Origin of the sequence: Zeimonas arvi (genome assembly GCF_008039575.1) — a bacterium.
Classification (GTDB): domain Bacteria; phylum Pseudomonadota; class Gammaproteobacteria; order Burkholderiales; family Burkholderiaceae_E; genus Zeimonas; species Zeimonas arvi.
On sequence record NZ_VDUY01000007.1, the window covers coordinates 167,781 to 223,926 of the forward strand.

Annotated in this window: 51 protein-coding genes (2 of these 51 only partly in view); 17 read left to right on the forward strand and 34 right to left on the reverse strand. The window is 67.6% G+C overall.

The window, feature by feature from the left end:
• Positions 1–85, reverse strand: the 5' portion of a protein-coding gene (gene egtD, locus FHP08_RS16340) for an L-histidine N(alpha)-methyltransferase (protein ID WP_147705553.1). It extends 878 nt beyond the left edge of the window; 85 of the gene's 963 nt are visible here — the first part of the coding sequence; its start codon is at positions 83–85; its stop codon lies beyond the left edge, outside the window.
• A 47-nt stretch (positions 86–132) separates the two neighbouring features.
• On the opposite strand from egtD, the gene FHP08_RS16345 reads away from it, so the two are divergent.
• Positions 133–801, forward strand: coding sequence for a class I SAM-dependent methyltransferase (locus tag FHP08_RS16345; protein ID WP_147705554.1), 669 nt, complete (start codon positions 133–135; stop codon positions 799–801).
• A 31-nt stretch (positions 802–832) separates the two neighbouring features.
• Here the strand turns inward: FHP08_RS16345 and FHP08_RS16350 are convergent, their stop codons facing one another.
• The 4 genes from FHP08_RS16350 to FHP08_RS16365 form a co-directional block, all read right to left on the reverse strand.
• Positions 833–2,545, reverse strand: coding sequence for an AMP-binding protein (locus tag FHP08_RS16350; protein ID WP_147705555.1), 1,713 nt, complete (start codon positions 2,543–2,545; stop codon positions 833–835).
• A gap of 232 nt (positions 2,546–2,777) precedes the next feature.
• The gene (locus FHP08_RS16355; protein WP_147705556.1) at positions 2,778–3,803 is read right to left on the reverse strand and encodes an NAD-dependent epimerase/dehydratase family protein; all 1,026 of its coding nucleotides are present in this window, start codon (positions 3,801–3,803) and stop codon (positions 2,778–2,780) included.
• A complete protein-coding gene (locus FHP08_RS16360) occupies positions 3,800–4,855 on the reverse strand; it encodes a D-2-hydroxyacid dehydrogenase family protein (RefSeq protein WP_147705557.1) in 1,056 nt (351 codons plus the stop codon). The genes FHP08_RS16355 and FHP08_RS16360 overlap by 4 nt, the downstream gene beginning before the upstream one ends.
• Positions 4,852–5,838: a tripartite tricarboxylate transporter substrate binding protein gene (locus FHP08_RS16365; protein ID WP_147705558.1), complete on the reverse strand. Its 987-nt coding sequence runs from the start codon at positions 5,836–5,838 to the stop codon at positions 4,852–4,854. Before FHP08_RS16365 ends, FHP08_RS16360 begins: the two co-directional genes overlap by 4 nt.
• Before the next feature lie 123 nt (positions 5,839–5,961).
• On the opposite strand from FHP08_RS16365, the gene FHP08_RS16370 reads away from it, so the two are divergent.
• Positions 5,962–6,450, forward strand: coding sequence for an RNA chaperone Hfq (locus FHP08_RS16370; protein WP_147705559.1), 489 nt, complete (start codon positions 5,962–5,964; stop codon positions 6,448–6,450).
• Between the two features lie 42 nt (positions 6,451–6,492).
• Here FHP08_RS16370 and FHP08_RS16375 read toward each other — a convergent pair whose 3' ends face one another.
• Positions 6,493–7,398, reverse strand: coding sequence for a crotonase/enoyl-CoA hydratase family protein (locus tag FHP08_RS16375; RefSeq protein ID WP_147705560.1), 906 nt, complete (start codon positions 7,396–7,398; stop codon positions 6,493–6,495).
• Between the two features lie 171 nt (positions 7,399–7,569).
• Here FHP08_RS16375 and FHP08_RS16380 point away from each other — a divergent pair, with 171 nt between their 5' ends.
• Both FHP08_RS16380 and FHP08_RS16385 read left to right on the forward strand, forming a co-directional pair.
• On the forward strand, positions 7,570–9,501 hold the full coding sequence (locus FHP08_RS16380) for an SLC13 family permease (protein WP_147705561.1): 1,932 nt from the start codon (positions 7,570–7,572) through the stop codon (positions 9,499–9,501).
• A gap of 24 nt (positions 9,502–9,525) precedes the next feature.
• Positions 9,526–10,518, forward strand: coding sequence for an aldo/keto reductase (locus FHP08_RS16385; RefSeq protein ID WP_147705562.1), 993 nt, complete (start codon positions 9,526–9,528; stop codon positions 10,516–10,518).
• Here FHP08_RS16385 and FHP08_RS16390 read toward each other — a convergent pair.
• From FHP08_RS16390 to FHP08_RS16430, 9 genes are all read right to left on the reverse strand, one after another.
• On the reverse strand, positions 10,508–11,206 hold the full coding sequence (locus FHP08_RS16390) for a glutathione S-transferase family protein (protein ID WP_147705563.1): 699 nt from the start codon (positions 11,204–11,206) through the stop codon (positions 10,508–10,510). The genes FHP08_RS16385 and FHP08_RS16390 overlap by 11 nt on opposite strands.
• 12 nt (positions 11,207–11,218) lie before the next feature.
• Entirely contained in the window at positions 11,219–11,872 is a 654-nt protein-coding gene (locus tag FHP08_RS16395) for an SOS response-associated peptidase (protein ID WP_147705564.1), read from the reverse strand.
• A 38-nt stretch (positions 11,873–11,910) separates the two neighbouring features.
• Entirely contained in the window at positions 11,911–12,267 is a 357-nt protein-coding gene (gene mnhG / locus FHP08_RS16400) for a monovalent cation/H(+) antiporter subunit G (RefSeq protein ID WP_147705565.1), read from the reverse strand.
• The gene (locus tag FHP08_RS16405; RefSeq protein WP_147705566.1) at positions 12,264–12,548 is read right to left on the reverse strand and encodes a K+/H+ antiporter subunit F; all 285 of its coding nucleotides are present in this window, start codon (positions 12,546–12,548) and stop codon (positions 12,264–12,266) included. The genes mnhG and FHP08_RS16405 overlap by 4 nt, the downstream gene beginning before the upstream one ends.
• A complete protein-coding gene (locus tag FHP08_RS16410) occupies positions 12,545–13,069 on the reverse strand; it encodes a Na+/H+ antiporter subunit E (protein WP_147705567.1) in 525 nt (174 codons plus the stop codon). The genes FHP08_RS16405 and FHP08_RS16410 overlap by 4 nt, the downstream gene beginning before the upstream one ends.
• Positions 13,066–14,691, reverse strand: coding sequence for a monovalent cation/H+ antiporter subunit D (locus FHP08_RS16415; protein ID WP_147705568.1), 1,626 nt, complete (start codon positions 14,689–14,691; stop codon positions 13,066–13,068). Before FHP08_RS16415 ends, FHP08_RS16410 begins: the two co-directional genes overlap by 4 nt.
• Positions 14,688–15,029 carry a Na+/H+ antiporter subunit C gene (locus FHP08_RS16420; protein WP_147705569.1) on the reverse strand — a complete coding sequence of 114 codons (342 nt, stop codon included), beginning with the start codon at positions 15,027–15,029 and terminating at the stop codon, positions 14,688–14,690. The genes FHP08_RS16415 and FHP08_RS16420 overlap by 4 nt, the downstream gene beginning before the upstream one ends.
• On the reverse strand, positions 15,029–17,935 hold the full coding sequence (locus tag FHP08_RS16425; RefSeq protein ID WP_147705570.1) for a monovalent cation/H+ antiporter subunit A: 2,907 nt from the start codon (positions 17,933–17,935) through the stop codon (positions 15,029–15,031). The genes FHP08_RS16420 and FHP08_RS16425 overlap by 1 nt, the downstream gene beginning before the upstream one ends.
• A 127-nt stretch (positions 17,936–18,062) precedes the next feature.
• Positions 18,063–18,389 (reverse strand): DMT family transporter, encoded by a 327-nt coding sequence (locus FHP08_RS16430; protein WP_147705571.1) that lies wholly within the window; start codon positions 18,387–18,389, stop codon positions 18,063–18,065.
• 313 nt (positions 18,390–18,702) lie between these two features.
• Between FHP08_RS16430 and FHP08_RS16435 the strand changes: the two genes are divergently transcribed.
• The 5 genes from FHP08_RS16435 to FHP08_RS16455 all read left to right on the forward strand — a co-directional run bounded on the left by FHP08_RS16435 (position 18,703) and on the right by FHP08_RS16455 (position 26,242).
• Positions 18,703–19,917 (forward strand): site-specific integrase, encoded by a 1,215-nt coding sequence (locus FHP08_RS16435; protein ID WP_187272335.1) that lies wholly within the window; start codon positions 18,703–18,705, stop codon positions 19,915–19,917.
• A 375-nt stretch (positions 19,918–20,292) separates the two neighbouring features.
• The gene (locus tag FHP08_RS16440; protein ID WP_147705573.1) at positions 20,293–20,526 is read left to right on the forward strand and encodes a DNA-binding protein; all 234 of its coding nucleotides are present in this window, start codon (positions 20,293–20,295) and stop codon (positions 20,524–20,526) included.
• A gap of 314 nt (positions 20,527–20,840) precedes the next feature.
• Complete coding sequence (locus FHP08_RS16445) at positions 20,841–24,161, forward strand: PriCT-2 domain-containing protein (protein WP_147705574.1); 3,321 nt, start codon at positions 20,841–20,843, stop codon at positions 24,159–24,161.
• Positions 24,162–24,677: 516 nt separating this feature from the next.
• Positions 24,678–25,463, forward strand: a complete 786-nt coding sequence (locus tag FHP08_RS16450) for a hypothetical protein (protein ID WP_147705575.1) — start codon at positions 24,678–24,680, stop codon at positions 25,461–25,463.
• A 245-nt stretch (positions 25,464–25,708) separates the two neighbouring features.
• A complete protein-coding gene (locus FHP08_RS16455) occupies positions 25,709–26,242 on the forward strand; it encodes a hypothetical protein (protein ID WP_147705576.1) in 534 nt (177 codons plus the stop codon).
• 20 nt (positions 26,243–26,262) lie between these two features.
• Here the strand turns inward: FHP08_RS16455 and FHP08_RS16460 are convergent, their stop codons facing one another.
• The 14 genes from FHP08_RS16460 to FHP08_RS16525 form a co-directional block, all read right to left on the reverse strand.
• Positions 26,263–26,658 carry a Maf family protein gene (locus tag FHP08_RS16460; RefSeq protein ID WP_147705577.1) on the reverse strand — a complete coding sequence of 132 codons (396 nt, stop codon included), beginning with the start codon at positions 26,656–26,658 and terminating at the stop codon, positions 26,263–26,265.
• Positions 26,659–26,695: 37 nt separating this feature from the next.
• Positions 26,696–29,815, reverse strand: a complete 3,120-nt coding sequence (locus FHP08_RS16465; RefSeq protein WP_147705578.1) for an efflux RND transporter permease subunit — start codon at positions 29,813–29,815, stop codon at positions 26,696–26,698.
• Positions 29,816–29,825: 10 nt separating this feature from the next.
• The gene (locus tag FHP08_RS16470) at positions 29,826–30,935 is read right to left on the reverse strand and encodes an efflux RND transporter periplasmic adaptor subunit (RefSeq protein WP_147705579.1); all 1,110 of its coding nucleotides are present in this window, start codon (positions 30,933–30,935) and stop codon (positions 29,826–29,828) included.
• The gene (locus FHP08_RS16475; protein ID WP_147705580.1) at positions 30,932–31,492 is read right to left on the reverse strand and encodes a hypothetical protein; all 561 of its coding nucleotides are present in this window, start codon (positions 31,490–31,492) and stop codon (positions 30,932–30,934) included. The genes FHP08_RS16470 and FHP08_RS16475 overlap by 4 nt, the downstream gene beginning before the upstream one ends.
• 53 nt (positions 31,493–31,545) lie before the next feature.
• Positions 31,546–32,811, reverse strand: coding sequence for a TolC family protein (locus FHP08_RS16480; protein WP_147705581.1), 1,266 nt, complete (start codon positions 32,809–32,811; stop codon positions 31,546–31,548).
• Between the two features lie 142 nt (positions 32,812–32,953).
• Positions 32,954–33,334 (reverse strand): hypothetical protein, encoded by a 381-nt coding sequence (locus FHP08_RS18840; RefSeq protein ID WP_147705582.1) that lies wholly within the window; start codon positions 33,332–33,334, stop codon positions 32,954–32,956.
• Between the two features lie 54 nt (positions 33,335–33,388).
• On the reverse strand, positions 33,389–33,637 hold the full coding sequence (locus tag FHP08_RS18845) for an SHOCT domain-containing protein (protein ID WP_407704045.1): 249 nt from the start codon (positions 33,635–33,637) through the stop codon (positions 33,389–33,391).
• A complete protein-coding gene (locus tag FHP08_RS16495) occupies positions 33,634–34,164 on the reverse strand; it encodes a Spy/CpxP family protein refolding chaperone (RefSeq protein WP_225879179.1) in 531 nt (176 codons plus the stop codon). Before FHP08_RS16495 ends, FHP08_RS18845 begins: the two co-directional genes overlap by 4 nt.
• A gap of 161 nt (positions 34,165–34,325) precedes the next feature.
• Positions 34,326–34,892 carry a cupredoxin domain-containing protein gene (locus FHP08_RS16500; RefSeq protein WP_147705584.1) on the reverse strand — a complete coding sequence of 189 codons (567 nt, stop codon included), beginning with the start codon at positions 34,890–34,892 and terminating at the stop codon, positions 34,326–34,328.
• A 44-nt stretch (positions 34,893–34,936) separates the two neighbouring features.
• Positions 34,937–35,914: a copper resistance protein B gene (locus FHP08_RS16505; RefSeq protein WP_147705585.1), complete on the reverse strand. Its 978-nt coding sequence runs from the start codon at positions 35,912–35,914 to the stop codon at positions 34,937–34,939.
• A complete protein-coding gene (locus FHP08_RS16510) occupies positions 35,911–37,740 on the reverse strand; it encodes a copper resistance system multicopper oxidase (RefSeq protein WP_147705586.1) in 1,830 nt (609 codons plus the stop codon). The genes FHP08_RS16505 and FHP08_RS16510 overlap by 4 nt, the downstream gene beginning before the upstream one ends.
• A 70-nt stretch (positions 37,741–37,810) precedes the next feature.
• Positions 37,811–38,158, reverse strand: a complete 348-nt coding sequence (locus FHP08_RS16515) for a heavy-metal-associated domain-containing protein (protein ID WP_147705587.1) — start codon at positions 38,156–38,158, stop codon at positions 37,811–37,813.
• Between the two features lie 164 nt (positions 38,159–38,322).
• Complete coding sequence (locus tag FHP08_RS16520; protein ID WP_147705588.1) at positions 38,323–39,702, reverse strand: heavy metal sensor histidine kinase; 1,380 nt, start codon at positions 39,700–39,702, stop codon at positions 38,323–38,325.
• On the reverse strand, positions 39,699–40,379 hold the full coding sequence (locus tag FHP08_RS16525; RefSeq protein ID WP_147705589.1) for a heavy metal response regulator transcription factor: 681 nt from the start codon (positions 40,377–40,379) through the stop codon (positions 39,699–39,701). The genes FHP08_RS16520 and FHP08_RS16525 overlap by 4 nt, the downstream gene beginning before the upstream one ends.
• A gap of 240 nt (positions 40,380–40,619) precedes the next feature.
• Between FHP08_RS16525 and FHP08_RS16530 the strand changes: the two genes are divergently transcribed.
• A complete protein-coding gene (locus FHP08_RS16530) occupies positions 40,620–42,719 on the forward strand; it encodes a copper-transporting P-type ATPase (RefSeq protein WP_147705590.1) in 2,100 nt (699 codons plus the stop codon).
• Between the two features lie 27 nt (positions 42,720–42,746).
• Here the strand turns inward: FHP08_RS16530 and FHP08_RS16535 are convergent, their stop codons facing one another.
• Entirely contained in the window at positions 42,747–43,064 is a 318-nt protein-coding gene (locus tag FHP08_RS16535; RefSeq protein ID WP_147705591.1) for a copper-binding protein, read from the reverse strand.
• A gap of 260 nt (positions 43,065–43,324) precedes the next feature.
• Here FHP08_RS16535 and FHP08_RS16540 point away from each other — a divergent pair, with 260 nt between their 5' ends.
• The 5 genes from FHP08_RS16540 (at position 43,325) to FHP08_RS16560 (ending at position 50,629) form a co-directional block, all read left to right on the forward strand.
• Complete coding sequence (locus FHP08_RS16540) at positions 43,325–43,642, forward strand: DUF4148 domain-containing protein (RefSeq protein ID WP_147705592.1); 318 nt, start codon at positions 43,325–43,327, stop codon at positions 43,640–43,642.
• Positions 43,643–44,143: 501 nt separating this feature from the next.
• Complete coding sequence (locus FHP08_RS16545) at positions 44,144–45,430, forward strand: TolC family protein (RefSeq protein ID WP_147705593.1); 1,287 nt, start codon at positions 44,144–44,146, stop codon at positions 45,428–45,430.
• The gene (locus FHP08_RS16550; protein ID WP_147705594.1) at positions 45,427–46,947 is read left to right on the forward strand and encodes an efflux RND transporter periplasmic adaptor subunit; all 1,521 of its coding nucleotides are present in this window, start codon (positions 45,427–45,429) and stop codon (positions 46,945–46,947) included. The genes FHP08_RS16545 and FHP08_RS16550 overlap by 4 nt, the downstream gene beginning before the upstream one ends.
• Positions 46,944–50,123 carry an efflux RND transporter permease subunit gene (locus tag FHP08_RS16555; RefSeq protein WP_147705595.1) on the forward strand — a complete coding sequence of 1,060 codons (3,180 nt, stop codon included), beginning with the start codon at positions 46,944–46,946 and terminating at the stop codon, positions 50,121–50,123. Before FHP08_RS16550 ends, FHP08_RS16555 begins: the two co-directional genes overlap by 4 nt.
• Positions 50,120–50,629 carry a DUF411 domain-containing protein gene (locus FHP08_RS16560; protein WP_147705596.1) on the forward strand — a complete coding sequence of 170 codons (510 nt, stop codon included), beginning with the start codon at positions 50,120–50,122 and terminating at the stop codon, positions 50,627–50,629. Before FHP08_RS16555 ends, FHP08_RS16560 begins: the two co-directional genes overlap by 4 nt.
• Before the next feature lie 334 nt (positions 50,630–50,963).
• On the opposite strand, the gene FHP08_RS16565 is transcribed toward FHP08_RS16560, so the two are convergent.
• Entirely contained in the window at positions 50,964–51,461 is a 498-nt protein-coding gene (locus FHP08_RS16565; RefSeq protein ID WP_147705597.1) for a YigZ family protein, read from the reverse strand.
• 86 nt (positions 51,462–51,547) lie between these two features.
• On the opposite strand from FHP08_RS16565, the gene FHP08_RS16570 reads away from it, so the two are divergent.
• Positions 51,548–53,842, forward strand: coding sequence for a TonB-dependent receptor (locus FHP08_RS16570; protein WP_187272337.1), 2,295 nt, complete (start codon positions 51,548–51,550; stop codon positions 53,840–53,842).
• Positions 53,832–54,962 (forward strand): PepSY-associated TM helix domain-containing protein, encoded by a 1,131-nt coding sequence (locus FHP08_RS16575; RefSeq protein WP_147705599.1) that lies wholly within the window; start codon positions 53,832–53,834, stop codon positions 54,960–54,962. Before FHP08_RS16570 ends, FHP08_RS16575 begins: the two co-directional genes overlap by 11 nt.
• A 125-nt stretch (positions 54,963–55,087) precedes the next feature.
• Here FHP08_RS16575 and FHP08_RS16580 read toward each other — a convergent pair whose 3' ends face one another.
• From FHP08_RS16580 to FHP08_RS16590, 3 genes are all read right to left on the reverse strand, one after another.
• Positions 55,088–55,312 carry a hypothetical protein gene (locus FHP08_RS16580; RefSeq protein WP_147705600.1) on the reverse strand — a complete coding sequence of 75 codons (225 nt, stop codon included), beginning with the start codon at positions 55,310–55,312 and terminating at the stop codon, positions 55,088–55,090.
• Positions 55,309–55,596, reverse strand: a complete 288-nt coding sequence (locus FHP08_RS16585; protein ID WP_147705601.1) for a hypothetical protein — start codon at positions 55,594–55,596, stop codon at positions 55,309–55,311. Before FHP08_RS16585 ends, FHP08_RS16580 begins: the two co-directional genes overlap by 4 nt.
• Before the next feature lie 139 nt (positions 55,597–55,735).
• Positions 55,736–56,146 carry the end of a hypothetical protein gene (locus FHP08_RS16590; RefSeq protein WP_147705602.1) on the reverse strand. Its footprint extends 540 nt past the window's final position, so only the last 411 of its 951 coding nucleotides appear in the window; the start codon falls outside the window, past its right edge; its stop codon occupies positions 55,736–55,738.

Below are 56,146 nucleotides of genomic sequence, written 5' to 3' on the forward strand. Positions count from 1 at the left end.
CGTAGAAATACTTGGGCGAGATGCGGGCGCGCGGTTCGAGCAGGCCCGCCAGGATCTCCCGGCGATCGAGCGGCTCCAAGGACATCGACACTGTTTCTCCTGTACGTTTGCGTTCTAACCTACCATGAGCGGATGCCGCCCAAGCGTCCGAACGAGTCGAATCCGGCGCTCCCGATCGCCGGGCGTCCCGATCCGGCGCTCGCCATTGCCCGCTATCGGGAGCACGCGGCCGGCTACGACGCCTCGGCACGGCGCAGCATGCCCGCGCGCCTTCGCACGATCGGGCGATTGGCCTTGCAGGCGGGCGACGTCGTCCTCGACGCGGGCTGCGGAACCGGCCTGAGCTTCGCACCCATCCTCGAACGAATCGGCCCCGGCGGCCGGCTGGTCGGCGTGGAGGTGTCGCCCGAGATGATCGCGCTCGCTGGCGAGCGCTGCGGGCGCGGGGGCTGGCGCAACGTGCGCCTGCTGCAGTCGACGGTCGAAGAGGCGCCGTTCGGCGAGAACTTCGACGCGGTGCTGTTCCACTGCGCCCACGATGTGCTGCGCTCTGGACCAGCGCTCGAGCGGATCTTCGCCGCCACACGCTCCGGGGCGCGGGTGGCCGCGGCCGGCATGAAGCTCGGGCCGTGGTGGTCGGCGCCGCTGAACCCGCTGGTGCGGCGCCGCGCGCGACCGTACATGACCACCTTCGAGGGGCTCGAGCGGCCGTGGAGCCTGCTCGAGGGCTACCTGAGCAGCTTCGAGTGGGTGTCGCGCAACCTCGGCAGCGGCTGGATCGGCTGGGGCCGCCGCGCCTGAGGCAAGGCCGCGCCGTCCGATTCTCCCGCGCTCAGCGGAGGTCCTCTTCCAGGAATTCCGCGCCGCTGCGCCGCCCCGATGCCGGCCGGCCGGTTTCCTGTCCGCGCAATTCCACCCGGCGGATCTTTCCAGAGATCGTCTTGGGCAGCTCGCTGAACTCGATCCGGCGGATCAACTTGTAGCCGGCCAGCCGCTCGCGCAGGAAGCGGAAGATGCTCGCCGCGGTGGCCTCGTCGGCCGCGTGTCCCGGCGCGGTGATCACGAAGGCCTTGGGCACGTAGCCGCGAACCGGATCCGGCGACGGCACCACCGCGGCCTCGGCCACCGCCGGGTGCTCGATCAGCACGCTCTCGAGCTCGAAGGGGCTGATTCGGTAGCCCGAGGCCTTGAACACGTCGTCGGCACGGCCCACGTAGGTGATGTAACCGTCGGTGTCGCGCTGGCCGACGTCGCCGGTGTGGTAGTAGCCGTCGCGCATCACTTCGGCGGTCTTGTCGGCATCGTCGGCGTAGCCGTTCATCAGCGCGACCGGGCGGTGCGACAGGTCGATGCAGATCTCGCCCTCGTCGCCCGGCTTGCCGTCGGGGTCGAGCAGTGCGATCCGGTAGCCGGGAAGCGGCCGGCCCATCGAACCCGGTTTCAGCTTCGCGCCCGGCGGATTGCCGATCTGTGCGGTGGTCTCGGTCTGGCCGTAGCCGTCGCGGATCGTGATGCCCCACGCGGCGCGAACCTGCTCGATCACCTCGGGATTCAGCGGCTCGCCGGCCGAGATCAGCTCGCGCAACGGCACCGGCCAGCGCTTCAGGTCTTCCTGGATCAGCATCCGCCAGACGGTGGGCGGCGCGCACAGCGTGTTCACGCGGTGCTTCACCAGCGTCTCGAGCACCGCGGGTCCGTTGAAGCGGCTGTAGTTGTAGATGAAGACGCAGGCCTGCGCATTGAACGGGGCGAAGAAGCAGCTCCAGGCGTGCTTGGCCCAGCCCGGCGAACTGATCGTCCAGTGCACGTCGCCGCGCTTCAGGCCCAGCCAGTACATCGTCGACAGGTGACCCACCGGATAGCTCTGCTGCGTGTGCTGGACCAGCTTGGGCTTGGCGGTCGTCCCCGAGGTGAAGTACTCGAGAAGCGGGTCGCCGGCGTTCACCGGCTCGGGCGGAAAAAAGCGTTTCGGCGCGCCCATCGAGCGGCGGTAGGCGATCCACATTGCTCCGGCGGGCGAAGCGCCGTCGGCGTCGGCATCGACCCGGACGAGATTGAGCCCGGCGAGGGCTGCGGCGCCCAGCTCGTCGAGCTTGGCCGCACCGCCGGCGTTGGTGACCACGTGCCGCACCTTGCCGCGCCGCAGCCGGTCGGCCAGGTCCTCGCCCGACAGCAGCGTGGTGGCCGGGATCACCACCGCGCCGAGCTTGATCGCGGCGAGCATCGTCTCCCAGAGGGGGACTTCGTTGCCGAGCATCAGCAGCATCCGGTCGCCCTTGCGCGCGCCGAGCGAGACCAGGAAGTTCGCGACCTGGTTCGAGCGCTCGGACAACTGCGCGTAGGAGAGCCGGGCCTCCGTCCCCGATTCCTCGACGATGTGCAGCGCCGGCGCGTCGTTGCCCTGTGCGATGGCGTCGAAGTAGTCGCGAGCCCAGTTGAAGGTCTCGAGCCGCGGCCACGCGAACGCCCCGAAGGCTTCCTCGTGGTTCTCCCGGTGCTCGATCAGCAGGTCGCGGGCGGCCAGGAATCGGTCGAGTTCGGTCATGACGGTCGGGGCTCCGAGGGACGTGAACGGGCGTGCGCGTGAAATCAGCAGTACGCTATCAGAACTGCGCGGCGTCGGCCCGACCATCGCCGCTCGAACTGCGTTCGACCAAGGTTCCGGAGGTCCGCCGGCATGGGGATTTCCAGCCCGGAGCGCGCATCGTCGAATGCGCGCGTCCTGGCCGGCATGCGCAGGACGAGGCGGGCCGGCGCCGGCCCCGCGCGATAGCGTGTCAGGCCAGCGCGCGCGGATTGTCCCGCAGATAGGCGGCCACGATCTCGTCGGCGGACGCGTCGGCGCGAATGCCCGCCCGGCTCGCCCGCGCCGACTCGAAGCGCTTCGGCCACTGGTCGACCGCAAGCTGGAAGCGCGGCTCGGGTTGCCAGCGCATTGCACCGACTCGCGCGCCGGCGCCTTCGGCCACACGCTCGCTCGCGTCGGCCAGTTCGGCGAGCGTGAGGCTCAGCGAGGGCAGGTTCATGGCGCGGGTGTGGCCGAAGGCCTCGGCCGGCAGGTCGTGAACCGCGATCAGGGCGTCCACCACCCGCTCGGCCGATGCGGCCGCGATCCGGGTGTCGGGGGCGAGCGGGCAGACGACGTCGCGCCCGAGCAGCCGGTCGCCGACGATGGCTGCGATCGCACCGGACACGGTGGGCACGACGGAGCCGGGCGGCGGCGCTTGCGCACCCGCATGGCGGGTCATCACGATCGGCAGGCGCAGGCAGCGGCCATCGACGAATCCGTGGCGGGCGTAGTCGTCGATCAGCAGCTCGCCGATCGCCTTCTGCGTGCCGTAAGAAGTCTGGGGCGTCAGCGGCACGCCGTCGCCCACCACCTCGGGAAGGGGCCCGCCGAATGCCGCCAGCGAACTGGTGAAGACCAGGCGCGGGGCCTTGCCGCGCAGCCGCAGCGCCTCGAGCAGGGCGAGCAACCCGTGCAGATTCACCGCCAGGCCGCGGGCGAAGTCGGTCTCGGACTCCACCGTCAACGTGGCCGCGAGCGGAAACACGCTGTCGACGTCGTCGTCGAGCAGCGCGGCCGGGGCGGCGGGGTCGGCGACGTCGGTCTCCATGCTGCGCAGCCGGATGCCCGACCCCGCGGGCAGCGCCAGCGCCTCGGGCGCGCGCCGATCGGCCAGCACCAGCTCGGTGATCGGCGCGGTCCGGCCCGACGGTCCGACCAGGCTGCCGCGGGCGACCAGCGCCCGCGCCAGTCGCGTGCCCAGGAAGCCGCCGGCGCCGGTGATCAGCACCCTCATGCGGCGTTTCCTGGTGCGGCCGGATCCCGCACGGCGAGCTGCTCGGCGTTCACCAGCCGGATCGGTTCTCCGTCCAGCCAGGCCAGCAAGGCGTCGGCCATGCCCTGCCGGAAGGCGGCGAATACCTTGTCGTTCACGTAGCCCAGGTGCGGCGTGAGGACGAGGTTGGGCAAGGACAGGACCGGTGAGCCGGCCGGCAGCGGCTCGACGCCGAAGACGTCGAGCGCAGCCAGTCCGGGGCGGCCGCGCGCGAGCGCATCGAGCAGCGCCGCCTCGTCGATCAGTGCCGCGCGCGAGGTGTTCACCAGCACCGCGTCGCTGCGCATCCGTGCCAGGTCGCCGGCGCCGACGATGCAGCGCGTGCGATCCGACAGCACCAGGTGCAGCGACACGACTGCCGAGGTTTCGAAGAGCGCTTCTTTCGACACCCGGCGCGCTCCGCCCGCCTGGGCACGCGCGTCGTCGAGGTTGGGGCTCCAGGCCACCACCTCCATGCCGAAGGCCCGGCCCACCGCCGCGACCCGGGCGCCGATCTGGCCCAGGCCCACCAGGCCCAGCCGCTCGCCTTCGAGATTGGCCGGCAGCGGGTAGGGCATCCCGTGGGCATCGCCCCGCCAATGTCCGCGCCGGATGCCGGCGTCGGCCATGGTGACGCGCTTGGTCGCCGCCAAGATCAGGGCCCAGGTCAGCTCGGCGGTGGACGACTTGCTCGGCCCGAAGGGGGTGAACGAGACCGGGATGCCCCGCCTGGCGGCTGCCAGGTGGTCGACTGCCAGGTTTCGCTCTCCGGTGAACACCACGAACTTCAGTCGCGGCAGATCGTCCACGACCGCTGCGGGGAAGGGCGTGCGCTCGCGGACCAGGCAGACCGCGTCGAAATCGGCCAGCGCCTCGATGACTTGCTGCCGCGAGCCGAAGGGCCGGTCGAAGACGACCACCTCGGCGCGCGAGCGGATGGTGTCCCAGTCGGCGCCGAAGGCGAGCGATCGCTCGTAATCGTCGCAGACCGCGATGCGGGGCGGGCTCGACGCGTGCGTCCGGCCTTCCGTCATTTCCCGGCCTGGATGTCGTTGTCCTTCACGACCTTGGCCCAGCGGTCGATCTCGTTGTTCAGGAACTTCTCGAAGTCCGCCGGCGAACTGGCCACGATGTCCATGCCCTGGCTCGACAGCTTCTCCTTGACCTCGGCCTTGGCGAGCACCTTGCTCACCTCGGCGTGCATCCGGTCGACGATGGGCTTGGGCGTGCCGGCCGGCGCGAGCAGGCCCCACCAGGCCAGGGCCTCGAAGCCGGGGACGCCCTGCTCGGCCATCGGCAGCGTGCCGGGCAGGCTGGGCGCCGCCTTGGCCGAGGTCACCGCCAGCGGCTTGACCCGACCGGCCTGGACGTGCGGAGTGACCAGGAACACGGTGCCGATCGCCATCGGCACCTGGTTGCCGACTGCGTCGGTCATCAGCGGACCGCCGCCCCGATAGGGGATGTGGTTGAACGAGGTGCCGACCATGTTGCCGACCTGGGCCATGGCCAGGTGGCCGAGGCTGCCGCTGCCGATCGAGCCGAAGGCGAGCTCGCCGGGCTTCTTCTTCGCTTCCGCGAGCACGTCCGCGAAGTTCTTCCACGGCTGCGAAGTGTGCGCCACCAGCGCCATCGGCGAGGTGCCGATCAGCATCACCGGGGCGAGATCCTTCTTGGTGTCGAAAGGCATGTTCGGGATCACGCTGGGGTTCACGCCGTGCGTGTCGAAGACCACCAGCCAGGTGTAGCCGTCCGGCGCCGCGCTCGCCACGGCGGCCGCGCCGATCGAGCCGGACGCACCGGACTTGTTCTCCACCACCACGCTCTGCTTGAGCGGCTCGGCCAGATGCTGGGCCAGCAGGCGCGAGACCTGGTCGACCGAGCCGCCGGGCGGAAAGGGCGCGACGATGCGCACCGCCTTCGCCGGCCAGGCGTCGGCCGCGAGGGCGGCCGGGGCAGGCGCGAGCAGCGCCGCGGTGGAAGCGATTGCGGCAGCGGCCGCGACGACGCGTGTCTTCATGGTCTCCTCGTTCTGGTCTTGTAGCGGGAACGGAACGCGAAACTAGCATGCCTGGGGTCGACACGGTCGATTCCGGCCTTGTCGCGTCACCGATGTCCCCGATGCGCTTTAGAATGTCGGAATATGCCCCAGACCGCCGATCGCGAGCCGGGCGCCACCGTCCGCGCGGACGGGCGCACCGAGAACGCGCAATTCATGTTCCTGAACCGGCTTCGCCGCGAGCGCAGCCGGGTGGAGATCTACCTCGTCTCGGGCACCCGCCTGCAGGGGCGGATCCAGTCCTTCGACGGGCGCATGCTGCTCCTCGCCACCGAGACCGGTGTCGTGGCCCTTTACCACCAGGCGACCGCGACCGTACAGCGCTCGCTGGCGCGCCCCAAGCGCGGGATGCCGCGAAGCCAGGAAGACCGGCCACGCAAGGTGATGCTGCGGCCCAGGTCCGATGCCGGGTACGCCGCCGAGCCTCGCCACGAGGAAGACGCGCCCGCGCGGCCGCCATTCGGCCTGCGCCAGGCAGCCGACTACGGCGCTTCGGGCGGCCAGCCCGCCACGCCCCCGGTGGTCATCAAGAAGCGCCGCTCGCGGCTGCTGGTCAAGCCCGACGAGGAGTGACCGGCGGTCGCGCGTGCAGGCGGCCGCTCGCGCGAGCAGCGATCATTCGTAGTCGCGCGGCGTCCACCACGGGAAGAACGCCGGCATGTCCGTCGAGACCCGGTTGCGGAACCCGGCCGGGCGCTTCTCCAGGAAGGCGGTCACGCCTTCCTTTGCATCCTCGGCCCGGCCGCGCGCCCAGATCGCGCGGCTGTCCACCTTGTGCGCCTCCATCGGGTGGTCGGCGCCGGTCATTCGCCAGATCATCTGCCGGGTGAGCGCCACCGAGACCGGAGCGGCGTTGTCGGCGATCTCGCGGGCCAGCGCGCGTGCCGCGGGCAGCAGCGCGTCGGGTGCGTGCACCGCGGAAACCAGTCCGCCGGCAAGCGCCTCCTGCGCCGGGAACACGCGGCCGGTGTAGGTCCATTCGAGCGCCTTGCTGACGCCCACGATCCGCGGCAGGAACCACGAGGAGCAGGCTTCAGGCGTGATGCCGCGCCGCGCGAACACGAAGCCGAAGCGCGCGTTCTCCGAAGCGAGCCGGATGTCCATGGGCAGTTGCATCGTCACGCCCACGCCGACCGCCGGGCCGTTCACCGCGGCGATGACGGGTTTCAGGCACTCGAAGATGCGCAGCGACACCCGCCCGCCACCGTCGCGGACGGACTCGTGGCCGAGGTCCGGTTGGCCATCGGGCAGCAGCGGCACGCCCTGCTTGTCGGGCCGGTCGCCGCGCGCCTCGTAGTCGAAGGTCTTGCCGCCGGCCGACAGGTCGGCGCCGGCGCAGAATGCGCGCCCGGCGCCGGTCACGATGACGGCACGCACCGCGTCGTCGGCATCGGCCCGGTCGAAGGCGTCGATCAGTTCGTTCATCATCGCGGCGGTGAACGCGTTCAGCTTCTCCGGCCGGTTCAGCGTGATCGTGAGGATGCCGTCTTCGACATCGTAGAGGATCGTTTCGTAGCTCACCGCGGACTCCTTGACTCGGCAGGGATCGGATGCCGGATGGTAAGGCCAGGCCGGCGGCGAGATCGGCGGGGCCTGCGCGTCCGGCGTTCCGTTCTATGATGGGCCGGGCACCGGGCGGATCGGCCGGGGATCCGGACCGGCCGCCGCCGGCGCCCATCGCGGAGCCTGCTCTTGACCTTCGAACAACTGACGATCCTCGCGATCCTCGCCGCCACCGTGGCCATGTTCCTGTGGGGACGCTGGCGGCACGACATGGTGGCCATGGGCGCCCTGCTGGCCTGTGTCCTGACCGGACTCGTTCCGCTGGACGCCGCGTTCGCCGGCTTCGGTCATCCGGCGGTGATCACGGTCGCCTGCGTGCTGATCCTGAGTCACGGCCTGCACGACTCCGGGGCCGTGGACGCGCTCACCCGGGCGGTCATCCCCACCCGGTCCGGGCCCACGCTCACGGTTGCCGCGCTGACCGGGCTCGCGGCCTTGTTGTCCGGGTTCATGAACAACGTGGGTGCGCTGGCCCTGCTGATGCCGGTGGCGATGCAGGTGGCATCGCGCCAGTCCCTGCCGCCCGGCAAGGTGCTGATGCCGCTGGCCTTCGGATCCATCCTGGGGGGCATGACCACCCTGGTCGGCACGCCGCCCAACCTGATCGTGTCGGGCTTCCGCGAGCAGGCCGGCCTGAGCGGCTTCGGCATGTTCGACTTCACTCCGGTAGGCCTGGCGGTCGCGGCCGGCGGCGTGGCCTTCGTCGCCCTGATCGGCTGGCGCTTCGTGCCGACCCGCGAGCGGGCGGGCGTCGAGACCTTCGAGACGGCTGCCTACCTGACCGAGGCCCGGATTCCCGAGGACAGCAAGGCCGACGGCATGACCCTGCTCGCGCTGGAGCTCGAGCTCGAGCAGGCGGGCGCGCAGATCGTGGGCCTGGTGCGAAACGAGGTCAGGGTGACTGCGCCGAGCGCGAGCCGGCGGGTCCGGGCGGGTGACATCCTGGTGATCGAGGCCGAAGCCGAGGCGCTCGCGGAGGCCTTGTCCGGCCTGGGCTTGAAGCTGGAGGCGTCGAAGCGGCCGCCGAGCGACGGGGAGGAAGCCGGACCGGCGGATGGCAAGGCGGACGCGGCCGAGCCGGATTCGCGCAAGGGGGCGTCCGCGGGCAAGGCGCGAAACGACCTGACCGCGAGCGCCGCGCAGGCGACCGCCGGGGCACACCCGGAGGAACCCGAGGACAAGAAGCGCGACAAGGGCCGGACCGACGAGATCGCCCTGATCGAGCTGGCGGTGTTGCCTGGCGCGGCGATCACAGGCCGCTCGGCCAGCGACATCGAGTTGCGCACCCGCCACGGGATCAATCTGCTCGCCCTGTCCCGGCAGGGCAGGCGGTCGACCGCGAGGTTGCGCACGATGCCCATCCTCGCCGGCGACGTGCTGCTGATGCAGGGGCCGCCGGAAACGCTGCTGCAGTTCGCGTCGTGGGCGGGTTGCGTGCCGCTCGCCGAGCGCGCGCTGCGCATCCCGAGCCGGCGCAGGGCGATCACGGCCAGCGCGATCATGGCCCTGTCGATCGCGGTGGCGGCGTTCGGCCTGCTGTCCGCGGCCGTGTCGTTCGCGGCAGGCGTGCTCGCCTCGATGGTGTTCAGGACGGTGCCGCCGCGCCAGGTCTACGAGGCAGTCGACTGGACGGTCATCGTGCTCCTGGCGGCATTGATTCCTGTGGCAGGCGCGATGGAAGCGACCGGGGCGGCCGACCTGATCGCGCGCTTCCTGCTCGACGCGGTCGCGCGAGGCGATCCCGTCATCGCGCTGGTGCTCGTTCTCGTGGTGACCATGACGCTGTCCGACCTGATGAACAACGCAGCCACCGCAGCGGTGATGTGCCCGATCGCCCTGGGCGCGGCCGCTCAGCTGGGCGCGCATCCGGACAGTTTCCTGATGGCGGTGGCGATCGGCGCCTCGTGCTCCTTCCTGACGCCGATCGGCCACCAGAACAACACCTTGATCCTCGGGCCGGGCGGTTTCCGTTTCGGCGATTACTGGCGACTTGGCTTGCCGCTCGAGATCCTGGTGGTGGCCATCAGCGTCCCCATGCTGCGCCTGGTCTGGCCCTTCTGAACCTTCGAAAGCGAGAACGCATCGATGAGCACCGAAAAGCGACCGATCGGCCGCACTGGCCGCGAGATCTTTCCGATCGGCCTGGGCTGCATGGGCATGTCCGAGTTCTACGGCCCGACCGACGAGGCCGAGTCGCTGCGCACGCTGGAGGCGGCCCTCGAGGCCGGCGTGGAAACCTTCGACACTGCGGACATCTACGGCTTCGGCGAGAACGAACGTCTGCTGGGGCGCTTCCTGAGGGGCCGGCGCCAGCGCGTCCACGTCGCCAGCAAGTTCGGGATCGTGCGCAAGCCCGGCGCCTACGAGCGGCGCATCGACAATTCGCCGGCGTACATCCGCTCGGCCTGCGAGGCCTCGCTCGAACGGCTGGGCACCGACCGGATCGACCTCTACTACATGCACCGGATCGCCGAGGACACGCCGATCGAGGCGTCCATCGGAACGCTGGCCAGGCTGGTGGACGAGGGCAAGATCGGCGCGATCGGCCTCTGTGAAGTCTCGACGGCCACGCTGCGGCGCGCCCACGCGGTGCATCCGATCGCAGCGGTGCAGAGCGAGTATTCGCTGTGGACCCGCGATCCCGAGGGGGGCATGCTCCAGGCCTGTCGCGAGCTGGGCGTGTCCTTCTTCGCCTACAGCCCGCTGGGTCGCGGCTTCCTCACTGGCCGAGTCGCCGACCCGGGGCAGTTGGCCGAGGGCGATTTCCGAAAGTCCAACCCGCGCTTCCAGGGCGAGAACCTGGCGCGCAACCAGGCCATTGCCGACGCGGTGCGGCGATTCGCGGTCGAGAAGGCCTGCACGCCGGCGCAGCTGGCGATCGCCTGGCTGCTCGCGCAGGGGCCGGAGGTCATCCCGATCCCGGGCACCAAGCGGGTGGCCTGGCTGAAGGAGAACCTGGGCGCGGTCGACGTGTCCTTGAACGCCGACGACCTGGCGCGGATCTCGGCTGCCCTGCCGCCCGGCATCGCGGCGGGCGAGCGCTACACCGCGGAAGGCATGAAGGGCGTCAACGCGTGATCAGATCCTGGCCCGGCCCGCCCGTGTCGGGCGCCGGCACAGGCGAGATCCCCTGCGCCACGGCGGCCTCGCGTTCGACCTCGAGCGCGCGCAGGAAGGCCGGGCGCGCACGCAGCCTTGCCCAGTAGGCGGCGACCGCCGGCTCGAAGCGCGGCACGAAGCCCAGGTGCTCGGCCACCAGCAGCGCATAACCCACCGAAACGTCGGCGGCGGTGAAGCGCCCGGCGCAGAGGAACTCGCGCCCGGCCAGCACCGGCTGGAGCGTGCGCAGCCGCGCGAGGAACCACTTCGTGTAGTCCTCCACGACCTGCGGCTGGCGACGTTCCTTCGGCTCGAAGCGCCCGTAGCGCAGCACCAGCGTCTGCGGAAAGGTGAGCGTGGCCTCGCCGAAGTGCAGCCAGTTCAGCCAGGGTCCGAAGTCGGGCTCGGCCACGTCCACCGCGAGCACGCCTGGCGAGTAACGCGCCGCCAGGTAGTGGCAGATCGCTGACGACTCGGTCATTCGCGTGGCCCCGTCGAAGAAGGCGGGCACGGTGCCGGCCGGGTTCACCTCCAGGAACTGGCGAGCCAGCGCGCGGGGCGGGAAGGGCAGCATCTTCAGCTCGTAAGGCAGGCCGAGCTCCTCGAGCATCCAGAGGGGCCGGAAGGAACGGGCGCTCACGCAGTGGTGAAGGGTGACGGGCTTCATCGGGAGTCCTGGTCAGTCTGTGGCCGGGCGGGCGTCGAATGCCTCGATCGGCGTCAGCTTCAGCAGCGCCGCCGCATCGTCGAGGCCGCCGGCGAGCCAGCGGTCGACGTCGGCGAACTCGATCGCGATGACCGAGCGCTTGTCCTGCTCGTGCGGCCCGAGCCTGGGATCGGGCTTGTGCATCCGGCTCATCAGCGGGTGCGCGTCGGCGTTGATCGTCAGCATCGTGTAGCTCTCGACCAGCTCGCCGGTCTTTCGGTCCAGCCAGGTGTTCCAGAGCCCGGCCAGGCCCCAGGGCGCGCCGTCGGCCCGCCGAAAGCGCCACCAGACGTTGCGGCCGCTCTCCCAGCAGGGCTCGTCGAAGGATTCCGCGGGGATGACGCAGCGCTGCCCGCGCGCCCAGGGCAGCCGATAGCTCGCCTTGCCGGCGACCTCCTCCGACCGCGCGTTGTTGGTCTGGTAGCGCAGCGTGGCGCTGTCCGCGAAATGCGGGATCAGCCCCCACTGTCCCACGACCAGCTCGCGCCGGCCGTCGCGCCAGCGAACGAAGGGACCTTGCGCGCGTGGGAACACCGAGCGCGGCCACGGGGGCGGCGGGGACTGGGCGCCGATGTGCCAGAGACGCTCGATCTCGGCCTGCTCGGGCGTCAGGTAGCGGTTGCACATCGTCGATGCCGTGCTGGCGGGCGATCCGAACGCGCCGCTCAGCTTCGGCTCTCCACGTCATCCGTCTGGTCGGCGTGCTCGCCACGCAATTCCCTGTACACGGCGGCACGCATGATCATCATGGCCACTACCGGGGCCGTCATCAGCACGAACGCGCTGATCAGCGCCTCGTGGATGACCGGCCGCGACTGCGTGACCGTGAAGTAGACCATCGATGCGGCGAGGATGCATCCGGCGCCCAGCGTGATCGAGATCGCAGGTCCGTGGATGCGCTGGTAGAAGTGCTCCAGCCGGGCCAGCCCGAGTGCGCCGATCAGGGCGATCAGGCCGCCGAGCACCAGCAGGAACGCCACTGGGACTGCCGCCCACCAGGGCAGCGCTTCGACGCCGCTCATTCGATCACCTCCCCGCGCATGAGGAACTTGGCCAGCGCAATCGTGGACGCGAATCCGAGAAGGGCGATGACGAGCGCCGCCTCGAAGTAGATCTGGCTGCCGTAGCGGACGCCCAGCACCAGCGCGAAGAGCATCGTGCACATCCAGAGCGTGTCGAGCGCCAGCACCCGATCCTGTGCCGAGGGGCCGATCAGCAGCCGCAGCGCACAGAGCATCATCGCCAGCACCACGCAGGCGAGCGCGAAGAGCGTCGCGCCCGAAAGCAGCGTCGCGGTCGTCATGTCGGTCCTCCACGGGGTGTCGCTCCCGGCGCCTCGAAGATCTCGATGATCGGGCGCTCGTAGCGGGTCTTGATCGTGCGCGCCCACCACTGCTCGTCGTGCAGGTCGAAGACGTGCAGGAGCAGCTCGTTGGTGTCCGGAATGATCTCCACCCAGACGGTGCCTGGCGTGGAGTTGATCAGGCAGGACAGCAGGGCGAGCCCGTGCGGGCTGCGAAGATCGAGCGGCACGCGGATGAACTGCGAGTTCACGTCCGCCGACCGGCGCAGCAGGATGATCTGGCTGACGTTGAAGCAGGATCGCACGATCTCGATTGCCGAGAACCACATCAGGCGGAACAGCACGAGCGGGCGATGGATTCTCGCGTGGCCATGGGGCTGGAGCGGGCGAGCCAGCAGGGGCGCGACGATCCCGAGCACCGCACCGAGCAGCCAGTGCCCCGGCGCGACGCTCTGGTTGAGCAGCAGCCACGTCAGCAACAGGCTCGCCGACATGAGCGGCGAAGGCAGCCAGCGTCTCATCGAGGACCTCCCGGGATCGGTGCGCGCTGCACGGGCGGTTCGCCGAGCACGCGCGCGCTGTAGTCGCCACTGCGCAGCAGCCCGTCGGTCGTGCGCTCAAGGAAGTCGAACAACGCTCCCGCCTGGACGGTCAGCAGCACGCACAACAGCACCAGCGTGCCCACCGGAACGGCCTCGGAGAGTCTCAGGCGGGGCGGCGTCACCACCCCGGCGGCCCAGAAGGTGCGCACCCCGAGGCGCATCAGCGAGATGATCGCCGCCAGGCCGCCCAAGATCATCAGTCCGATCAGCAGCCAGGTCGTTCCCGGCACGCCGTCGTGCGCCGCCGCGAGCATGGTGTGGAAGATGCCGAACTTGGCGACGAAGCCGGACAGCGGGGGCATCCCCGCGATCACCAGTGCGCAGGCGGTGAAGCTCAGCCCGAGGAACGCGAGCGTGCCCGGGATGTCCACGCCGACCGGGTCCTCCGGCTTGTCCTCGATCGCGAAGGCCTCCATGGTGATCGCCACCAGCGACGCACCCGGCGGACGAATCCGCTCGGTGAGCTCGAGCAGCAGCATGAACGCGGCCATCGCCAGCGTGGAGCCGAGGAGGTAATACAGGCCCGACGCGAGCACCGCGCCGCCGGAGTGCCCGATGACCGCCAGCAGCGTGCCCGAGGAGATGATTGCCGCGTAGCCCGCCATGCGTCCGCCATCCTGGCTGGCCAGCATGCCGATCGCGCCGAACAGCAGGGTCGCCATCCCGCCGAAGGTGAGCGCCGCCAGGCCGAAACCGTCCAGCGCGCCCGCGCCGTCCCCGAACACCGTCGACCAGACCCGCAGCACTGCGTAGACGCCGACCTTGGTCATCAGCACGAGCATCGCCCCGACCGGCGCGGAAGCCGAGGCGTAGGTCGTGGGCAACCAGAAGCCGAGCGGCCACATCGCGCCCTTGGTCAGGAAGGCCAGCGCGAGCACCGCGGCGCCGACCCGAAGCAGCCAGGCGTCCTGGGCGCCGAGCCCGTCGACCCGCGCGGCGAGATCGGCGACGTTGAGCGTGCCTGTGGCAGCGTAGATCAGCGACACGCCGATCAGGAACAGCAGCGAGGCCGCGAGGTTGACGGCGATGTACTGCATGCCGGCCCGGATGCGGCGCACGTTGTAGCCGTGCAGCACCAGGCCGTAGGAGGCGGCCAGCATGACCTCGAAGAAGACGAACAGGTTGAACAGGTCGTTGGTCAGGAAGGCGCCGTTGAGCCCCATCAGCAGGAACTGGAACAGGGAGTGGAAGCTCACGCCGACGCGGTCCCAGCGCCGCGCCGAGAACACCAGCACGGCCAGCGCGATGGTCGAGGTCAGCGCCAGCATCAGCGCCGCGAGCCGGTCGACCATCAGCGCGATGCCGAAGGGCGCCGCCCAGTTCGCGGCGAAGTAGACGCCGATTCCGCCCGGCCAGGATTCCCGGTCCGTCGCCAGGAGAAGCGCCAGCGCCACCGCCAGCTGGAGCACGGTGCTGGCCACGCCGAGCGTGCTCTTCAGGGCGTGGTGCCTCTGGTTGACCGGGATCAGCAGCGCGCCGACCACCAGCGGAAGCAGGACAGGCACCACGATCAGGTGCTGCATCCAGGGCAGGGAGCTCATTCGCGGGGCTCCTCGCCGTCGACATGATCGCTGCCGCTGAGGCCGCGCGCGCCGATCATGATGACCAGGTAGAGCGCGGTGGTGGCGAAGCCGATCACGATCGCGGTCAGGACCAGGCCCTGGGGAAGCGGGTCGGCGAACAACGCCGGATCGACGTCCGGCGTGAGCGTGATCGGCGGCTTGTCCACCCACAGGCGGCCCATCGCGAAGATGAACAGGTTCACCGCATAGGACATCAGCATCAGGCCGGCGAGGAGCTGAAAGGTCCGCGGACGCAGGATCAGCCAGATGCCCGATCCGAACACCACGCCGACGGCGATCGACAGCACCAGCTCCATCAGGCAGTCCTCCCCGCGCCGTCGAGATCGCCGGCAGCGTCGTCGTCGCCGGGCTGGCGGTGCGCCCGCAGCGACTGGTGGGCGAGCGCCACCAGCATCAGTATCGTGGTCCCGACCACCACCGCGAATACGCCCAGGTCGAACACGAAGGCGCTCGGCAGGTGCAGCTCGCCGACGATCGGCCAGTTCACGTGCGCGGTGTGCGTGGTCAGGAAGGGGTGGCCGAACAGCCACGCGCCCAGCCCGGTCGCGCAGGCGAGCAGCAGGCCGAAACCCAGCCATCGGTGCGGTCGCAGGTTCAGGTGCTTCTCGACCCACACCGTGCCGGCCAGCATGTACTGCACCAGGATCGCCACCGCGAAGACGAGGCCCGCCACGAAACCGCCGCCGGGCAGGTTGTGGCCGCGCAAGAACAGGTACACGGCGAACACGCCCATGAAGGGGAGCAGCAGGCGAAGGTAGATGCCCGGCACCAGCAGGTAGCCGCTGTTGGCCTGTTCGGCCGGGGTCTGGCTGCTTGCCGGGTCGTGCAGGAATCGCTGCTGGGGCGGGATGCCCGCGCTCTCGGGCGCGGGGCGGAAGCGGCGCAGCAGCGCGTAGACGGTGAGCGCGACGACGGCGAGCACGGTGATCTCGCCGAGGGTGTCGAAGCTGCGGAAGTCCACCAGCAGCACGTTCACCACGTTGCTGCCGCCGCCGCCCGTGAGCGCGTTCAGCAGGAAGAAGTCGGCGATCGTGTCAGTGGGCGGACGCGACAGCACCGCATAGGTGATCGCAGCCAGGGCGAGGCCGCCGCCGACCGCGATCGAGAGGTCGCGCGCCCGTCGCAGCCAGACCCGGTGCAGTGGCTGTGGCGGCGTGGCGATCGACTCGAGCCGCGGCGGAAGCCAGCGCAGGCCGAGCAGGATCAGGACCGTGGTGACGGTTTCCACCATCAACTGGGTCAGGGCCAGGTCGGGCGCGGACAGCCACAGGAAGGTGGCCGCGGTGACGATGCCGGTCCCGCCGATCAAGGTGAGCGCGGCCAGGCGATGATACTTGGCCATCCAGGCCCCGACGATCGCGCAGGCTCCGCCGATCGTCCAGATCCCCGCGAAGAGCAGATCGAAGTCCCGGAGCGGAATGGTCGTCCAGGCAGGGAGCGCCCCGGCCAGCAGCGGCGGGACGGTCAGCAGCGCGATCATCATCAGCAGCAACTGGGTCTGCAGCCGCCGGGTGCCGACGCGCCGCAGCAGCCACTCAGCCCCGCGCATGATCTGGAGCATCGTCGATTCGTAGGCCTGGGCGGCGTTGAAGCGATGGATCAGCGGCACGTGCTCGCGCTGCTGCGGGTCCAAGCGGCTGCGCAGCACGACGTACAGAACCACCCCTCCTGCCAGGGCAACCAGGCTCATCAGCAGCGGCAGATTGAAGCCGTGCCACACCGCGAGGTCGTATGCCGGAGTCGCGTCGCCGAGGGTCGCGGTGACCGCGAGCTTCAGCACCGGGCCGATGCTCAGCCCGGGGGCGATGCCCACCACCAGGCAACCGAGCACCAACAGCTCCACTGGAAAGCGCATCCAGCGCGGTGGCTCGTGCGGGACGCGAGGGAGGTCGCGCGCCGGAGGCCCGAAGAAGACCGAGATGAAGCGCAGCGAGTAGGCCACGCTGAACATGCCCATCGCCACCGCGGCGTAGGACATCGACCAGTCTCGGTCGCCGCCCACGTGGATCGTCTCGGCGAAGAACATCTCCTTGGACAGGAATCCGTTCAGCAGCGGCACGCCGGCCATCGCGGCGCTGGCCACGATCGCCAGGGCGGCGGTGATCGGCAGTTGGTGGCGAAGACCGCGCAGCACGCGCAGGTCGCGAGTGCCGGTCTCGTGGTCGATGATGCCGGCCGCCATGAACAGCGAGGCCTTGAAGGTCGCGTGGTTCAGGATGTGGAAGATGGCAGCGACGATCGCGAGCGGCGTGCCGATGCCGATCAGCACGGTGATCAGGCCGAGATGGCTGATCGTGGAGTACGCCAGCAGGCCCTTCAGGTCGTGCTGGAAGATCGCGATGAAGGCGCCGATCAGCAACGTGCACACGCCGGCGCCGCCGACGATCCAGGTCCACTCGGGGGTGCCGGCCAGCGCGGGCCACAGCCTGACCAGCAGGAAGACTCCGGCCTTTACCATCGTCGCTGAATGAAGATACGCGGACACCGGCGTCGGGGCGGCCATCGCGTGGGGCAGCCAGAAATGGAAGGGAAACTGGGCGCTCTTGGTCAGCGCGCCCAGCGCGACCAGGCCGAGCGCGGGGAGGTACAGATCGTGTCCGCGGATCCGGTCGCCGGCCGCCAGCACCTCATCGAGGTCGTAACTGCCGACGACGTGGCCGATGACCAGAACCCCGGCGAGCAGACAAAGCCCTCCGGTGGCAGTGACGGTGAACGCCATGCGCGCACCGCGCCGGGCGTCGGCGCGATGATGCCAGTAGCCGATCAGCAGGAATGAGGTGAGGCTGGTGAGCTCCCAGAACACCACCAGCTGGACGAGGTTGCCGGACAGCACCACGCCCAGCATCGAGCCCATGAAGGCCAGCAGGAAGGAGAAGAAACGCGGGACCGGATCCTCGGGCGACATGTAGTAACGCGCATACAGCACCACCAGCAGGCCGATGGCGAGCACCAGGAGCGCGAACACCCAGGCCAGGCCGTCGACCCGCAGGACGAATGAGAGTCCCTGCGCCGGCAGCCAGGCGAACTCCTCGCGCAGGACCTCGCCGCGCGAGACCTCTGGAAGCAGCGCCAGCGCGATCGCCAGGCCGCACACCGCCACCGCGATCGCCAGCCAGGATTCGCGGTTGCGGGCATCCTGCGGCAACAGGGCCGCGACGATGCTTCCGATGAACGGCAAGAGGACGAGCGAGGCGAGCAGCATCGATGTTGCAGCGGTTGGCGATCGGGCCTGCGAGCACGGGCGGAAGGCGTCGGCGGGGATGGGACGGCGAGGCATTGCCTGCTCGCGCCGGGCCGACCGACATGCGCATGATAACGACAGCGCGGCCCTAATCGCCGGCGGCGAACTTCATGAGGAGGATGCCCGCCACGATCAGGCTCGCGGCCAGCACGCGAAGCGGCGTCCGCGGCTCGCCGAGCGCCACGATGCCGACGACGAAGGCGCCGATCGCGCCGATTCCCGTCCACACCGCATACGCGGTGCCGAGCGGCATCATGCGCATCGCCATGGCCATGGCCAGCAAGGCGAAGCTCGCGATCATGACGACCAGGGTGACGACGGAAGGAATCGGCCTCGTGAATCCGGCCGACTGCTTCATCGAGTACGCCCAGACGACTTCGAGGATTCCGGCGACGAGCAACGAGATCCAGGCCATGGCGGCTCTTCTCACGAGAGAGCCGGGCCGTCCCGGGGCATGTTCCCGAAGTGGGGGAGGTCGTCCGCCTGGGCGCCGGTCGGTGACTTGCCGACGCGCGGCACGGCTTGCCGCTTGAGAGATTCTGGTGGGCGGCACAGGGTTCGAACCTGTGACCCCTGCCGTGTGAAGGCGTTCCAGCGACGTATTTACGTCATCTCCAGCCGATGGGTATCGCGCTGAAAGCCGCGTCAGTGCTTGATCTGCAGCCATTCTCGTATTTCTTCATCCACCCTGATACTCTCCCTGAAATGGAGTACATGTGGAGTACGGAGTGGGCGCGCAGATCAAGATCACCAAGCAGTTCATCGACGAGATCACGGCCAACGGCGAGCGACAAGTCTTCCGCGACAGTGAGTGTAAAGGTTTGCAGCTGCGGGTGAGCCCCGCTGGCCGAAAGGTTTGGGCGTACGACTACCGCGACCCGGCAGGCAAGCGCCAGACCTTCACGGTGGGCGATGCCGACCGCGTGTCGCCGGGCGAGGCTCGCAAGAAGGTGCGGGCGCTCGGCGAAGACCCAGCCGCCGAGAAACGCGCGGAGAAGGTCGAGGCTGCGAAGGCCGGCTCGCGCACGCTGCGGGCCTACCTCGAAGGCCGGTACTGGGATGACCATCTGAAGCGGGCCCGCAGCGGCGAGGCCACGAAGAAGCGAATCCTCGCCGCCTGGGCGCCTCTCCTCGACACCGACATGGCCGGCCTGTCCGTCGAGAAGGTCGCCGCTCACCGACTGAAGCGGCTCGACGCGGGGGTCAAGCCCCAGACGCTGAACCGCGACCGCACGGCGCTCCTCGCTCTCGTCAATCACGCGGTCGACGCGAGACTGATCGACCGCAACCCTCTCGACGACTCCCGGTTCAAGCCCTTCACCGCTCGGACTGCTGTGCGCGTCTCCGACGACAAGCGGGTGCGCTTCCTTGGCCAGCGCGACAAGGACGAGGACTTCCGCGACGAGCACGGTAAGAAGGTCGGTGAGCGGGAGCGGTTCACCGCGGCGCTGGCTGACTCGGCCACGCCGGACTACCTGCGCCGACTGGTCACGCTGGCGCTGCACACTGGTATGCGACGCGGGGAGATGTTCAAGCTGCGCTGGTCGGAGGTGTCGATCGAGCGGGGTGACCTGCGCGTCCTGGGTGACACGGCGAAGACCGGCGAGGGCAGGGTGATCCCGCTGAACGCGCAGGCGCTCGCGGTCCTGCGCGAGTTGCGCGAGGAGAAGGCTCCGACGCAGACGCTGGTCTTCGTGAACCCGGACACCGACGACGCGTTCACGACGCTCAAGCGGTCGTGGGCGTCGCTGGTGAACCGGGCCAAGGTCGCCGACTTCACGCTGCACGACTGCCGGCATGACTTCGCCAGCCGCCTCGTGCAGGCCGGCGTCCCGCTGGAGGTTGTGCGCGACCTGCTTGGGCACTCCTCGATCACTCTCACCGAGCGGTACGCGCACCTCGCGCCGCACCAGGCAGTCAGCGCGGTGGCGAAGCTGGTCTGACGCTGCCGGTAGCGAATCCTCCCCGGCGTGGCACTAGATGTAGTGGTGCCCGGGAGGATGGGGTTGGTTTTTCGTGTATACTCCCCATCGAGCGATGAGCAGCTGCGGCGAACGCTGCTCGGAATGCGCGGTGCTGACCCGCCAAATGTCAGCGCCTCGCACCCGGTTCGCACCGGGCCCGTGAGGGATAGTTGCGAACGACGAGCGTACTGGTAGACGCCCTGCGCAAGTCGGATCGGCAGCACTTAGGCGGTGGCTTTGGGATGCCCGCCCGCGGAAGGTGACCCGCCTTCCTGCCCCTGGCGCGTAAGCCGGGCAATGCACTGCATCGGTGGCGGCCGATGCGGAGAGTACGCATTGCTCGGAGCTTTTCGCATGCCTTCTACTGCACTTATCTCGCCGCGCAGCCTGCGCGAACGTGACGCCGCCAACTACACCGGCGTTTCCACCAGCTACCTCCGAAACACCCGCTGCGCCGACATGCGTCGCCTCGCGCGCGGGGAGCCCATTGTTGGCCCAGTCTGGTCGAACGTCGGCCGCTCGGTCGTGTACCTCCGCGACGATTTGGACCGGTGGCTGGAGAGCGGCCGCGTGCGGGAGGCGGCATGAGCGCCGCCGCCATCGAGGTCGCCCTGGCCGCCAGCCTGGCGCTACTCGCGCTGCTCGCCACGGGATGTCTCGCATGACCCGCGCCCCGTCGGGCCCGCCGAGAACGCGCCAGCCCGACCCCCATTCCTGACGCCCCTGCCCCCAGGCGGCGATTCTGCGCGGCCGACCCTCTGCGCAGAAAAACGGCCAGCACCGATCGGTTCGGTGACTGGCCGCAAGAGAGGTTTCTCACAATGCTTTCAAATCATACCATAGTCAGTAACTATCAACTCTTCGATCGCTACGCGCGCCGCCAGTCCGACGGTAGCTTCAAAGTGGGCGAGGTCGCGTTGCGGCACATGCCAGCCGACGCGCCCGACAGGACCCAGACGATCGTCGCGAGCCCCGACGAGGTCGCGGCTCTGCGCCGCGCAGGCGTCGCTCTGCGCGCGATCGCACCCGCGGAGGACCTGGGACCTGGCCAGGCTGCCGAAAGCGCGCCAGCGGCCGATCTGGTGGCCCCGGTCACTGACCGCGGCAACCAGGCCGAGCAATCGGGGACGTCGCCGCCGCCGCCGACCATCACCCTGACCGTCCTGCGCGGTGACAAGCCGACGGGCAAAGTCTGGTCGGACGCGCTCGGCACCGAGGTCAGGGTGCGCGAACGCTTCGACGAGGAGAAGGGCGAGATGGTGCCCGACCTGCCGTACCTGAACCGGTTCTCCTCCCGCCAGGTCGTCGGCATCAAGCAGCTGCACGCAGCCCTCGTCGAACTCTCGCAGGACCCGCGCAACTACCTGATCCCTGGCCACCCGGTCTCGCCGATCGCGGCGGCAGTGCGACGGGCGTTCGTGCGCACCAAGAAGACCTGCGCGGACTACGCGTCGCACCTGCTGGTTCTGGACGTCGACAACTTCGTGCCCAAGGCCGACAAGTTCGTCGCCGCCTGCGACGAGTACATCGCCACCATGCTGCCCGAGGCCTTCCACGGCGCGAGCTACATCGCGATGCGATCGTCCAGCGCCGGCAGCGCGAAGTCGAGGGCCAGCGGCGCGAGGAAGCTCAAGGCCAAGATCTTCTTCATCCTGGCCACGCCGGCCACGACCCTGCAGATCAAGGCGTGGCTTGAGGCCACTGGCGTTGCGGACGCCAAGCAGTACGCGTGGGCCGGACAGCCGATCTTCATCGCCGCTCCCGAGATCCCGGGCCCGGACCCGATCCAACAGCGCGTGACGCTCGTTGAGCGGGGCGCCGAGGTCGTCCACTTCGTGATGCCGCCGGCGCCCGAGCGTGAGCAGCGCGAGCCGGTCGATCTCGCCAAGCCCAGCAGCAGGGACGTGGAGCGGATCCAGTCCGCGCTCGACGTGGTCGACCCCGACGACTTCGACTACGACGGTTGGCTGCGGATCTTGTGGGCCGTCAACCAGGGCACCGGCGGCAGCGAGGAGGGCTTCGCGATGTTCGACGCCTGGTCGCGTCGCTCGTCGCGCTACGGCGAAGAGGAGACCCGGAAGCAGTGGGGGCACGCGGACCCCGGGCGGGCCGGCGGCATCACGATCGAAACACTGCTCCGCGAGGCGCGGAAGCGTAGCTGGCAGGACCCGACGCTGACTGACGGGCTCCACAACCTCTCGGTCGAGGGCTTGGAGCGTGAGGCGCGAGGCTTCGAGTACGTGGTCGACGTGCGGTACGACTTCGCTGAGAACGTCGCTCTGTGCGTCGAGGAGGAAGAGGACCGCCAGCGCATCGTCGCTGCGATCCCCAACGACGAGACTCGTGCGTTCGTTGCGGAGGGGGTGGCGGCGGCCGTCGAGGCCAGGTCCGCGGTGAAGAAGGCCCAGGCCAACAAGGCGCCGCCGCTACCCTCTGCGGTGCAGCTGATCACCCAACTGCAGAGCGAGCCCCGCGACAACGTCGTGGCGACCTGGGCCGCCCGAGCCGCGCACCTGGCCCGCAGTGAAGTCGAGGACGTGATCGACGCAGTCGAGAGGATCACCAGGATCGGGAAGCGCAAGCTCGCCGGCGCGCTGAACGAGGCCCGAGCGAACCTGGCCAGGCAGCGCGCGAAGAAGGAGTTCGAGCGCGTGCAGGCTGGCCGCGAGCGCATCGAGGTCGAGGCAGGGGAGGTGGGGACGATGTCGCAGCGTGCCGAGTCCGCGGTGGTCGCGCGTGTCCCGTCTGGCGGGTTCCTCTCGTTCAGCGGCTCCCCGGTGAAGGTCGAGGTCGATACGCTGCCCTGCACGCACCTGATCGACGACCAGGACGTGGCGCCGCCGCCGGTGCTGCAGCTGAAGCCCTTCAACGAGTCTTCGATGCGGACGACGATCGAGGAGAACGCGATCTTCATGTCGCGCGACGCGCGCGGTCACGAGAGGCGCGAAGACGTGCCGGCGAACGTCATCAAGAACGTCCTGGTCAACCCGTCGCCACGCGTGCCCAGAGTCACGGGTCTGATCTCCCACCCGGTGGTCCTGCCGAACGGGGAGATCGTCGCGGTCGACGGGTTGCATGCGAAGACCGGCTTGTTCCTGCACGGCGCCGCGATGGGCGGGCTGCGCCCGTACACTCAGGCCGAGGCCGCGGCGGCTCTTGCGCGCCTTCACGTCTTGCTCTTCGGCGAATTCGAGTTCGCGTCCGAGCTCGACGGGTACATCGCGATTGCGGGGTTGCTCACCGGATTCGAGCGTCGACTGATGCCCTCGGCCCCAGGCCTGGCCGTGCTGGCAAGCCGGCAGTCGTCGGGCAAGACCACCCTGGCTCGCATGATCCACGTTGCGCTCACCGGTCACGACATGCCGGTCACCACGCTGTCGGAGAGCAGCGAGGAGCTCAAGAAGCACCTGCTCGCGATGCTGGTGCGCGCACCCGAGATGGTCTGCATCGACAACATCGGTGACGGGATGACCTTCCGGTCGGCCACGCTCGCCTCGATCATGACGAGCAGTTCGTACCGCGACCGCCGCCTTGGGGTGTCGGAAGAGGTCGACGTGCGCACCGAGACCCTGTGGGTGATCACCGGCAACAACCTGCAGCTGGGCGCGGACGAGATCACCCGCTGGATGGTCTGCCGGCTGGAGCCGAAGACCTCGCGGCCGGAAGAGCGGGAGTTTCGCAACGGCGACGTGGTGGGTGCCGTGCGACGGGCTCGGGTCCAGATCATCCGCGACATCGTCGGCATCGTTGCAGGCTACCTGGCGAGCGGCGCGAGCGTGGGCGACGGCAAATCGACCCGATTCAAGGAATGGGATCGCCTGGTGCGGCTGCCGATCATCTGGGCCGGCGGCGCCGACGTCACCGAGGTCTTCCGGCAGAACCGCGAGCAGTCGCCCGACGAGATGTCGAAGGTGGGCGTGCTCTCGGCGATCCGCGACCTGGTGGGCGACGACGAGTTCTACCCGACCGACGTCGTGTCCTGGCTGACCGGGACGGCGCCGGGGGGGGAGGCGGGTATGCCCTCAGCGGCCCAGGATGACGCGATGTCCCGGCTGCGGACGTCGATGTCGGAGCAGCGCATCAAGGACATCCGCTCGACGAAATCGGTTGGGCGGGCGCTGGCTGGGATGGCAAACACGACAGTCGAGGCCGACGGCGTGTTCTTGACGCTGCGATCGCGGATCAAGGACGGCACTCGGCGCTACCGGGTGGAGGTGAAATGAGGGCACAAGTGGATTTGAAATCCACTTCCCCTCCGTAGCGAGCTCAAAAAAAGTTGTAATGGATTACAGGTAAATGGGGAAGTAGCGCGGGGGGCAAGTGGATTTCAAATCCACTCCCCCGTCGGCAGAGAACCGCGACCGGCACCCCCGGCCTCCAGACAACCCCGACCGGCAGGTGTCGGGCAGCATCATGGAGAGGTTGATCAAGTGGATAGCCTTGTCGAGAAGTTTTTGACCGAGCAATGCGTGCTTGACCCCGCCGCAATGGTCCCGCGCGAGGCGGTGTGGTCGGCTTTCAACTCCTGGCTGGGCGGTAGGCCGTTCCGGGTCGAGTCGGAGTTGAGCGCTCGGCAGTTCAGCGGAGTGATGTGTCAGCACGGCATCGCCCGATCGACCGTGACACGGTGCGGCACGCGTGTCCGTTACTACCGGGGCGTGCGTTTATTCCGGATTGAGGACTATGTGTAGCCCGTTCGTCAGTACTGTCGATTGCCCAACTGAAATGGAGTTGCATTGATGGCTCGACGATCTCATAACACCCGTCGTATCGGCAAGCAGGTGCCGCTGCCGCCGGGTGCCCCGCCGGAATCGGTTTCGGCATGGGAGACAGTCTTGCCCGACGGGAGCGTGCATCTGACCCTTCGTGGCGCGAAGGGTCATGTACTGCCTGGGCAATCGCTGCCCGGTGCCGGCAAGCCCGTTGACCTCAACCGGATGCCGCTGTGTCAGCGGCTGAATGAGCGCGACGTGATTCGGGCACTGGGCGATCTGCAACGGCGCCGCGGGAGGGCCCAAGAGATCGAGCGGCTCCGGGCCCAGGTAGTGATTGCGCCGAATGGGTTGAAACTGGGTGAGCTCGAGGCGGCTGCGTACTGGAAGGATCGCGCCGATCAGCTGGAGCAGGAGAACATGGAGCTGCGGGCCGGCGCGCCGATCGCAGACCCGGTCCTGCCTGACGACCCTGACCTCGTCAAACGCTACCTGGCCGCCGGCGGTCACAAGAGTGGTCTGTCAGTCGTCGAGTGGTGGCGGCGTGGCGAGCCCGTGCTCTGGGTCGAGGACCTGCCGGTCGACGCTGACACGGTGGGTAACCTCAAGAAGCAGCGTGAACAAGCGCGTGCCCAGGCGCGTTACTGGCGCCGCAAGGCGCAAGGGCTCGAGGATCCTGAGGATCGCGAAGAATTCGAGCGGCTGGCCGCAGAGAACAAGCGCCTCGCCGCTGCTCTTCACGACGCGCTGGCGAAGGCAAATTACTGGAGGTCCGCGCTCGAGCGGCTACTCGATGCTCAGGGCGCGCTATAGGGACATTGTTCAACCATCAACGAGTCTTCGAGGGGCAGGCCACAGTTGAACCCGAGTTTCACCGAGCATTAGTCCAGATTCTGATGTAGGGCGGGCAACGACGCGAACCTGAGGAGAGCATTTCCGCCGGCGGTATCTTGCTCAACGGCCACAGTAGTAGGATCTATTTCGCGGAAGTTCATGGCGACTCATGTTGAGTAGTCGAAACTCGCCGAGATCACAGAAACGAGTGGAGACGTCCACAGATGTTCAAAAACACGGAAGGTTTCCTTGGCCTCGGCGCGGTGGGTTTGTTGCTGGTCACGGGCGTAGTGCTGCGCGAGTGCACCTTGCTTGTTGCGGCTGCTGCGGCCGCCTATCGGTTGTCCCTTCGGCGTATGGATTGCTCGGCGCCGTGGGACGAGTGGCGAGCGGCGTTGCGTTGTCTGGCGATTGGGGCCGGCGGACTTCTGGCGGCCGCCTTGCTGCTCGTACTGATTACGGCCGGCGCGGTTGGGGTTTGGCGGGTAGACCATGGACATCCGGTTCTTGCTCTTGGGTTGATGGCATTCGTAGCGGCGCTGATCGTCGGCTTTCAGATCGACAGGGACAGTCGATTGCGGGAAGCGCGACACTGGACGATGCTGATCCTGGTCGCCGTGGCGGGCCTCTGGGCAGCGACGCCAGGCAATGCGATCTTGCCTTGCGCCGCCGCTGCCGGCCTCGCTGGATGGCTCGCCTGGGCCAGTTGGCGCCTCACTCGCCGAGAGGCGCGTGAGTTGCTCGAAATGGGGCGCTGACCGGTAGCGGCCGGTTTCCGCTACTTGAACGAGAACCTGGCCGTCGCGGGGGCCTTGTCTGGCCGCGTGACGACCACGACGGCCCTGGTTCCCGGCCCGACCTGGAAGCTTCCTTCGGCCTGCAGCTTGCCGCCGGCCGGCTTCAGCTCCACTTCCTGCTTCTTGTCTCCGCTTAGCAGCGTGAGCTTGGCGCTCGCCTGCATCACGTCGACCGGCTTGCCATGATCGCGCAGGTACAACTCGACCTTCTTTGGGCTGGCCACGAGCTCGTAGTCGATGTCCTTCGCCTCGACGACCATGCCCCCGTGCCTTGGCTCGAGAGTGTGGCCGTGCGGGCCCGCCGCGTGCGCGACACTGGCCAGGCACAGCACGACGGAAGCGAAGGTCGTTTGGGCGATCGATGCATTGGTTTTCACGATGAATCTCTCCTTCGGTTGCGAAACATGATCGGGTTCAGAGCGCTTCGCTCGCGCTCTTGTTGGCGAGCCGCACCGCGTCCGTTCGGCCGAACATCCAGAACATCGCGGGGGTGAGGAAGGTGTCGAGCAGGGTGGAGCTGATAAGGCCCGAAAAGATCACCACCGCGACCGGGTGAAGCACCTCGGTGCCGGGCCGCTCCGCTTCGAACAGCAGCGGGGCCAGCGCGAACGCGGTGACCAGCGCGGTCATCAGCACCGGGCTAAGCCGCTCGAGCGAGCCGCGCACGATCATCTTCCTGTCGAAGGCCTCGCCTTCGAAGCGCATCAGGTTGATGTAGTGGCTGACCTTCAGGATGCCGTTGCGCACCGAGATGCCGGCCAGCGTGATGAAGCCCACCAGCGCCGCGACCGACAGGGGCTGGCCCGACAGCCACAGCCCTGCCACCGCGCCGACCAGCGCCAGCGGGATGTTGGCCATGATCATCGCGGACAGGGTGGCCGACTGGTAGCGGCTGTACAGCACCACGAACATCAGCGTCAGCGACACGAGCGACAGCAGCCCCACCAGCCGCGACGCCTCTTCCTGCGCCTGAAACTGGCCGCCGAGCGTCACGAAGTAGCCTTCGGGAAGCCGGGTCTGCGCCACCGCCGCGCGGATGTCGGCCACGATCTCCGACAGCGCCCGCCCCGAGGCGTTGGCCGACAGCACGATCCGGCGCTTGCCGTCGTCGCGGCTGATCTGGTTGGGGCCATCGCCGTCCTCGATGGTGGCGATCTTCGACAGCGGAATCCGGCCGGCCGGGGTGTCGATCAGCATCCGGCCCAGCCCCTCGATCGAGCGGGCCGGCTCGGGCAGCCGCACGACCAGGTCGAAGCGGCGTCCGCCCTCCACGATCTGCGCCACCTTCTCCCCCTCGACCAGGCTCTGCAGCGTCCGCAGCGCCTCGGAGGCCGGCAGGCCATACCTGGCCGCCGCCTCGTAGTCCACCCGCACCTTGATCTGCGGCGCCAGCACCTGCTTCTCGATCTCCAGGTCGGCGATGCCGGGAATGCCGGCCAGCTTCGAGCGCAGCGCGTCGGCCTGGCCGCGCAGCGTGTCCAGGTCGTCGCCGAAGATCTTGATCGCGATCTGCGAGCGCACGCCCGACAGCATGTGGTCGATCCGGTGCGAGATCGGCTGGCCGATCGCGATCGCGGCCGGCAGGTTGACCAGGCGCGAGCGGATGTCGGCGCCGATCTCGGCCATCGAGCGGGTGAGCTCGGCGGCGGGCTTCAGCCCCACGTCGAGCTCGCTCACGTGCACGCCCTCGGCATGCTCGTCGAGCTCCGCCCGGCCGCTTCGCCGGCCCACGTGCGTGACCTCCGGCACCTGCTTGACCAGCACCTCGGCCTGCCGCGCTATCGCGGTCGACTCGGCGAGGGTCACGCCCGGGTTAAGGCGCAGGCCGATCAGCAGCGTGCCCTCGTTGAAGGGCGGCAGGAAGGTGGTCGGGAAGAGCGGCACCGCGGCCACCGCCAGCGCTACGGTCACCACCGAAGCGCCCAGCGCCGTCCTGGGGTGCTCGAGCACCGCCTGCAGCGAGCCGCGATAGCGGGCCTTGAGCCAGGCCAGCAGCTTCGTGTCCCCGTGCTCCAGGTTCTTCATGCGGGGCAGCAGGTAGAAGCTCAGTACCGGCGTGACCGTGACCGACACCAGCAGCGAGGCCAGCGTGGACACGATGAAGGCCACGCCCAGCGGCACGAACAGCCTGCCTTCCAGGCCCGGCAGCGCGAACAGCGGGATGAACACCAGCACGATGATCACCGTGGCGTACAGGATCGCCGAGCGGACTTCCATCGTGGCGCGGGCCACGACCTCGACCGGACTGAGCCGGTGCCCGGGGTGCTTCGCGCGGTCTTCCTTCAGGCGCCTGAGCACGTTCTCCACGCCGACCACCGCGTCGTCGACCAGCCCGCCGATCGCGATCGCCAGCCCCCCCAGGGTCATCGTGTTGATCGACAGCCCGAAGTACCTGAAGACCAGCGCGGTGACCAGGACCGAGACCGGGATCGCGGTCAAGGCGATCACGGTCGGGCGCAACGTGCCCAGGAAGAAGAACAGGATCACCGCCACGAACACCGACGCGCCGATCAGCTTGCCCTGCAGCGTGCTGATCGAGGCCTCGATGAAGCTCGCCTGCCGGAAGGTGACCTGGGGCGCCTCCATGCCCTGGGGCAGCGAGGGCTCCAGGTCGGCGAGCGCGGTCTCGATCGCCCGGGTCAGCGCGATCGTGTCGGCAGTGGGCTGCTTCTGGATGCCTAGGATCACCGCCGGCTTGCCTTCGAAGCCGGCGTCGCCGCGGCGGATCGCCGGCGCGAAGGCCACGTTCGCGACCTGACGCAGCAGGATCGGCTGGCCGTTCCGTGCGGTCAGCGCGAGCTTGCGCAGGTCGTCGAGCCGGGAGGTTCGACCCAGGTTGCGGATCAGGTACTCGCGGCCGTTGAGCTCCAGGAAGCCGCCCGAGGTGTTGCTCGAGAAGCCCTTCAGCGCGTCCTCGAGCTGCGCGTTCGTGATGCCCAGCTCGGCCATCCTGACCGTGTCCGGCTGCACCTGGAACTGGCGCACCTCGCCGCCGATCGGGATCACCTGCGCCACGCCCTGCACCGACAGCAGACGCGGCCGCAGCACCCAGTCGGCGAATTCGCGCACCGCCATCGGCGAGATCTTCGCGGTGTCGATCGGGATCGCGATCTGCATGATCTCGCCCATGATCGAGCTGATCGGGCCCATCCTCGGCACCGCGCCTTCGGCGAGCGCTTCCTCCATCGACGCCAGCCGCTCCGCGACCAGCTGCCGGGCGCGATACAGGTCGGTGCTCCAGTCGAAGGTCACGTAGATGAAGGACAGGCCCGACGAGGAGGTCGAGCGGATCGACTCCACGCCGGGCAGGCCGTTCATCGCCGTCTCGAGCGGGAAGGTGATCAGCTGCTCGACTTCCTCGGAGGCCATGCCGCCGGCCTCGGTCATGATCGTGACCGTGGGCTTGTTCAGGTCGGGAAACACGTCGACCGGCATGCGCGAGAGCGTGAAGGCGCCATAGGCCATCAGCACCGCGCTGCCGATGATCACCAGCAGCCGGTTGCCCAGGCTGTTCTCCAGGAGCCACTTGAACATTCGCGACTCCTCAGCGGATCTGGTTGATCAGCGTCGCGCCGGTCGTCGCGACCCGGTCGCCGGGCTTCAGGCCCGAGGTGACCGCGGCGCTCACACCGTCCAGCGGCTCGAGCGTGACGGTGCGCGGCTCGAAGCGCTCCGGCGCGGTCTTGACCCAGACGATCGTCTGGTTGGCCGGGTTGCGCATCAGCGACGCCACCGGGACCGCGATGCCCTCGACGCGAGTGCGCGTCTGCACGAACACCCTGACCGGCTGGCCCACCGCCAGCCCTTCCAGGCCTTCGCCTTTCGCGACGAAGGTCAGCGGCAGCGCCTGCTCGCGCAGGCTGCGGGCGGCGCCCACGAAGGAGAGCGGGATGCGGCGGCCGCCGGACGCCAGCGCGGCCTGGTCGATGTCAACTGCCAGCCCGGGCTCGAAGCTCAGCGCTTCCACGCGCATCCGGCCGGGATCGACGATCTCGAACACCAGCTCGCGCGCGTCGACCACCTGGCCTGCCACCGCGTTGGCCGAGGCGATCACTCCGGACACCGGCGCGACCAGCGCCTCGCGGGCGGACAGCCCTGTGCCGATGGCGGCGATTCGCGCCGCCAGGCTGCCGACCTCGCTCTCGGCGGCCTCGATCTCCTTGCGCGGTACCGTGTCGGAGAGCTCGCGCAGGCGCGCCGCGCGCTTCTCGGCCAGCGCCCGCGCGGCCCGCAACTCGGCGAGTTGCGCCATCTGGTTGGAGCGTTCGATCGGCGCCGCGGCCGGCACCACGTAGGCGAGAACCTCGCCCTTGCGAACCGTCTGGCCCGGGTTCGGCAGGCCGCGCGGACCGGCCTCGATGCGGCCCATGTTGAGCGCCTGCACCTTGCCGCCGGCGTTCGGATCCATCAGCACCCGGCCGTTGAGCTCGACGGTGCGCGGGAGGCTGCCGGCCTGGAAGACCAGGGTCCGCACGCCGAGCTGGCGCTGCGCGGGCTTGGGCAGGAAGACGCTGCCGTCGGGCTGGCGCTGCGGGCCGTTGGCGCTGGGAGAGGCCGGCGCGTCGCCGTGGTCGTGGCCTTCGCCGGCGAGTGCCGGGAGCGGCGCGACGAGCAGGGCAGCGAGGGCGAGTGCGACGAGGCTGGTGCGGCTCATTCGGCACCTCCGTCGCGCTTGCCGCCGGTCTCGGCCGGGCGTCGCCGGACGAGGGCGATCAGGGCCAGGCCCGCCAGGCCGGCGCCGCCTGCCCAGGGCGCCCAGCCTTGCCAGGAAATCTCGCGCACCGGCGCATCGTCGTGTTCGTCCTCGTGGATGTCGAGCTCGCCGGCGAGCAGGTCGATCTCGTCGCCCACGGTCACCGTGGCGGTGATCGGCAGCACGCCGCTCGCGGGCGGCTCCGGCAACTCGACTTCGAACGCGTCTTCGCCGTGCTTCTCGGCGGTGAGCCTCGCCCCATCGATCTCGAGCTCGATGCGGGCCTCGGTCACCGGGGCGTTGTCGGCCGCGCGGTCCAGGTAGAGCGTGATCCGCCGGCCGTCGAGCACGCCGACCAGCTCGAACAGTTCGGAAGTCGCAGCGAAGCGGGTCATGGCGGGGCCCGCGGCTGCGGGCGGCGCATCGCCGTGGTCGTGGCCTTCGCCGGCCAGTGCGGCGGCGGGGCCGAGCAGGGCCGCGGCGAGGCTCGTCGCGGCGAGGAATGGAAGGAGTGTCATCGTTCGGAATCCAGGATGCTGAGGGTGTTCGGTAGGGCGGGGCGCGGCGCGGCTCACTGTGGCAGCAGGCCGAGGACCTGGCGCAGCGCGGAGATCGCGGCGGCGAGCTCCACCCGGGCGCGTGCCGCCTGGCGCTCGGCCTCCGCGGCTTCGGCTTCGATGCGCAGCCGGGTGGGCAGGTCGGTTTCGCCGAGCCGGAAGGACTTCTCGAAGAAGCCGCGCGACTCCCGTGCGAGCTCCAGCCTGCGCTCGGCTGCTGCGAGCTGCATGCGCGCCGAGTCGACGCGCGCGCCGGCGGCCTCGCGCTCGGCCAGCAGGCGCTCGCGCTCGAGCGCCAGCCGGGCGCGCGCCGCCAGCGCCTCGGCGCGGGCGGCGGCGATTCTCGCGTCGGCCCGCGGCCCCGCGCCGAAGGGGATGCGCACGCCCAGGGTGATCGATTGCCGGTGGGGCTCGCCGAAGGCGTCGCGCTCGCGGGTGGCCGCGAGCAGGAGCTCGGGGTTCGCCCGCCGTTGGGTCGCCGCGAGGGCGGCGGTCCGATCGGCCACCTCGGCCCGGTCAGCGAGCTCGCGCAGGGCGCCGTGCTCGGCAGCCTGAGGCGCCGCGCGCTCAGGCAGGGGCTCGGGCGCGGCATCGCCGGCATCGGCGGGGCGCAGGGCCAGGCCGGTCACGGCGCGCAGCCGCTGCAGGGCGGTCGACGCCGAGGCGCGCGCCTGCGCCAGGCCGGATTCCGCCGCGGCGACTGCGCCGTCGGCCTGGTGCCGGTCGGCGCGCGCCAGTTCGCCGGCGCCGACCCGGCGGGCGACGTCGGCAGCGATGCGCCGGGCGTTGTCGAGTTGCAGGCTCGCCACTTCCGCCTCGATCCGCGCGCGATGCCAGCCCCACCAGGCCTCGCGGACGTCGGCTGCGACGCGCAATCTTGCGCCGAGGGCGAGGCTGTCGACCGCATCCGATTCGGCTTGCGCCAACGCTTCGCTTCGCGCGCGCTCGCCCGGCAGCCAGAGCGGCATCGCGACGCCGACCTCCAGCTCCTGGGTGCCCAGGTTGTCGTTCAGCCGGTCGGTCCGTGCGGCGAGCTCCAGCGCCGGCGCTTCCGGCGACCACGCCCGGGAAGCGCGTTGCCGGGCCAGGGCGGCGTCGCGCCGCGCCGGCAGCGCCTGCGCCTCGGGCTGGCGGGCCCAGGCGGCCTCGAAGGCCTGGCCGAGGCTGGGGGCTTGTCCCGCGGCCGCTGCCTGCGCGGCCGCCGCGCTTGCGCAGGCCGCCAGCGCAAGCCCTGCGAGGGCGCGCGACACGCGCCCTCGCGTCGATCTTGATTCGTGCATCCGATGCTCCAGTGTCGATAAGCGTCCACGGGAGATCGGCGGGCATAGCGACCATCGGGTCGCGCGACGCCTGCGCGGCCGTCACCGACGGCGCGAGCAGACGCGAACGGGAGTCAGAAAAGGAGGAGACCCGCCCCGCCGATCAGGCGAGGCGTTGCCACTGCGGGCGTTCGGGCGGAGTAGTCGGTACGGCGTGAGGCCGGTACTCGGGCTGCGGTGGAGGGCTTAGCGCATGCGTGCCCGCGAGCGGCGCAGTGATCAGAAAGATCGCGCCGGCGAGATGAAGGTGGCAAGTGCTGCAGTCGCCGTCGGACGTGCCGAAGAGATTGGCTCCGGTGTCACCGGAACCCTTCGAGCCATCGAACTCGGCGGCGTGACCACTATCGGCGTGATGCTCGTGTTCGTGGTGTCCGAAGTGCTGGGCCGCCCGATCGGATTCATGTCCGCAATACGATGCGACCGTCGCCCAACCGATCTGAAGCGGCAGCAGTGCGAGAATGAGGACGCTGATCAGACGGCGCATTTTTTTAGTATATCCCTCAGGACCCGCTGCTCAGGACAATATCCCGATCGGCGTTCAGGAAACGAGATCCCGTCGCTTTTCCTCGTATTCCTGCTTCTCGATCTCCCCGCGTGCGTACCGCTTCTTCAGTATATCGAGGGCGGATTCCTCCAGCGCGGACGAGGAGCCGGCGTCTCGCCTGAGCCAACGCACGAGTACTGCGATGCCGAGCCCGATCAGGACGAGCCATAGCAGACCATGGACCATTCCCATGAGTCCATAGCCCATGCCCCAGCCGCCGTCATACATTCCGCCCCACATCATTGCCCGACCCCGCCGTTCATCATCCACATCGGATTGCGGCGTCTGAACTGCTCGCGCTGCTCAGGTGTCAGCAGGCCTTCGACGCGATCGGTGGTGTCGAGCATTTGTGCAACGCCTTGCTTGCGAATCTCGTGCATGCGATCCAGGGCCGCGACAATGGCCGTCCGGTCTCGCTTGGCGCCCCACATCGCGTCGCGCATTTTCGCCATCTCGTCCTGCATTCGGCCCATCAGCTCCCAGTGCCTCTTGCGGCTCTCGTCCTGAATCTTGGTCAGTTCGGTGCGCTGGCTCTCGTTCAGATCCGGCATCCAGGCTCCGCCTGCCGTGCCGCCCATCATTCCCGCTCCCATGCCCGTTCCGTAGCCGCCCATTGTTCCCGGGCTCATGCCCATGCTCATTCCGCAGCCGCCCATCATCCCCGGGCCCATTCCCATTCCGTAGCCACCCACCATTCCGGGACCTGGCTGCGCCGATGCAAGCCCCGCGCCGAGCGCCAAGGCTGCCACAAGGGATCTTCCAGCAGTCATCTTCACCACAACCTCGCTTTCAGTTTGGAGCGGTCTCGACCCATTCGACGATTGCGCTCCTCGACTTGGCTGCCGGATCCTCTTCCTATCGATTCCCGGCAGCCGGGAGGAGAGTCGATAGAACGCGATGCCAGACGAGAGGGCTTCGCGTGAGGGCGAATTTATTCCACCACGATCTGCCCCTTCATTCCGGCCTCGAAGTGCCCGGGGATCAGGCATGCGAAATCGACTGTGCCGGCCTTGTCGAACTGCCAGACCAGGCCACCACGTTGTCCGGGGGCCAAGGTCTGCATGTTGGACTCCGCATGCTTCATTCCCGGCATCTTGCGCATCGTCTCCGCGTGCGCCTTCAGCGCATCGATCGATCCAATCACGAATTCGTGTTCCATTGCGCCGGAGTTCTTCAGGAAGAAACGTATCGTCTCGCCCGCCTTCACGCGGACCGCCTGCGGCGTGAACCGCATGGCGTCCTGCATGTCGATCGGGATTGTCCGGTCGACCTTGGCGGGGTCTCCGGGTTTACCCGGCGCTGACTCGCTCTGTGGGCCGTGCATGCCACTCATTGAGTGTCCATCCATAGAGTGGTCGCCCATGGGGTGGTTGCCCATTGATTGGATATCCGCGCCTGGGGCTTTCGTTTCTGCGACGTGGGAGCCAGCGTGACCACCGGCCGCGAGCGCGATTGCGGGAAAGACGGCAAGCACGATTGTCGATGCGAACTTGATCATGGTCTCGGTATGGCCGCTTTGTATCGGGTTGATAGGATGAGAACTCAGAACCACAGGCGTACACCGGCGACCCATCGGGTGTCGCTGACGCGATCGCCTGCGTTGCGCGACAGGTCTGCCGTGTCCCCGAATTTGCGGATCCACTCGACACCCACGTAGGGAGCGAACTGCCGGGTGATTTCGTAGCGCAAGCGAATCCCGGCCGCTCCCTCGGACAGGCCGCTTCCGATGTCGAGAGCGGGATCGGCCTTGCCGTAAGCCGATACCTCGATGCGCGGCTGCAGGATCAGGCGTTGAGTGAGCAACAACTCGTACTCAGCCTCGAAGTTGAACGCGGTGCGCCCATCCTTGCCAATGTAGAAGGTCGCGTCGACTTCGAACCAGTACGGTGCAAGTCCCTGGATGCCGAATGCCAGCCACTCCCTGCCGGGCCCGGTTCCACTGTCATAGCGCAGGCCGAGTTGCGTGTTCCAGTAGCTGGATATGGCGTGACTCCACAGCAGCTCCGCGCTCGCGTGCTCCAGTGTCCCGCCCGACCGTTCGCCCTCGGCCTTCACGACCGCGCGATCGTAGGTGCGTCCGAACCATGCCTGGGCGTCGTAGGAGAGCCCATTCCCGTCTCGGCCGTCGAAGCGTTCGAGGCGATCCACCAGCAGCGATGTGAAGCTTTGCTCGTCGGCCAGGGTGAGTTTCGGCACGTTCGTTAACGCGTACTGGCCCGTTCCGCGCACGAAGCCCTCCGAGTATGCATCGGGATCCCGTGGTTCTGCGGAGCCTGTCGCGTTGGCAGGGGGCGACATGGCGCCGTGGTCCATGCCGGCGCCTAATTGCGCATCCGGCTGCGCGGCCCGAACCGGCGCAGTTGCCTCGCCCCGAGAATCGTGATGCGCGCCATGATCGGCAACACCTTCACGGCTCGTCGGAACCTGGGCCCAGGCGGCTGTGGCGCTGGCCATGGCCGTGGTGACAATCGCCGGGATGATTTGCTTTCCGATCATCGATACCCTCTCTCGCTGGCTCATGCGACGACCACCTCCCGGAACATTCCGGCATCCATGTGGAAGGCCAGATGGCAATGCCAGGCCCAACGACCCAGAGCGTCGGCCGTCACCAGGAAGCTGATTCGCTGTGCCGGCTGAACCGGAATCGTATGGCGGCGAGCAAGGAATCGCCCCTCGGGGCTCTCTAGCTCGCTCCACAGGCCGTGAAGGTGCATCGGGTGGGTCATCATCGTGTCGTTGTGGAGGATCACGCGAGCCCGCTCTCCGTAGCGAAGCCTCACCGGCGTGGAGCTTCCGAACTCCTGGCCGTCGAACGACCAGGTATAGCGCTCCATGTTGCCGGTCAGATGCAGTTCAATCTCGCGCTCCGCGCCACGCGGATCAAGAGGTCCGCCCGTCGTCTGAAGGTCCGCGAGGGTCAAGACACGCCTGCCGTTGTTCCGGAGTCCTACCCCGGGGTCATCGAGGTTGCGGCGCGGCATGTCCACCCGCATGTCGGTGCTCGGGCCATACTCGGTTCGCGCATGCCTGACCAGGCTGCTCGCGGCGGATGCGCCAGTCATCCCCCCATGCATCCCGCCATGCATTGCGCCATGCATCCCCGCGTGCATGCCGCCGTGCTGGTCTCCGCTTCCTGTGCCAGGCGACCTCGACTTCCGTGCGGCGTCGCCATGATCGACGCCTTTGCCATGGTCCATTTCGCCCATCATGTCCGCCATCGACAGCCATTGGGGAGGATCCAGGGCCGGCACCTCTGCGGACAAGCCGGCGCGGGTGGCCAGAGTGCCCCGCGCGTAGCCGGTTCGCTCCATCGCTTGCGCGAAGATCGTGTAGGCCTCGTCGCGAGGCCGAACGATGACGTCGTAGGTTTCGCCAGGGCCGAAGCGAAACTCATCGACGCTCACTGGCTCGACGTCGACGCCATCTGCCTGCACCACCGTAAGCTTCAATCCCGGTATCCGGACATCGTAGAAAGTATTCGCCGCGCCGTTGATGAAGCGCAAACGGACGCGTTCGCCGGGAATGAACACCCCGGTCCAGTTGCCCGCAGGGGTTACGCCGTTCATCAGGTAGGTGAGCGTGTGCGCGGACAGATCCGCCAGATCGGTGGGGTTCATCCGCATCTGGTTCCACATACGTCGTTCGTCGAGCGCCGCCGAGAGCCCATGTCGCTTCGCAGCGCGAATGAAGTTTCCCAGGGTGGGTTGATTGAAGTTGTAGTAGTCCCCCTGAACCTTCAGCTTCGCGAACACCCGCATCGGGTCTTCGTCGGTCCAGTCCGACAGTTGAACCACGTATGCACGATCGGAACCATGCCTCTCGCCGTAACGGGGCTCGATCACGATCGCGCCGTACATGCCGGTCTGCTCCTGCATGCCCGAATGCGAGTGATACCAATAGGTGCCGCTTTGCTCGACCTTGAATTGATAGGTGAAGGTCTCTCCAGGAGCGATTCCTGCAAAGCTGATCCCCGGTACCCCGTCCATCTGAAACGGCAGGATGATGCCGTGCCAGTGAATCGACGTGGCCTCGCGAAGGCGGTTCGTGACGCGTATGGTGACGGTATCGCCTTCCCGCCAGTGCAAGGTGGGGCCAGGAATCGAGCCATTGATCGTCGTGGCCATCCTCACGGAGCCGGTGAAATTGACCGGATTCTCGGCGATGACAAGATCGAACTCCGTACCGCGCAGCACGGGCGCAGTGCCCGTGGCGCTCGCTTCCGGGCGCGCCCAGGCGCGAGCGTTGAGGGCAAGTGATCCGGCAAGCACCCCGCCCGCGGCGAGGCCGTGCACGAAGCGACGCCTCGGGATAGCGATCGCGGATACGTGTCGTTGGAGTGGAAGCATGCGGCAAGGATCCATGGCGTGTTCTGGAGCCACGGATCCTATGGGCGCGCCGCTGTCGGTCTGCTGACGTCTACATTACCAATTCGTAATGGACGGGGTGGCGCATCTGCCGGCTGTGCATGGCGCCGCCGTCAGGCACAGTCGCCTTGCCATCCCGAAGCCGCTTGTTGAGCGATTCTTCGGATTCCGACATTCGGCGAAAGCTCGCGTCGTACCCCGCGGCGGCCAGTGCGATGATCATCGTCACGACCCCATACCGGTTCGAGTGCGAACGCGGGCGGTGCCGCCGGCGGGCGGTGCCGCCGAACAGTTCGACGGAAACCGAAACAACTCCGGGGATGTCTTGCAGCGAGCGGGTAACCGATGCCACGCACGATCCGCAGTTCATGCCGAGCACGTTCAGTTCGACTCCATTCACGGGATCTCCAGGACGAAGCGAGAGGCTCAAGAGCGGAATCACTACGATCGGATCCGCGACAGTAGACCGATTCCGGGTCCAACGTCGCTGCGTATTCGTGATACTGGCGTCATGTTGGCTTTTAGACGTGGCGCGGCAGGCGGAAGTCCGGACGCAACACATGCTCAGGCCGGCAGCGAGAACCCGATTGCATTTCCGTGTGCCTCCGCGCGTGCGAGCACGGAACCGCGGTGCATCTCGACGATTGCCTTGACGATCGCCAGCCCCAGGCCATGGCTCATGCCAAGGCGGCTGCGAGCGGAGTCCGCTCGATAGAAGCGGTCGAAAATTCTTGCACGCACGGCATCTGGAATGGGCTCGCCCGGATTGAATATCTCGACGACTCCTTGGCCATTCTCGACACGCAGGCGGATCTCGATCACTTGTCCTGCGCTCGTCTGCTTGATCGCGTTTGAAACGAGATTGGACAGTGCGCGCCGGATCAGCCCCGCATTGCAGCGCACGACTGCTTCTCCGGAGATCGACACCGACAGCCCGCTCTCCGACAGCAGTGCCTCGTAGAATTCCACCGTCTTGCGAGCTTCGGCCGACAATTCGACCAGTGCTGCGTCGGGCGCCTCGTCACCCTGGTCGGCCCGCGCCAGGAAGAGCATGTCGTTGACCAGCGCCTTGAGCTGCTCCAACTCCTCGAGCTGATCGGCGAGCGTCTCTCGCAGCGTTTCAGGGGATCTCGCGTCGGCCAGCGTGACCTCTGCCGCGTTGATCAGTGTGGCAAGCGGTGTCCGGAGTTCGTGCGCCACATCGGCATTGAAAGCCTCCATCTTCCGATAGGCGGTCTCGACCCGGTCCAGCGTTGCGTTGAAGCCGCGCACCAGGTCCTGAAGTTCTGCATCGACGCACTGTGCATCGAGGCGCAAGGACAAGGACTCCGGAGCGATTCGGGCGGCTTGCGCGGAGAGCCTGCGCGCGGGGGCAAGACCGCGCCCGGTGGCCCAATATGCAAGCGCCACGATCAAGAGGACGCCACCCCCACATACGATCCAGACGAGCAGGCGATGCTTCTCGAGCAGGCGCAGACGGGGGCGGATGTCGATCGTCACCACCATTTGCGCAATCGGCAGATTTCCGGGGTTGGCGACGGCGCGACGCACGCCTTCCAGCAGGATTCCGTCTTCGGTCGACATTCGCAGGAGCTCGCCGTTGTTCTTCAGGTCGCGAGGCAGCGCGCCCGAGCCGAGGACGATCTCACCGGTTCTCGAAACGAGCCAGACACGGAGCGTGCCGTGCGCGATCAGCGCGTCGTCGATGTGGTGCCTGAGGGCGGCCATGTCCCCGGTCTCCGCGGCCTCTTCGATGTAGTGGCTGACCAGCATCTCCTTTCCGTGCAGTTCGTCCCGATCGGTGCGGGCAAGCTCCTCGGCGAGCGACAGATACAAGGTGCTGCCGGCAATCGCCAGGACGATGGCCCCGATCACGCCGAGAGAGATCGTGAGACGTGCCCGAATCGAGCTGGCGAAGGTCCCGGGATTTGCGCCGGCGCTCACTCGCGCAGCTCCAGGACATAGCCCATGCCACGCACCGTATGCAGCAGCTTGACCGGAAAGGGGTCATCCAGCTTGGCGCGCAGTCGGCGAACCGCCACCTCGATCACATTGGTGTCGCTGTCGAAATTCATGTCCCAGACTTGTTCGGCAAGAGTCGTGCGAGACAGGATCTGACCCTGGCGCCGCATCAGCAAGGTCAGCAGCGTGAACTCCTTCGCTGTCAGGTCGAGCCGATGGCCGCCGCGATGCGCCTTGCGGCTCGCGAGATCGAGTTCGAGGTCCGCAAGCCGCAGGTGAAGCGGGTCACCCGCATTCGCCGTCGCACCGCGTCGCAGTACGGCCTGGATTCGCGCAAGGAGTTCCGAGAAGGCGAAAGGCTTCACCAGGTAGTCGTCTGCACCGGCGTGGAGACCTCGAACCCGGTCTTCGACCTTGTCTCGCGCGGTCAGCATCAGAACAGGCGTGTTCTTTTGTCGGCGCAAGTGTTCGAGCACCGAGAATCCGTCGATTCCGGGGATCATCACGTCCAGGAGAACCAAGTCGTATTCCCCTTCCAGGGCCATGTGGCGGCCGTCGATTCCGTTCGGGGCCGTGTCGACGACATAGCCGTTCTCGGTCAAGCCCTTCTGAAGATAGGCGGCGAGGCGTCGCTCGTCTTCGATGATCAGTATTCGCATGTCCGCTCCGGTTCTGCCGACGGCGCTTTGTATACACCCGCGCATGAGCTGGCGTCCCGCTTTGGCCGTCGAATCTGGGTCGAAGAGTTCGAAGATTACAGATCTGTAATCTAGCGGTCAGGAACATGTTCTCTCCCCCCGAAAGAATGGCTGCCGAGCAACGAACTGCCAGGGGAGGGTGCGGTGAACGAGCATTCGAATCATCATAACCAGCGGCGCCCGCATCGACCGGAGCCTGCAATGAGCGTGTACACCTGCCCGATGCACCCCCAGATCCGCCAGTCGGCGCCGGGCAATTGCCCCATTTGTGGCATGGCCCTCGAACCGCTCTTGCCCTCGCTGGACGCGGACGACAACCCGGAGCTTCGGGACTTCTCTCGGCGGTTCTGGTGGACCCTGCCGCTCACGATCGTGGTGACAGTACTGGCAATGTTCGGTCACCAGTTCGGGGGGCTTTCGGCGCAAGGGCGCTCCTGGGTGGAACTCGCCCTGTCGACGCCAGTTGTGCTCTGGGCAGGCTGGCCGTTCTTCGAGCGCTGCGCGCAGTCGTTCGTGAATCGAAGTCCGAACATGTGGACGCTGATCGGCATCGGCGTCGGCGCTGCCTTCGTCTACAGTCTTGGGGCAACGCTCGCGCCGGGCTGGTTTCCCGATTCCTTTCAAGCGCATGGTCGAGTGGCCGTGTACTTCGAGGCGGCGGTGGTGATTGTGTCGCTGACGCTGCTTGGACAGGTCCTCGAACTGAAGGCGCGTGGCCAGACCTCGGCTGCGATCAAGGCGCTTCTCGGACTTGCGCCAAAAAGCGCCCGGCGAATCAACCCGGATGGCAGCGAGGAAGACATCCCACTTGCTCACGTTCATGTCGGCGATGTCCTGCGCGTGCGGCCCGGCGAGAAAGTTCCGGTTGACGGCACGGTGCTCGACGGCGAAAGTCCGGTCGACGAATCGATGCTCACGGGAGAGCCGATTCCGGTCGGCAAGCGTGCCGGCGACAAGCTCATCGGGGCGACACTGAACACCAGTGGCTCGCTCACCCTGATGGCGGAGCGCGTCGGCTCCGAAACCATGTTGTCGCAGATCGTCGGAATGGTGGCCCAGGCACAGCGCTCGCGGGCGCCCATGCAGCGAATGGCCGACCAGGTGGCGGGCTGGTTCGTGCTTGCGGTCATCGGCATCGCGATCCTCACCTTTGTTGCCTGGGGGCTGTTCGGCCCCGAACCCGCCTGGGTTTTCGCGACGCTCAACGCCCTGGCCGTCCTGATCATCGCGTGCCCCTGCGCGCTCGGTCTCGCCACGCCGATGTCGATCATGGTAGCGACCGGGAAGGCCGCCACACACGGGATCTTGTTCCGCGACGCCGCTGCAATCGAGTCATTGCGCACGATCGACACGCTGGTCGTGGACAAGACCGGCACGCTCACGGAAGGGCGGCCGAGATTCGACAAGGTGGTGCCGGCGAGCGGCTGGACAGAAGCGGAAGTCTTGCGCATTGCCGCAAGCCTCGATCAAGGTTCGGAGCATCCGCTTGCGCAGGCGATCGTTGCCGAGGCGATCCGACGCGACATTCGCCTGGTGGCGCCGGTCGGATTCGAATCGGCCAGCGGCATTGGAGTGCGCGGCAATGTCGAAGGACGAAGAGTCGTGCTAGGCAACACTGCGATGATGAACGAGGAGCAGGTTGCCTGGCAGACGATGTCCGCGGACGCCGAGGCGCTGCGTGTGCAAGGCGCGAGCGTGATGTACCTGGCGGTGGGCGGTGGCCTTGCCGGTCTGCTGTCGGTCGCCGATCCGGTGAAGAGTACGACACCCGAGGCCTTGCGGCTCCTGCACGACGCAGGCCTGAGGATCGTGATGGCGACCGGTGACGGCTGGACGACGGCTCGCGCGGTGGCAGGCCGTCTCGGGATTGATGAAGTTCTCGGCGAAGTCCGTCCCGCTGACAAGGTTGCCCTCGTCGAACGGCTGCAAGCCGAGGGGCGGCGCGTGGCCATGGCGGGAGACGGCATCAACGACGCGCCGGCCCTTGCCCGAGCCGACGTGGGCATCGCGATGGGAACCGGCACCGATGTAGCCATGAACGCGGGGCATGTCACGCTGGTCAAGGGCGATCTCAGGTCCATTGCCAGGGCCAGGATCGTCTCGGAGCAGACCGTGAGGAACATGCGGCAGAACCTCGGCTTTGCGTTGATCTACAACGCGCTGGGCGTTCCGATTGCCGCTGGGGTGCTGTACCCGGTCTTCGGGTGGCTGTTGTCGCCGCTGATCGCGGCGCTGGCGATGAGTCTCAGCTCGGTATCCGTCGTGGGGAATGCCCTGCGGCTCCAGCGAGGACGCGACTGAGGCGCCGCGTCGGCGCTGGTCGGCCCGTCACTTCACCCGGACGATGAGATAGCGCTTCCCATCCTGCACGAACTCGAAATCGATCCTCTGACCGACTTGCAGGCGGTCGAGAATTGTCGCGTCCCGGACGGCGAAGCCCATCGTCATTCCTGGCCAGCCCAGTGTCTGGACCGGACCATGCTGGATGGTTGCACGGGCAGGTTCACGTTCGATTTTCATGACCAGACCGGAGGCGGCGTGCCCGTCATCGCTGGTCCCGGCCCGGGCCGACTGGGCCGAAACCGAACCTGTCCAGACGGCAAGAAGGATGGCGCTCGATAGCGCAGTGGCGAGGGTTCCTTTCATTGGTTTCTCCTTGAGGTGCGTGTCGGCCGGATGATACGGCGCCTCGCCGGACGCCGGACTGACGCGAAGATTACAGGCGCGTAACGCACTGCAGAACGCCCCGGGGCAGCCGCTGGCCGAAGCACATGTCGTAGATGTAACCAACGCGTCAGGTTCTCGTCGCCCCCGAATTTCTAAAGTGTGTTCCGTGACGGCAATCGGACGTCACCCTCGCTCCGAGACGGGGCCTGGTTTCTGAATCGCTTTCGAAGAGGTTCGACATGTCCTACAAAACTCTCCTCCTTGCTGGCTTGGTCGCCGCGGCAGCGGCCCCGGCAATGGCCGCTTCCGGCATGAGCTTTCTCAACAATGAAGTGGGCCAGATGATGCATCAGCTCCCGAGTTCGGTGTCGCGCGCGCAGGTGATTGCGGAGCTCGAACAGGCCCAGCGCCGCAGTGGCGTGCAATACGCCGAGGTCGGCGAAGATTCCTCGTACCCTGCACAAGAAGCCTACGCGGGGTCGGGCCGGCCCATGTCCCATCGCGGGCCCGACATGCCCGGGGTTCAGGGCATGATGCCCGACCATCCACATCGCTGAGGTTGCCAGCCCGAGATCCTCGCGGGCCTCATGCGATAATTCCTCTCATGAGCGGCGCATTTCGATTCGTTCTCGTGATGATGTTGAGCCTGGCAATTCCGGCCTACGGGTTTGCCGGGCTTTCCGCGCAGCAGGCACCGTGTCCGATGGCGCACGTTGACACGGAGCCCGAGTCCGCCGCTCCCTTGCACCACGGCGACATCGATGCGGAAGTCGACTGCTGCGCCGGCCAAGACGATTCCGCGGGGACCGACCAGGCTTGTGAGATGAGTCAGGACTGTGCGGGCGTGCACGCAGTGCACCTTCCTGAAACGACCGGGTTCGCCGCCTCCCTTGCTGCCGTCCGCGCATCGCCATCCCTCGACAGCGGGTGGCTCGTTCGTCATCCGCATTCCATCTGGCGGCCCCCCGCTGCGCTTTGACTGCCTGAGCAACTAGCGCGCCGACCGATCGCGTCGGCGCTGGATCGCACTTCGGTGCGAAACCTTCAGGAGTTGAAGCATGGGCGTGTTCATTCGCGCACGGCTGAGGCACCGCATTGCGAATGCGGCGGTGCTGGGCGCTCTCGCGCTCGCGGCCTTCGCGGCGCATTCCGCGGGCGCCATTTCCTTCGAAGATGCCATACGGGCGGCAGGCGAGCGCAGTCCCGCCGTGCTTGCCGCGCAATCTCGACTGGCCGCAGCAAGACACGAGGTCGGACCGGCGGGGGAACTGCCGGATCCGAGGCTCGCGCTGGGTCTCGACAATGTTCCGACTTCCGGCGTCGATCGGTTCACGATCGATCGCGACTCGATGAGCGCCTTCCGGGTGGAGCTGATGCAGGAGCTGCCCAACCGGGACAAGCGCGAGGCGCGAGTCGAGCTTGCGCTCGCCGAAGTCGATCGGGCAGACGCGCAGCGCCGCCTGGCAGGTGCAACTGCCCGACGCGAGGCCGCCATGGCCTGGCTGCGCCGGCACAGCGTCGAGCGGCAACTGAGCCTTTTCGACGGGCTGTTCAAGGAGAACGCGCTCTTCGCTGAGGCGGTCCGGGCACGGCTGGCCGGAGGATCCGGATCGGCAGCGGACACGGTGACGCCGCGCCAGGAACTTGCCAGGCTTTCGGATCGGCGCGACGCACTGCTGGCCGGCAAGGCACGGGCAATCGCCGCGCTCCGGCAGTGGATAGGCGATGCCGCCGAGGCGCCGCTCGATGGCACGGTGCCCGGGTTTCTCATCTCCAGGGAGGTGCTGGCGGCGAGCCTCGAGGTGCGCCCCGAGGTAATCGTCTATCAGGCTGCGGCGCGCTCGATGGATGCGGAGATTCGGGCGGCCGAGAGCGCGAAGAAGCCGGACTGGGGGGTTGCGCTCGCGTACCAGCGGCGTGGGCAAGGATTTGGCGACATGGTGATGGTCGAGTTCAGCTTCGACTTGCCCATTTTTTCCGCCCAGCGACAGGATCCGCGCATCGCCGCCAGGCGGGCGCAGCGCGCGGGAGTCGATGCCGAGCGGTCGGCAGTGCTGCGGGAGCGTCGACAGGGCCTCGAGAGTGCGCTGGCGGAATACGAGCGGGTCGGCCAAGCGCATCGTCGAGCGCGTGACGTCCTGCTTCCGCTCGCCATCGAGAAGGCGGATCTGACGCTGGCCGGCTATCGGGGCGGAACGGTCGAACTGGGAGATGTCATCGCCGCACGTCAGGAGCGCATCGAGGCTCAGTTGCGGGTGATCGAGCTCGAGGGTGAGCTGCTGGTCGCCGCGGCGGAGCTTCGCTTCGGGTTCGGGACGTCGGAGATCTTGGAGCAGGCGAAATGAGCAGGAATTCGACACTGAGCAGCTTGTTGCGAATCGGCGTCGCGGTCTTGCTTGTCGCCGCCGGGGTGAAGGGCGGCGAATGGTGGACTGCCCGGACGATCGCCGATGGCTCGCCGTCCGGCCATGAGGCGGTCGACGGCACTCCCGCCGTCGCCCCACCGAGCGATAGGAAGGTGCTGTACTGGTACGACCCGATGAGTCCCCAGCACCGCTTCGACAAGCCCGGCAAGTCGCCTTTCATGGATATGGATCTCGTGCCGCGCTATGCCGACGAGGCCGGCACCGACGATGCCGGCGCAACGGTCCGGATCGATCCGGGCGCTACGCAGAACCTGGGCGTACGACGCGCACCGGTCAGGCGGATACCCGCCGAGACTGTCGTCGAGGCCTCCGCTGTCCTGAATTTCAACGAGCGGGATGTTGCGATCGTGCAGGCGCGGACCGGCGGCTTCGTGGAGCGTGTTGCCCCGCTCGCCCCCGGCGACGTCTTGCGGCAGGGGGCATTCATCGCGGAAGTCCTGGTGCCCGAGTGGGCTGCGCGGCAGTACGAGTACCTCGCGCTGCGAAACGCTGGCGATCGACAGCTGCTCGAGGCAGCGCGGTCGCGCCTCAGACTGGCGGGAATGCCCGAGTCGCTGATCCGGAAAGTCGAGACAAGTGGGCGGACACAGGATCGAATCGCGATCACTGCCCCGCGGGCAGGGGTGCTCCAGGAGCTTGGAGTGCGGCAAGGCATGACGCTCGGCTCTGGCCAGACGGTGGCTCGCATCAACGGGATCGGAACGGTCTGGCTCGACGTTGCGGTTCCGGAGGCCAGCGCCTCGGGAATGAGGATCGATCAGCGCGGGGAAGTGAGATTCGTCGCTTTTCCTGGCGAGGTCTTCGAGGCTCGTGTCGCCGCATTGTTGCCATCACTGAACGAAAGGACGCGAACACTGACAGTCAGGCTCGAGCTGCCGAACGGTGACGCACGGCTACGCCCCGGATTGACGGCGCTCGCACGCCTTGCCAGTGAGTCGGATCGAACCCTGCTCGCGGTTCCGACGGAGGCTGTCATCCGCACCGGCAAGCGGGCAATCGTCATGCTTGCGGAGGAGGGCGGGCGATTCCGGCCGGTGGAAGTGACCCTGGGGGACGAGATCGGGAACGACACCGTCATTGTGTCCGGGTTGACCGAGGGCAAGCAGGTCATCGTCAGCGGTCAGTTCCTGATCGACTCCGAGGCCAGCCTCATGGGCTTGCTGGCGCGCGCGGACGAGCGTCCTGCTGCAGGCTCGCCAGGTGTCGCACTGCACGAAGCCGAGGCCACGATCGAAGAGATCGGGGAATCCGAGGTCACCATCAGCCATGGTCCGTTCAAGACGCTTGCAATGCCCGGCATGACGATGCCGTTTCCGCTGGCGAGGCCTGAGCTCCTGCAAGGCTTCAAGGTGGGCGACCGCGTCCGTGTCGGGGTCCGGCAGTCGGACGATGGTCTGGTCGTGGAATCGATCCGCAGCGCCGGAGACAAGCCATGATCGCCGCCCTGATTCGCTGGTCGGTCGCCAACCGCTTTCTGGTGATCCTGATCACCGGTTTCGTCACCGCTTGGGGCATCTGGGCGGTCAGGACCACGCCGATCGACGCCTTGCCCGATCTGTCCGACGTACAGGTCATCGTTCGAACGAGCTATCCCGGGCAGGCACCGCAGATCGTCGAGAATCAGGTCACCTATCCGCTTGCCACCACCATGATGTCGGTGCCGGGCGCAAAGACGGTGCGGGGTTTCTCGTTCTTCGGGGACAGCTTCGTCTATGTGCTGTTCGATGACGGAACCGATCTCTACTGGGCGCGTTCCAGGGTGCTCGAGTACCTGAACCAGGTGCAGGGACGATTGCCTGCGGGCACGGTATCGTCGCTGGGACCCGATGCGACCGGGGTGGGTTGGATCTACCAGTACGCCCTCGTCGACCGTACAGGGCGTCATGACCTCTCGCAGCTCAGGAGCCTTCAGGACTGGTTCCTGAAGTACGAGCTCAAGACGGTGCCTGACGTGGCCGAGGTGGCAACCGTTGGCGGGATGGTCCGCCAGTATCAGGTCGTGCTCGATCCGGCCAGACTTGCGAGCTTCGGGATCACGCACGATCAGGTGATATCGGCGCTGCGCATGGCCAATCAGGAGACCGGTGGCGCAGTGCTCGAGCTTGCGGAGACCGAGTACATGGTCCGGGCGAGCGGGTACCTGCGTTCGATTGCCGACTTCAGGGCCGTGCCCTTGCGGCTGTCGGGCGCGACGCCGGTGACGCTCGGTGACGTCGCACGCGTCCAGCTTGGCCCCGAGATGCGGCGCGGGATCGCGGAGCTGGACGGCGAAGGGGAAGTGACCGGCGGCGTGGTCATTCTTCGCTCCGGCAAGAACGCTCGGGAGACGATCTCAGCGGTCAAGGAGAAGCTGCGCGAACTCGGGCGCAGCCTGCCCGAAGGCGTGGAAATCGTCACCACTTACGATCGCAGCCAGCTGATCGACCGGGCGGTCGACAACCTCAGGAACAAGTTACTGGAGGAGTTCCTCGTGGTGGCGCTCGTGTGCGCCGCGTTCCTGTGGCACCTGCGCTCGTCGCTGGTAGCCATCGTTGCCCTTCCGCTGGGCGTCCTGATCGCGTTCATCGTCATGCGCCACCAGGGCGTCAACGCGAACATCATGTCGCTCGGCGGCATCGCGATCGCAATCGGGGCGATGGTCGACGCCGCAATCGTCATGATCGAGAACGCGCACAAGCGCCTCGAAGCCTGGCAGCATGCCCACCCTGGTGACACACTCAGGGGTGAGGCTCGCTGGGCCGAACTTACCGAGGCGGCGATCGAGGTCGGGCCTGCACTGTTCTTCTCACTGTTGATCATCACGCTATCCTTCGTGCCGGTATTCACGCTGCAGGCCCAGGAGGGGCGGATGTTCGGGCCGCTGGCTTTCACGAAGACCTACGCGATGGCGGCAGCCGCTGGCCTCTCCGTGACCCTCATTCCCGTGCTGATGGGGTACTGGATCCGGGGCAGGATTCCTGAGGAGGCACGCAATCCACTGAATCGCTGGCTCATCGCGGCGTATCGCCCCTGCCTGGAGCTCGTGCTGCGCAACCCATGGAAGACGCTGGCTGCCGCACTCGTCGTGTTCGTCAGCGTTGCGTGGCCGGCGAGCCGCCTGGGGGGCGAGTTCCTGCCGCCACTGGACGAAGGGGACATGCTGTACATGCCGTCCGCGCTGCCGGGATTGTCGGCCCGGAAGGTGTCGGACCTGCTGCAGCAGACCAACCGGATGATTCGCACGGTTCCGGAGGTGGCTAGTGTTTTCGGCAAAGCGGGGCGTGCGGAAACCGCGACCGACCCTGCGCCGCTGGAGATGTTCGAGACGACGATCAGGTTCAAGCCGCAGAGCGAATGGCGACCCGGCATGACTCCCGAGAAGCTCGTGGAGGAACTGGACAAGGCCGTGAAGGTGCCAGGCCTTGCCAACATCTGGATTCCGCCGATTCGAAATCGCACGGATATGCTCGCAACCGGGGTCAAGAGTCCGATCGGCGTCAAGGTTTCCGGCAGCACACTCGCGGTGATCGACCGCGCCACTCAGGAGATCGAGCGGGTTGCCCGGACCGTTCCGGGCGTCTCGTCAGCGCTAGCGGAAAGACTCACCGGCGGACGTTATATCGACGTGGAGATCGATCGGGCCGCGGCGGCGCGTCACGGCATGAACATCGCCGAAGTGCAGTCTGTCGTGGCCGGGTTGATCGGAGGAGAGAACATCGGCGAGACCGTGGAAGGACTCGCCCGCTACCCGATCAGCGTCCGCTACCCGAGGGAGTGGCGCGACACGGTTGGCAGGCTGGCTGCGTTGCCGGTGGTCACGCCTGCGGGCCAACAAGTCACGTTGGGCGCGCTCGCCCGGATCAGGGTCAGTGACGGGCCGCCGATGATTCGCAGCGAGAATGCCCGGCCCAGCGGCTGGGTCTACGTCGATGTGCGGGGGCGCGATCTCTCCTCGACCGCCGAGGCCCTGCGTGAAGCCGTCACGCGCGACGTTGCCCTCGAACCCGGGACGAGCGTGACCTACTCGGGGCAGTTCGAGTTTCTCGAGCGCGCGAACCAGCGCCTGACGATTGTGGTGCCGGCTACGTTGGTGATCATCTTCGTGCTCCTCTACCTCACGTTCAAGCGTCTGGACGAGGTCCTCTTGATCATGGCGACTCTGCCGTTCGCATTGACCGGCGGGGTGTGGTTCCTGTACTGGCTGGGCTTCAATCTGTCGGTTGCTACCGGCGTGGGGTTCATTGCGCTGGCGGGCGTGACCGCCGAGTTCGGCGTCATCATGCTTCTGTACCTGAAGAACGCCTGGGAGCCACGGCATGCGGCCGGGGACTGCGATCGCAAGGCCCTGGAAGGCGCGATACGCGAGGGGGCGGTCCTGCGCGTGCGCCCGAAGATCATGACGGTTGCGGTGATCATCGCGGGCCTGCTGCCGATTCTGCTCGGCACCGGCACCGGCAGCGAGGTGATGAGCCGGATTGCCGCACCGATGGTCGGCGGAATGATCACCGCACCACTGCTTTCCCTCTTCGTGATTCCGGCGGCTTACCTGCTGATGCGCATGCCGCGAACTGTCGAAAAGTCGATGCCGCGCGCGGGCCTGGCCCGCGTCGCAACAGAAGGAGCAGGCAAATGAAAACGATCGATAAACGCACCGCGACACGTGAGACCCTCCGATTTGACGCCAGACGGCGATGGCTCTGGGCGGGCCTGCTGCTCGTCGGCGCGCCCGCTTTTTCAAGTGGCAACCCCGGCAAGGGCGCTCCCCGAATCGAGGTTTGGAAGAGCCCGACCTGCGGATGCTGCAGGGACTGGATCGAGCATGTCCGGGCGAACGGCTTCGAGGTCGCGGTGAACGAAACTGGCAACGCCGCGGTTAGGGCGCGCCTGGGCATTCCGCAGGCGCTCGGATCTTGCCATACGGCAGTGGTGGACGGATATGCGCTGGAGGGGCACGTTCCGGCGAGCGACATTCGGCGCCTGCTCCAGGAGCGGCCGAAGGCGGTCGGGCTGGCCGTGCCAGGGATGCCGATCGGTTCCCCCGGAATGGATGGTTCGGCGTACGGCGGCCGACGGGATCCGTTCGACGTCCTGCTGGTTCACGAAGGCGGCAAGGCGTCCACCTTCCGCAGGGTGGAGTGATCGGGGTCAATCGATTCTTTGGCAACGATTTGCATGGATGCCACCCATTCGCTACAGAAGCTCGATGTGCGTCGCGACCTCCAAGCCCAGAGGCTCTCCACCAGGATGCCGAGCAGGTCCTGCTGGTCGACGTAGGCCTCGTACTCGGACTCGACCACTCCTAGCGCCGAGTCTACGAGTAATCGCTGCGGGAATTTGGCATGCCGCACTGGCGGAGTTTGTCGAGTGTACTGTCGTCGATCGGAAACTTGCTGATCCTGCTCGCGTGTGACGTGCAGCTGAAGTGAGAGGTGCGGCAGCGGCGCCTTCTTGACGCCGAGCGTCAGTGATCGAGTTAGCGCCGGATGAGGCCATCTTGCGCGTACTGCATCCGGCAGCGCAGCGCTTGCCTGAGGACGATGGGTGTTCTCCCGGCACCGAGCAGTACCTGCGCCAGCGCGTCGGTATAGGCGCGCACCAGCCCACATGCGCCCAACCCCACGCCGGCGAAGCAGCACTTCATGGCGGCCGTTACGACGTTGACATCCTGGGCGTGAGGCGGGTCGAGCATTGGTCCCCACGTCCCGGATGGCCTCACGTCGTCGACCGAGGCCGAGTGTCCGTCGGCCCGCAGCGCCCCGCACACGTAGGCAGCACCTAGTTGTTCGGAGCGCGGGCTCTCGACGATCTTCAACGCACCGGCCCGGACGGCGATCAGCTGAACGCAGCCGATGAAGCAACTCCCGCGGATGAGCAGTTCACCGCTGGCGAGCGCGGCGCAGAGAGGGGCTCGGATGGGAGTTTCGCCAGACGCCTGCTGGTTGAAGCCTGGCGACAAGGCAGACAGCGTCACGCCCTGGATATCGCGTGAGCTGGCGAGGGCATCGTGCCGACAGGCACATTTCTGGAATGCAAATGCGAATCACTCGCATTAGAATCATGGAACGAAGCGGTCGAGACACCCGTCTTCGCGCCCCCGCCGGGTTCGACAGGCGGGGCCGTCCAGCACCCAACCCGGTCCCTGAACCCATGACAGCAAACACACCGCAGGCGCGAGCGCACGCGTCCGGCGCCCGCCGCATTCCCCGCAGCATCCTTTCAGCAGCCGTGGCAAGCAGCTGCGCCGCGCTGGCGCATGCCCAGGAGCCGGCTCCGGCCGCCTCGCTCCCGGAGGTCACGGTCACGGCCACCCGCTCCGAGGCTCTGGTCGATACCGTTCCGCAGTCGGTGACGATCGTGCGCCGCGAGGAGATCGAGCGGCAGGTAAGCGCCGGCAGCGGACTCGGCGACATCCTGGGCAAGCTGGTGCCCGGCTTCGCGGTGGGGCGCGAGTCGCCGAGCACCTTCACGCAGACCCTGCGAGGTCGCAACATCAACGTCCTGATCGACGGCGTGCCCCAGAGCACCAACCGCAATGGTGCGCGCATCCTCACGCTGATCGATCCGTCGGCGGTCGAAAGGATCGAGGTCATCCGCGGCGCAACGGCGATCTACGGAGACGGCGCCACGGGTGGCGTGGTCAACATCATCACTCGCAAGGGAGGTGGCGCGGTCGCTCACTCGACCGAGGTGGGCGGCAACCTGTCGCTGTCCCATCCGGCCGACAGCCTGGGTACGGTGCTTCGCCACACGTCTTCCGGCTCGAAGGACAAGGTCGACTTCCTCTTCAATGTCGCCGTGGAGCAGACCGGCGCGTTCTTCGACGCAGACGGCGACCGGATTCCGCCCTCCGGCGCAAACCAGGGGAGCCTGTCCGAGACCCGCAGCTACAGCCTGCTGGGCAAGCTGGGCTACCAGCTCGACGCCAGTCAGAGCATCCAGCTCACGGCGCAGGCCTACAAGGCCGACCAGGACACCGACTACACCACCGATCCGTCCGTGCCGGCGGCGCCGCTGCGGGGGCACAAGTCGCGGGCCATCTCGGGGCTGTCGCTAGACGAAAAGGAAGGCTCCAAGAATAGCCTCGTCTCGCTGGACTACAACAACAAGGAAATCTGGGGCAGCAAGATGCACGCCCAGCTCTTCGCCCGGGACTACACGACGGTCTACGCGCCGTACCGGCGGCATGACGGCACCGGGGCAGGGCCGGAGGTGTTCCAGTCCTTCATCGACTCGACGAAGCTCGGCGGACGCCTGGAGTTCGACACGCTGCTTTCCGACAGGCACGGCGTAAGTCTCGTCTGGGGCGCCGATCATATCCGCGAGGAGACCTCGCAGTCCGGATACGTGCACGATCCGGCGGCTTATGCCGCCTCCGGCGGGCGCGTCTTCCGGAGCACCGGCCAGGTAGTGACGTGGGTACCTCCGTACGACGTGGTGAGCACCGGCCTCTTCGGCCAGCTCGAGTGGCAGGCGACCGCCGGCCTATTGCTGCGCGGTGGGCTGCGCCACGAAAGCATCGACGTCGACGTGGGCGATTTCACGAACATCGACGGCGGGGCCGTCGGCGGCGGGAGCAAGCGCTACAGCGACACGCTCTACAACCTCGGCGCAGTGTTCGACCTGAACGAGCGGATCAACCTCTACGCCAGCTACAACCAGGGATTCTCGCTGCCGGACATGGGGCTGACGCTGCGCGGCGCGGCAGCCGGAAGTTCATTCGCCGCCTTGAACACCCAGCCGCAGGTGGTGGACAACTACGAGGTCGGCGTGCGCGGCAATTGGGGCGGGACCCGGGCAAGTTTCGCGCTCTTCTGGAGCGAGAATGATCTCGGGGCCCGCTCCGGCGGCCTGAATGCTGCGATCGTGCGAGCGCCCGAGAAGATCTACGGTTTCGAGGCCACCGTCGATCACCGGTTCGCGAATAGCTGGCGAGCCGGCGGCACCTTCTCCTGGCTCGAAGGGAAGAAGTACGCCGCGACCGGCGCCGAGATTGGCTACCTGGGCAACGATGCCATCATGCCCCCGAAGCTGACGGCCTACGTCGAGCATCAGACCACGCCGAAGTGGTCGAATCGCCTGCAGGTGCTCTACAGCGGCAGCCGGGACCGTTTCGACCCGAGCAGCACCGCCGCGTACCAGAACCGGATCGAGGATTACGCGATCCTCGACTGGGTGAGCGAGTACCGGATCGGCAAGAAGGGGACGCTGTCCTTCGGCATCAACAATCTGCTCAACGAGCAGTACCACAGCACTTTCTCGCAGACCGTGGTGAATCCGCGCGTGTACGGCAACACCGCTTATGCGGCCGCATCGGGCGCGGTGCTTCACGCGACCTACAAGCATGCCTGGTGAGCCGGCCAGCGTGCCGCCCAGCGTTGCTCGCGTTCGCGCGCGGCGGTTGTGGCTGGCGGCGCATCGCTGGCTCGGGCTGGCCGTGGGCGTCGTGCTGTTCGTGTCTGCGGTCACCGGCAGCGCGATGCTCGTCGCCGATCCGCTCGACGAGGTTCTCGGCGACCGTCTGCATCGTGTCGCAGAACCCGGGCCGGTCGACTACCGCGCGGTGCTGGCCCGTCTCGCGGCGGACATCGCTCAGGACGCCTCGCTCACGCTTCGCCCGCCGCGCGAGAAGGACGAATCCTTCCAGGCCATGGTGAGGGGCGAGTGGAGCGGGACGATCTTCCTGCATCCCTCGACCGGGGACGTGCTGGGCCGTCGCGGCGAAACGCAAGGGGCAATGGGCTTGCTGTTCGCGCTGCACGCCAGCCTGTTCGCCGGCGAGCCAGGGAAGGCGGTGCTGACCCTCGCGGCGGCCGGCTACCTCGGGATGCTGGCCTCGGGCGTGTACCTGTGGTGGCCGTCCGGTTGGCGGCAGGCCTGGTCGATTCGCCTTTCGGGGAGCGGCCTGCGCGCGCTGTTCGACTTGCACCGGGTCACCGGCGCGCTCTTCGGGCTGCTGGTTATGGTCTCGGTTGCCACGGGCGCCTACATGGCCTGGCCGCCGTTGGCGGCTGCCGTCACGAAGCTCGGCATGGCGAGTCCGGCGGGCCCGCCGCGGGTGGCCGGGGGACCGCCTTCGATCGAAGCCGTCGTCCTGGCGGTCGAGCATGCCCGGACGATGTTCCCGGACGCCATGGTCGGTTACGTGCAGGTTCCAGCCGGCGCCGACATGCCGGTGAGGATCCGGTTGCGCCTGCCGGACGACCCGCACCCGAACGGCCTCACCTCCGTGTGGGCGCATCCCGATAGCGCTGAGATCGTCCAGGTGAACCGCTGGACCGACCTGGATCCGGGCACGCGCGCCTACGCCTACATCTATCCGCTGCACAGCGGCGAGCTCTGGGGGCTACCCTGGACGATACTCGTCTTCGCTTCCGGCGTTCTGCTGGCCACTGGTGCGGTGACTGGCATGCTCCTGTGGTGGCGGCGACGCCGGCCGGCCAGGCCTGCGCGGACGGCAACTCGGCCGGGGTGAGTCGCCGCCCGAAGGACCTCGTCAGGCGCCGGGAAGGCGCGCTGCGTACTGTCGCGCCTTTTTGTGGGTCCGCGCCAACTCGGCGCCCACCCGCGCGGCGGCCATCGAGGCCATCCTCATCGAGATCATCGACGCCGGCGCCTTGCCTGCGGTTGATCCTCGACCAGGGCGCCGAGCTCGACCAGCTGGTCGACGTAGGCTGCGTGCTCGCCTTCAAGCGGCCAGTCCAGCCCCTCGGCCACGACGTAGTTGCTGACCGTCATCGCGATGCCTCGCTTGCGGAGCTCATCGAGGCAGCCATCGTCGATGGGGTGCTTGCTGGTCGAGACCAGGCGAAGGTGGGCACTCATCCAGCCACCTCCAGCTCGCATACGTCGAGTGGGGTCAGCTCCTGATCGTCGATCGGCTTGAGCTTGCGGCGTGCTGCCCACAGGCGTGGACCAGGGGACCGTTGCATCGGCTCGCCGTCGCGACCCATCGCGGACGCGAATCGCAGACCGTCGACGCGCTCGATCAGGTAGGGGGTCTCGGCGCGGTGCGGGTCGATGAAGACGACCAGCACCAGCTTTCCGTTGTTGCGCGGGTCGCTGCAGTTGCAGGTCAGGCACAGCGTGCCTGGGGAGATGGTGGACATCGTGTTCTCCTTCCCGCAAGACGATCGAGTGGTCGTCTTGCCAGCGTGCGGGGAGGGCGCGGGCTCGACGCTTTAGCCGGTTGGGTCCCGTCGGCAAGTGGTCTGTAAATCCACGGGGCTGGCCCCGGGCCAGCAGGAACTAGGTTACCTTGTCGCTTGGGCTCGGCGCGCGCTCGGTAGGCGCGGATCGCACGTTCACATCGGAAGTGACATCGCATGCCGTTGGGCGACCGTCCGAGCGGGTGTCGAGTGGCAGCAGCACCAAGGACCGTCCTTCCGCGAATCTTGTGACGACGACAGCGCCCGTGCTCCACTCGCGCACGAAAACATGGTCGCCGAGGTAGCCCAAGTACGTGCTGCCAGCGACGGGCGTCGAAATCGCGGAGGAGCGTGAACCGGCTATCTCGACAGGAGCGCAGCCGTCGCGCAGGCGCTCATGCGCGGATACACGACCGGCAGGGAAAGCGCAAAAGATTGGCGCTGTGACGATGAAGAGGGAGAGCATGGCCAGCAGGCGGGAGTCGAAAATGGCCGCAACTGCAGGGTCGGA

Bases quoted from the DNA above. Each gene is read 5' to 3' on its own strand.
- FHP08_RS16360 (WP_147705557.1), bottom strand. From the start codon at position 4,855: ATGACGGAAGGCCGGACGCACGCGTCGAGCCCGCCCCGCATCGCGGTC.
- FHP08_RS16500 (WP_147705584.1), bottom strand. From the start codon at position 34,892: ATGATCAAGTTCGCATCGACAATCGTGCTTGCCGTCTTTCCCGCAATC.
- FHP08_RS16550 (WP_147705594.1), top strand. From the start codon at position 45,427: ATGAGCAGGAATTCGACACTGAGCAGCTTGTTGCGAATCGGCGTCGCG.
- FHP08_RS16540 (WP_147705592.1), top strand. From the start codon at position 43,325: ATGTCCTACAAAACTCTCCTCCTTGCTGGCTTGGTCGCCGCGGCAGCG.
- FHP08_RS16580 (WP_147705600.1), bottom strand. From the start codon at position 55,312: ATGAGTGCCCACCTTCGCCTGGTCTCGACCAGCAAGCACCCCATCGAC.
- FHP08_RS16410 (WP_147705567.1), bottom strand. From the start codon at position 13,069: ATGAGACGCTGGCTGCCTTCGCCGCTCATGTCGGCGAGCCTGTTGCTG.
- FHP08_RS16420 (WP_147705569.1), bottom strand. From the start codon at position 15,029: ATGGAGCTGGTGCTGTCGATCGCCGTCGGCGTGGTGTTCGGATCGGGC.
- FHP08_RS16365 (WP_147705558.1), bottom strand. From the start codon at position 5,838: ATGAAGACACGCGTCGTCGCGGCCGCTGCCGCAATCGCTTCCACCGCG.
- FHP08_RS16555 (WP_147705595.1), top strand. From the start codon at position 46,944: ATGATCGCCGCCCTGATTCGCTGGTCGGTCGCCAACCGCTTTCTGGTG.
- FHP08_RS16545 (WP_147705593.1), top strand. From the start codon at position 44,144: ATGGGCGTGTTCATTCGCGCACGGCTGAGGCACCGCATTGCGAATGCG.
- FHP08_RS16425 (WP_147705570.1), bottom strand. From the start codon at position 17,935: ATGCTGCTCGCCTCGCTCGTCCTCTTGCCGTTCATCGGAAGCATCGTC.
- FHP08_RS16525 (WP_147705589.1), bottom strand. From the start codon at position 40,379: ATGCGAATACTGATCATCGAAGACGAGCGACGCCTCGCCGCCTATCTT.
- FHP08_RS16455 (WP_147705576.1), top strand. From the start codon at position 25,709: ATGTTCAAAAACACGGAAGGTTTCCTTGGCCTCGGCGCGGTGGGTTTG.
- FHP08_RS16575 (WP_147705599.1), top strand. From the start codon at position 53,832: ATGCCTGGTGAGCCGGCCAGCGTGCCGCCCAGCGTTGCTCGCGTTCGC.
- FHP08_RS16535 (WP_147705591.1), bottom strand. From the start codon at position 43,064: ATGAAAGGAACCCTCGCCACTGCGCTATCGAGCGCCATCCTTCTTGCC.
- FHP08_RS16585 (WP_147705601.1), bottom strand. From the start codon at position 55,596: ATGTCCACCATCTCCCCAGGCACGCTGTGCCTGACCTGCAACTGCAGC.
- FHP08_RS18840 (WP_147705582.1), bottom strand. From the start codon at position 33,334: ATGCGCCGTCTGATCAGCGTCCTCATTCTCGCACTGCTGCCGCTTCAG.
- FHP08_RS16350 (WP_147705555.1), bottom strand. From the start codon at position 2,545: ATGACCGAACTCGACCGATTCCTGGCCGCCCGCGACCTGCTGATCGAG.
- FHP08_RS16570 (WP_187272337.1), top strand. From the start codon at position 51,548: ATGGAACGAAGCGGTCGAGACACCCGTCTTCGCGCCCCCGCCGGGTTC.
- FHP08_RS16430 (WP_147705571.1), bottom strand. From the start codon at position 18,389: ATGGCCTGGATCTCGTTGCTCGTCGCCGGAATCCTCGAAGTCGTCTGG.
- FHP08_RS16560 (WP_147705596.1), top strand. From the start codon at position 50,120: ATGAAAACGATCGATAAACGCACCGCGACACGTGAGACCCTCCGATTT.
- FHP08_RS16465 (WP_147705578.1), bottom strand. From the start codon at position 29,815: ATGTTCAAGTGGCTCCTGGAGAACAGCCTGGGCAACCGGCTGCTGGTG.
- FHP08_RS16345 (WP_147705554.1), top strand. From the start codon at position 133: ATGCCGCCCAAGCGTCCGAACGAGTCGAATCCGGCGCTCCCGATCGCC.
- FHP08_RS16355 (WP_147705556.1), bottom strand. From the start codon at position 3,803: ATGAGGGTGCTGATCACCGGCGCCGGCGGCTTCCTGGGCACGCGACTG.
- FHP08_RS16480 (WP_147705581.1), bottom strand. From the start codon at position 32,811: ATGCACGAATCAAGATCGACGCGAGGGCGCGTGTCGCGCGCCCTCGCA.
- FHP08_RS16475 (WP_147705580.1), bottom strand. From the start codon at position 31,492: ATGACACTCCTTCCATTCCTCGCCGCGACGAGCCTCGCCGCGGCCCTG.
- FHP08_RS16370 (WP_147705559.1), top strand. From the start codon at position 5,962: ATGCCCCAGACCGCCGATCGCGAGCCGGGCGCCACCGTCCGCGCGGAC.
- FHP08_RS16415 (WP_147705568.1), bottom strand. From the start codon at position 14,691: ATGAGCTCCCTGCCCTGGATGCAGCACCTGATCGTGGTGCCTGTCCTG.
- FHP08_RS16390 (WP_147705563.1), bottom strand. From the start codon at position 11,206: ATGAAGCCCGTCACCCTTCACCACTGCGTGAGCGCCCGTTCCTTCCGG.
- FHP08_RS16440 (WP_147705573.1), top strand. From the start codon at position 20,293: ATGCCTTCTACTGCACTTATCTCGCCGCGCAGCCTGCGCGAACGTGAC.
- FHP08_RS16530 (WP_147705590.1), top strand. From the start codon at position 40,620: ATGAGCGTGTACACCTGCCCGATGCACCCCCAGATCCGCCAGTCGGCG.
- FHP08_RS16495 (WP_225879179.1), bottom strand. From the start codon at position 34,164: ATGACTGCTGGAAGATCCCTTGTGGCAGCCTTGGCGCTCGGCGCGGGG.
- FHP08_RS18845 (WP_407704045.1), bottom strand. From the start codon at position 33,637: ATGATGTGGGGCGGAATGTATGACGGCGGCTGGGGCATGGGCTATGGA.
- FHP08_RS16385 (WP_147705562.1), top strand. From the start codon at position 9,526: ATGAGCACCGAAAAGCGACCGATCGGCCGCACTGGCCGCGAGATCTTT.
- FHP08_RS16470 (WP_147705579.1), bottom strand. From the start codon at position 30,935: ATGAGCCGCACCAGCCTCGTCGCACTCGCCCTCGCTGCCCTGCTCGTC.
- FHP08_RS16450 (WP_147705575.1), top strand. From the start codon at position 24,678: ATGGCTCGACGATCTCATAACACCCGTCGTATCGGCAAGCAGGTGCCG.
- FHP08_RS16510 (WP_147705586.1), bottom strand. From the start codon at position 37,740: ATGCTTCCACTCCAACGACACGTATCCGCGATCGCTATCCCGAGGCGT.
- mnhG (WP_147705565.1), bottom strand. From the start codon at position 12,267: ATGAGCGGCGTCGAAGCGCTGCCCTGGTGGGCGGCAGTCCCAGTGGCG.
- FHP08_RS16505 (WP_147705585.1), bottom strand. From the start codon at position 35,914: ATGAGCCAGCGAGAGAGGGTATCGATGATCGGAAAGCAAATCATCCCG.
- FHP08_RS16395 (WP_147705564.1), bottom strand. From the start codon at position 11,872: ATGTGCAACCGCTACCTGACGCCCGAGCAGGCCGAGATCGAGCGTCTC.
- FHP08_RS16405 (WP_147705566.1), bottom strand. From the start codon at position 12,548: ATGACGACCGCGACGCTGCTTTCGGGCGCGACGCTCTTCGCGCTCGCC.